Source organism: Brevundimonas sp. 374, from assembly GCF_900102995.1.
Taxonomy (GTDB): Bacteria; Pseudomonadota; Alphaproteobacteria; order Caulobacterales; family Caulobacteraceae; genus Brevundimonas; species Brevundimonas vesicularis_C.
In genome coordinates this window covers 500,582-558,252 of sequence record NZ_FNKT01000002.1, presented here as the reverse complement: position 1 = coordinate 558,252, position 57,671 = coordinate 500,582, and the positions used below count along the sequence as shown (strand labels likewise).

Genomic DNA, 57,671 nt, shown 5'->3' with positions numbered 1-57,671 from the left:
GCGCGGCGACGACCTCGGACTTCAGGGCGTTCAACTGGGCTTCGAGCTGAGCGATGCGCGCCTCGAGCGCGGCCTGGTCCTGGGCCGAGGCCAGGCTGGGCGTCGCCATCAGCGCAACGGCGGCGGCTCCCGCCATCAGGCTTGTCTTGATCATGATGAACCTCCCGCGCCCGTCTCGCGCGGGCGTCCCTTTGACGACCTTTCCGCCTCCGGCCTCGGGGAGCCATTGGCCATTGGTCTAATTTCGACCAAAGTCGAACCGCGCCATGATGGCGACGACGCGGCCGGTCAGACGCCGCGCACGGAAGGAAGCCCATGGATCGCATCGTCGTCGCCGACGACCATCCCCTGTTTCGCGCCGCCCTGCGCTCGGCCGTCGACAAGGCGGCGCCGGGCGCGGAGGTGGTGGAATGCGCCAGCCTGGCCGAGGCCAAGGCGGCGATGGTTGCGGGCGCCGTCGATCTGTTGCTGCTGGATCTGAAGCTGTCGGACAGCGAGGGGATGGCGGGCCTCGCCGCCGTGCGGGCCGAACAGCCGGCCGTGCCGGTGGCGGTGGTCTCGGCCAGCGAGGACGCGCCGGTGGTGCGTCACGCCCTGGGTCTGGGCGCCGCCGGCTTTATTCCCAAGTCTTCGTCCCTGCCGCAGATGGTCGAGGCGATCGCCGCCATTCTCGCCGGCGACAGCTGGGCGCCGGATGTGCCCGAGGCCGACGACGATCTGGCCGGCCGCGTGGCCAGCCTGACGCCGTCGCAGCTGCGGATTCTCGAAGGGCTGAAGGCCGGCCGGCTGAACAAGCAGATCGCTTTCGACCTGGGCGTCTCCGAAGCCACCATCAAGGCGCATCTGACCAGCGTGTTTCGAAAGCTGGGCGTTCACAACCGGACCCAGGCGGTGATCCTGGCCAAGTCGTTGGACCCGGCTTAACCCGCCAGCTCCTAGCTCGACAGGAAGGCCTTCAGCGCCGCCGGCTTGATCGGCTTGGGCAGAAGGACGGCGCCGGCCGCCGTGGCCTGTTCGTTCAGCCCGTCGCGGGTGTCGGCGGTGACCAGGGCGATGCGGCGCACGCCCTGGGGCCTCAGCCAGTCGATGACGGCGAACCCTTCGGGCCCATCGCCCAGATGCAGATCGACCACGGCGGCGTCGAACGGCCCTTGCGCCGTCTTGGCCGCCTCGACGCTGGCGACCAGCGTCGGCCGCGCGCCCCAGCGGGTGAGCAGGGCGTTCAGCGCGTCCAGAATCACCGGCTCATTGTCCACGCACAGCACGCGCAGACCCGCCAGCGGCAGGCGCGCCTCGCGCACCGGCGGCGCCTCGGCGGGCAGGTCGGCCGCGCTGCGCGGCACGGTGATGCGGAAGGTCGTGCCGCGCCCCACACGGGAACTCAGCTCCAGCGGGTGATCGAGCAGGCTGGACAGGCGGCGCACGATGGCCAGGCCCAGGCCTGCGCCCGGTTCGTCGACAGCGCCCGGCAGACGCACGAACTCGCCAAAGACGGTTTCGTGTTCGGTGTCGGGAATGCCGCGTCCGGTGTCGCAGACGAACAGCTGCACCGTCTCGCCCCGCCGACGCGCCCCGACCAACACCCGGCCGACATCCGTATACCGGATGGCGTTGGCCACCAGATTCTGCAGCATGGAGCGCAGCAGATCACGGTCGGACGCGACCCACAGGCGGCTGGACATCACGGTCAGATCCAAACCCTTGGCCTCGGCCACGGGCGCGAACTCGCGGCGTAGTTCGTCGAACAGGCCGCCCAGCGACAGCCGCGCGACATTGGTCCGCACGCCGCCGGCCTCCAGCTTGGACAGGTTCAGCAGGGCGGTCAGTAGACGGTGGGCGCTGTCGATGGCGCGGTCCGCGTTGACGGCCAAGGTGCGGCTGGTCGCGTCTTCCAGCGCCGGCTCCTCCTTCAAGGCGGCGATGAACAGCCGTGCGGCGTGCAGCGGTTGCAGCAGGTCGTGGCTGGCGGCGGCCAGGAACCGGGTTTTGGAGGCCGTGGCGTCCTCGGCCACGCGCCGGGCCTCGTCCAGTCGGGCGGTGCGGTCCGCCACGCGCGCCTCCAGCCGTTCGTTGGCCTCCTCCAGCTCGCGCGCGGCTTGGCGCAGGGCGGTGATGTCTGTGTAGCTGGTCGCGTAGCCGCCGCCCGGGATCGGCGCGCCTGAGGAGCGCAGCACCCGGCCGTCGGGCTGCTGGCGTTCGTGGTCGTGGGGAATGCGGCGGCTCAGCGCCTCCAGCCGTCGCTCGACCCAGGCCTCGATGTCGTCCGGGCTCTCGCCGCGCTCGGCGTTCAGGCGATAGATGACGGCGATGGGCAAGCCGACGTGGACGAAGCCGGCCGGCAGGTCGAACATGGCCACGTAGCGCCGGTTCCAGGCGGTGACGCGCAGATCTTCGTCCACCACGATGACGCCCTGGTCGATATTGTCGAGCGTGGTCTGCAGCAGGTCGCGGTTGAACTGGACGGCCTGGGACGCCTCGTCCAGCATCCGCACCACGTCCTCGGGCGCGCGCCCGACGCCTGCCAGCGCCGCCGCGATGACCCGCCGGGCCGAGGCCGCCCCGATGGCGCCGGCCAGCATCCGCTCGGCGGCGCGCGCCAGGGCCGCATCGGCCGGATCGGCGTCGCGCAGCTTTGTGTCGGTCTCATCGCCCCAGGCGGTGAAGGCGCGCTCGGCCCGTTCGTCGCCGATGAAGCGGGCGACCAAGGCGCGCAGATCGCCGACCGAGGCGCCCGACGGCGCGGGCCGGGCCTCCATCCAGTCCGGTCCCAGCCGATCCACGAAGGCGCGGGCCTGAACCCGGTCGATCAGGCGGGGCTGAGCAAACCGCGACACGCCGACATAGGCCGCCAGGTTCAGCGCCAGGCTGACGAAGACGCCGAGCGCCAACGGATCCTTGACCCCCAGCATGACGTGCAGGTGCCAGGGCGCGCCGGGCGACAGCTGGGGCATGGCCAGCATGACGATCCAGACGCCCATGCCGACCGTCATGCCCGCCAGCGCCCCCTGCGCATGGCCGCCGCGCCAAAGGACCGCGCCGAACAGGGCCGGCGCCAGCTGGGCCATCGCCGCGAAGGATACCAGCCCCATGGCCGCCAGGCCGCGCGACTGGTCCGTCGCCTGATAATAGAGCCAAGCCAGCAGCAGGACCGCGACGATGGCCCCCCGCCGGACCTGAAGGATGGTCCCAGCCATGTCGGAGGCGTCGCCGCGCACCCGCCAACGCTCGCGCGCCAAAAACGGCAGGATCAGACTGTTGGACACCATGGCCGACAGGGCGACGGCCTCGACGATGACCATGGCGGTGGCGGCAGAGAAGCCGCCGACGAAGACCACGGCGGTCAGCAGGGTCTCGCCGCGCTGGAACGGCAGGGCCAGCACCAGCAGGTCCGGGTTGACCGACGGCGCGAACAAGGCGCCGGCCGCCACCAGCGGCAGCACCGCCAGACTGGTCAGCAGCAGATAGAGCGGAAAGATCCACCGTGCGCGCTTCACGTCCGACGGCTGACCGCCTTCGACGAAGGCGACGTGGAACTGTCGCGGCAGGCAGAAGATGGCCAGGGTCGACAGCAGGGTGATGGCGGTGAAGCGCGGCGTGACCTCGGGCGGCGCGGCCAGGGCGCCAAGACCCTCGATGATGCGCGGGGGCGAGCCTTCGTTCAGCAGCAGGACCAGGGCGAAGACGGCGACGAACAGCAGCGCGCCCAGCTTGACCATCGACTCCAGACCGATGGCCTGGATCAGGCCGCGATTGTGCTCGGTCAGATCGGGACGACGAGCGCCGAACAGAATGGCGAAAAAGGCCAGAACCCCGGCCAGCACTAGGACCGTCAGACCCTCCGACCCCGCGACCGGCGTGCCGGCGGTCAGCAGGGCGCCGGCCATCGACAGCGACTTCAGCTGCAGCGCGATATAGGGCAGCGACCCAAGGATGGCGACGACGGTGACGGCGGCGCCCAAGGTCTGGCTCTTGCCGTAACGCGAGGCGACGAAGTCGGCCATGGAGCCCACGTTCTCGCGCCGGGCGGCCGCCGCGATCCGGCGCCACAGCGGAAACAGCAGCGTCAGGCCGATCACCGGGCCGATGTAGATGGGCAGATACTCCCACCCGTCGCGCGCCGCCGTGCCGACGGCGCCATAGTAGGTCCATGAGGTGCAGTAGATGGCCAAGGACAGGGCGTAGACCGACGGCCCCAGCCCCTTGCCGCGCGCGCGCGCCGACGGCCGTTCCTGAGACCAGGCGACGGCGAACAGCACCGCCATATAGGCGGCGACCAGGCCGAGGATCGTCAGGCTGAACATCGGGACATCTGAACCGGGCCCGGGGTGTTTCACAAGCGAAAGGCGGGCCGTCCTGCGACGACCCGCCCTTCATTCCGCCTGAAAGCAGGATCAGGCGTTCAGATCGACGTCCTTGCCTTCCTTGACCAGCAGGAAGCCCAGAACGACCGTCCCCAGGGCCACCACGATCGGGTACCAGAGGCCGGAGTAGATGTTGCCCGTCGCCGCCACGATGGCGAAGGCGGTGGTCGGCAGGAAGCCGCCGAACCAGCCGTTGCCGATGTGATAGGGCAGGGACATGGAGGTGTAGCGGATGTTGGTCGGGAACATCTCGACTAGGGCCGCCGCGATCGGTCCGTAGACCATGGTCACATAGAAGCCGAGGATGAACAGGATCAGCACCACCATCGGCTTGTTGACCAAGGCGCTGTCGGCCTTGGCCGGATAGCCGGCGGCGGTCAGGGCCTCGCCCAGGCTCTTGTCCCAGGTCTTCTTCTGGGCGGCGAAATCGGCCGGGGCCATGGCGTCGCCCCGGAAGCTGGGGATGACGACCTGATCGCCGATGCGGACCTCGGCGACCGTGCCCGCCGGCGCCGCGACGTTGGTGTAGGTCACGCCCGCCTTGGCCAGATAGGATTTGGCCACGTCGCAGGAGTGGTTGAACACCGTCTTGCCTACCGGATCGAACTGCAGATTACAGTCGGCCGGATCGGCATAGACCGTGACGGGCGCCGAGGCGGCGGCGGCGGCCAGTTTCGGATTGGCGGCCTGGGTCAGGGCGTTGAACAGCGGGAAATAGGTCAGGGCCGCGATCAGGCAGCCGGCCAGGATGATCGGCTTGCGCCCCACCTTATCCGACAGCCAACCCCAGAAGATGAAGAAGGGCGAGGCGGCCAGGAGCGCGATGGTCAGCAGCACATAGACCAGGGTGGCGTCGACCTTCATGACCCGTTCCAGGAAGAACAGGGCGTAGAACTGACCGGTGTACCAGATGACGGCCTGACCGGCGGTGAGGCCAAGAAGGGCGATCAGCACCAGCTTCAGGTTGGGCCATTTGCCAAAGCTGTCCTTCAGCGGGGTCTTGGAGCCCTTGCCCTCGGCCTTCATCCGCTTGAACGACGGGCTTTCGGCCAGCTTCAGGCGGATCCACAGGGAAACGCCCAAGAGCAGGATCGAGACCAGGAACGGAATACGCCAGCCCCAGGCGGCGAAGGCTTCCTCGCCCAGCGTGTAGCGAACGCTCAGGATCACCACGAGGCTCAGCACCAGGCCGGCGGTCGCGGTGATCTGGATGAAGGAGGTGTAGTAGCCGCGTTTGCCCTGCGGAGCATGCTCGGCGACGTAGGTAGCGGCGCCGCCGTATTCACCGCCCAGGGCCAGGCCCTGGATCAGGCGCATCAGCACCAGGATAATGGGCGCGGCGATGCCGATGACCGCATAGGGCGGCAACAGGCCGACGACGAAGGTCGATAGGCCCATCAGCAACATGGTGACGAGGAAGGTGTTCTTGCGTCCCCACAGGTCGCCCAGCCGCCCGAAGACGATGGCGCCGAACGGCCGCACGGCAAAGCCGGCGGCGAAGGCCATCAGGGCGAAGATATAGCCGGTGGTTTCGTTGACGCCCGAGAAGAACTGGACGGTGATGATCGCCGCCAGAGAGCCGTAGAGATAGAAGTCGTACCACTCGATGACGGTGCCGACCGATGAGGCGAGGATGACCAGGCGATCGCTGCGATCGACGGTGTGCTCCTCTCCTCCGGACGCAAGGGGTGCGTCGGTTGCCATGATCCATTTCCTCCCGTGTCGCCGTTATCGGCCGTTCTGCACATCCTTCAGGATGCGTGGACGCCGACATTGACCGAGAGCGGGGCGGGTGGAGAGAGCGACTTTGGTCGAGGATCGTTGGTCGATCAGCCGTCGATGGAGATGACCGGGCCGAGCTTGGGTTGCGCCTTGCCGCGACGGGCGCTGCGACGCTTCAGCCAGGCGCGGATGCGGGTCTGGATTGGATTGTCGATCGCGAAGTGGAAGGCGAAGGCGAAGGCGACCGCCGCCATGACGCCCAGGCCCCACAGGCCCCATTGAACGAAGAGGGGCAAGGCGACGCGCGCCTCGACCGCATTGACCACGCCGAACCAGACGATGCGGACCACCTCGTTGGAGATGAACATGGAGAAGGAGACCATGGCGGCGGTCTCGACCCACTTCGAGGGCTTGGTCACAGGCACGGCGCCGGCGGCCAGGATGATGATCGAGATCAGCGTCAGGGCGACAAGGGCGTGCTTGTCGTGAAGCTGAAGCGCGAAGAAGCCGACGGCGGCCAGCACCCCGGCCCAGCCGGCCAGGCGCGGGGCGATCCAGACCTTCTGGGCGAACCAGGCCAGGCACATGCCCAGGAAGAACAGCGGCAGGGCGCGGATGATGCCGTAGCGCATGGGCATCTGATAGACGGGATAGCCGAGGAACGACCAGCACAGCTGGTTGGCGATCAGATATACGCCGACGCCGACGGCCAGGGCCGACCAAGGACCCAGACGCATCAGGCCGCGAATGATCCAGGGGAAGGCCATGTAGCAGCCGATCAGGGCCGAGATCGACCAGGTCGGGGCGTTCCAGCCCAGGCCGCCATGCACGCCATAGGACTGCAGCAACAGCAGCTGGGCCGGCAGCTGATCCCAGGCGAACCATTCGGGATTGCGGGGCGGCGAGCCGGCGGCGGTGGCCAACAGCACGAAGCCGACCAGCGACAAACCCATGATCAGGTGGGCGGGGACGACCCGCAGGAACCGCTTCAGGAAGAAGTCGTCGGGCGACATCCGACCCTTGTCCACCGCCGCGCCATAGACGCGCATCAGCACATAGCCGCTGTCGATCAGGAAGAAGTTGGTCAGCAGGAAGCCGCCGCGTTCGAAGATCGGATTGATCAGATGGGCGAGCGGCTCTGGCCCTGCGGCCTGGAAGTGATGAAGGATGATCAGGAAGGCCACGATGAAACGCAGCGCGTCCAGCCAGCCGCCGCGGGCGATCTGAACTGTCTCATTGCGGGTCGAAATCAGGGACCAGGGCATCGTCAGCGCCTCCTTTGATCCCTTCACCGCAAGCGTCGGGCCAGTTCGCCTGTCAGGCGAAGATCAGCCCCGCACCAGACGCAGAAACTCCTCGCGGGTGCGGGGGTCGTCGCGGACGACGCCGATCAGGTGGCTGGTCGACAGGCTGGCGCCGGGCGCATTGACGCCGCGCAGGGTCATGCAGCTGTGTTCGGCCTCGATCACCACGCCGACGCCGTGCGGCTTCAGCACGGTCTGGATGGCCTCGGCGATCTCGGAGGTCATCTTCTCCTGGATCTGAAGGCGGCGGGCGAAGCCGCGCACGACACGGGCCAGTTTGGAGATGCCGACGACGCGGTCCGTCGGCAGATAGGCGACGTGCGCCTTGCCCACGACCGGCAGCATATGGTGCTCGCAGAAGCTGACGAAGCGGATGTCCTTCAGCACGACCAGCTGGTCGTAGCCGCCCGTCTCCTCGAAGGTCTTCTCCAGATAGGAGAGCGGATCGACCTCATAGCCCTGAAAAAGCTCGCGATAGCTCTTGGCGACGCGGGCGGGGGTTTCCAGCAGACCTTCGCGGTCCGGGTTGTCGCCGGCCCATTCGATCAGGGTGCGGACGGCGGCTTCGGCGTCGGCCTGGGAGACTTTGGAGGCGGGGGCGTCGGTCATGGCGGCCTAGATAGCGGAGCATTTGAGGGAATGGGAGGCGAAGATCGGCCCCATTACGAGGCAGGCGCGCGTTCAGACGGCGAAGTCGGAAAAAGAGGGTCTAATTCGTCTAACTCGTCTGAAATCGAATGGATGGCGCTCCCCAAGGCGAAGGCGGGAAGGTCGGCATCGAAGCGGCGCCGTTCAAGGCCGAACGCGACATTTTTCGTGGTCAGGTCTGGACGAAGACGCGTCTGGTTAGCGGCCTGTTAACCATCCTGTCGGCATTTTCTGCCCAGTAGTTGCTGGAGTGGGCCGATGAACGGCGCGGAAGTTCTGGACGTCGGGCGCGACGCCATCTGGCTGACGATCCAGCTGTGCCTGCCGGTGCTGCTGGTCGGCCTGGTCGTCGGCGTGGTGATCGGCCTGTTTCAGGCCCTGACGCAGATCCAGGAACAGACCCTGATCTATGCGCCCAAGATCATCGCCATCTTCGTTTCGCTGATCCTGTTCCTGCCGCTGATGGGCGCCCTGTTGGGCGGCTTCATGCGCCAGATCGCGGCCCGCATCGCGGGGATGTAGTGGACGCTTATGCGACCGCTGATCAGGTCTGGGCCGGGGGGCTGATCTTCGCCCGGATCGCGGCGATCCTGATGCTGATCCCCGGCTTTGGCGAGGCCTATGTGCCCCCGCGCGTGCGACTGTCGCTGGCCCTGGTCATCAGTCTGGCGCTGTGGCCGGTGGTGCGCGGTTCGCTGCCGGGCCTGCCGGACAGCATGGGGCTGATGGTCGGGTGGATCATCCGCGAGGTGGTCGTGGGCCTGATGATCGGCCTTTTGCTACGCATGTTCATGAGCGCCCTGGCGACGGCGGGCGAGATCGTGTCGCTGCAGACGACGCTGAGCTTCGCCCAGACCGCCAATCCGATGCAGGCCCAGCCGGGTTCGACCATCGCCGCCTTTCTGGCCCTGCTGGGGGTGACGCTGCTGTTCGCCACCGACACCCATCACCTGTTCATCGCCGGCATGGTGGGCTCGTATCGGCTGATCTCGCCGGCCCAGCCGCTGATGATGGCCGACTTCACCCAGATGGCGGTGCGAACCTTGGGCGACAGCTTCCTGCTGGGCGTGCAGTTGTCGGCGCCGGTGCTGGTCTTCGCCTTGATCTTCAACCTGGCGTCCGGCCTTGTGGCGCGGGTCATGCCGTCGTTCCAGGTCTATTTCGCCGCCGCGCCCTTGAGTGTCATCCTGGGCCTGTCGATCTTCGCGCTGAGCCTGGGTGCGCTGGGCACCCTCTTCATCGACCGCTACCGCCGTCTGGCGGAGTATTTCGTGCTGGGAGGCCCCGGTGGCTGAAGGCGCGGATCCCGAGTCGAAAACCGAAGAGGCGACCCCGCGAAAGCTTGAGGACGCCCGAAAGAAGGGCGATGCGGCCAAGTCGCCCGACGTCGCCCAGGTGCTGTCGCTGGCGGGGGCGGCGGCGGTGATCCTGATGGGGGGAGGCTGGTTCGCCTCGTCCATCGCCGAACAGATGCTGCCCTTCATCGCCGCCCCGCACGAAATGCTGGGGGTGCTGAACTCGGGCGCGGGCAACCAGATCATGGTGCGCGCCGTCTGGGCCGTGGCGCCCTTTCTGGGCGCCGTCATGCTGGCGACCATCCTGGGCGGGGTCGGGGGCAATGTCGCCCAGTCAGGCCTGATCTTCACGGCCGAAAAGCTGAAGCCCAAATGGTCGGCGGTCAGTCCGATGCAGGGGTTCAAACGCATCTTCGGCCCCGACGGCCTGGCGCAGTTCGTCAAGACCTTCTTGAAGCTGATCGCCGTCTGCGTGGTGTGCTGGATGGTGTTGAAGCCGCACCTGCGCGAGTTCGAGAACATGGCCTCGATCAGTCCGCTGGCGATCCTGCCGCTGGCGCGCGACATGGCCATCTCGCTGTTCGTGGCCTCGATCATCCTGCTGGGCGCGACGGCCGGGGCGGACTTCATCTGGCAGAAGATGCGCTTCGCCAAGCGGATGCGGATGACCAAGGAAGAGCTGAAGGAAGACTTCAAACAGTCCGAAGGCGACCCGCACATCAAGGCCAAGCTGAAGCAGATCCGCATGCAGCGCAGCCGCCAGCGGATGATGGCCAATGTGCCAAAGGCCACCGTCATCGTGACAAACCCGACCCACTATTCGGTCGCCCTGCGCTATGAGCCGGATCAGGGCGACGGGGCGCCGATCTGCGTGGCCAAGGGCGTCGACGCCCTGGCCCTGCGCATCCGCGAAGTGGCGACCGAGCACGGCGTGCCGATCGTCGAGAACGTGCCGCTGGCGCGCGCCCTGTACGCCACCGTCGAGGTGGACGAGGTCATTCCGCGCGAACATTTCGACGCCGCCGCCAAGATCATCGGCTTCGTCTTCCAGTCCCGCAAGCGCCGGTAAGGCGGCGTCAGGATTTGGGCGTATGATCGCAACACTGATTCGCGAGGCTGTATGACGTCCACCCGCCGCCCTTCGTTCGACCTGTTGTCCGGCGTGATGGCGTTCGGCGTCGTGGCGGCGATCGCGGCCCTGGCCTACCCGGCGTTTCGCGCCAACCCGACCTCGGCGCCGGGACTTGTGCTGATTCTGACCGTGGGCGCGATCGCCCTGATCGGTCTGTTCGGCTTCCGCCGGGCGGCGGACGCCAAGCCGAGCAGCGACGCGGCCATCGAGGTGCTGGACGCCATGGCCGAACCGGCGGCGCTGGTGTGGGATTCAGGGCAGATCCTGGCCTTCAACGCCGCCTGGTCCGAGGCCAATGGGGCGACCGGCGCCCTGCCGCGCGGCAAGTCGGCCCAGGCGCTCTACATGGCCTTCGCCCAGGCGCGCAAAGGCGAGCCGGGCCGCGCCATCGTCATGATCGGACAGCGCGAGGTCGAGGTCGTCATCGGCCAGATCGGCGATGGAAAGACGGGCGAGGGACGGTTCCTGATGCGCGCTGCGCCGGACGCCGTCCTGCCCATCGCCGCCGCGCCCGTTCACACGCCCGCCGCCGCGGCGACCGGCGAGGCGCGCGCCATGGCCGCCGGGGCGCCGTTCGGCTCGGCCGTCATCGCCGGCGACGACCTGTTTTCAGGCCGGGCTGAAGAGGCCAATCCGGCGCTGGCGGTTCTGACCGGACCGGGGGCGGCGCGCGATGCGGCCTTCGGGCATCTGTTCGATCCGGGCGGCATCGCCGAGGCTCGGCTGAAGCTGGCGGGCGGATCGTCGGGCCCTATCGAACTGGTCGCGCGGGCCTATCCCGACAAGATGCTGCATCTGTACGTGGCGCCCGAGGGCGACAAGCGGCGCATCTGGCTGTTCGACGTCTCGGGTCAGAAGTCGATGGAGCTGCAGCTCAACCAGGCCCAGAAGATGCAGGCCGTGGGCCAGCTGGCCGGGGGCGTGGCGCACGACTTCAACAATCTGCTGACGGCGATCCAGCTTCAGCTGTCGGGTCTGCTGGAACGGCACCCAGTGGGCGATCCTTCGTACGAGGGGCTGAACGAGATCCGTCAGACGGCCATTCGCGCGGCCGATCTGGTGCGCAAACTGCTGGCCTTCTCGCGCAAGTCGACGGTCCGGCGCGAGCGGCTGGACCTGGGCGAACTGGTCGGCGAGTTCGCCATCCTGCTGCGGCGGCTGCTGCGCGAGGACGTGCGGCTGGAAACCGACTACGGACGCGACCTGCCGGTCGTGCTGGCCGACAAGTCTCAGCTGGAGACGGCGGTGATGAACCTTGCCGTCAATGCGCGCGACGCCATGCGCGGCGTGGTCGAGCCGGGCGCCGGCGTCGTCACCATCGCCACGCGCCGCCTGACGGGCGACGAGGCGCGGGCCCTGGGTTGGGTCGATGCGCCGACGGACGAGGTGGCCCTGATCGAGGTGTCGGACACCGGACCCGGCGTGCCGCCCGAACTGGCGGACAAGATCTTCGAACCCTTCTTCACCACCAAGGCGGTGAACGAGGGCACCGGCATGGGCCTGGCCACCGTCTATGGCATCGTGCAGCAGGCGGGCGGCCATATCACCGTCAGCAATATCGAGGGGGCTGGAGCCGCCTTCCGCATCTTCCTGCCGGCGGCGGGCGAGGCGGAGCTGGCCGAGGTTCAGCCGGTCGAGGTCAAGGCCAAGGCCCCGCGCGACCTGTCGGGCGCTGGCCGCATCCTGTTCGTCGAGGACGAGGACGCCGTGCGCGGCATCGCCGCCCGGCTGCTGCGTCAGCGCGGCTATGAGGTGATCGAGGCCGCCGACGGCGAGGAGGCCCTGCTGCTGGCCGAGGAACACGCGGGCCAGATCGACATGATGATCTCCGACGTCATCATGCCGGGGCTGGACGGGCCGTCCTTGCTGAAGAAGGCGCGCAAATATCTGGGCGACGCGCCGGTCATGTTCATTTCGGGCTATGCCGAAAGCGACTTCTCGGACCTGCTACAGGACGAGACGGGCGTGTCCTTCCTGCCCAAGCCGCTGGACATCAAGACGCTGGCGGAGCGGGTGAAGCAGGAGTTGCACGCGGGCTGATCGCCCGCATGAAGGGCGGGGTCAGGCGGCGCGGCGAAGCGCGGACGGCGCCTTGACATAAAGGCCCCGGCGGCCGTTCACAGCGCGGAAGGCGACCGTCTCGCCTTCCAGACTTTCGTCCGCGCCCAGAAGCAGGCAGCCGTCATCGACCAGGCGGCGTTCCAGTCCGTCGAGAAGACGCGCCCGACGCGACGGGTCCATATCTGTCATGACGTTTCGGCAGAAGATCACGTCGAAACGGGCGTCATCGGTCGGTTCGTCCAGCAGATTGGCGCGACCGAAACGCACGGCGTCGGCCAGTTCGGCCTTGACGATCCACTGGTCTTCCCGCGGTTCGAACCAGCGCAGCATGGTCTTGGCCGTGAGCCCGCGCTGGATCTCGAAGCCGGTGTAGAGGCCCGAGCGCGCCTTCTCGATCGCGCGCTGCGACAGGTCGGTGGCGACCAGATCGACATCGACGCCGATCTCCCTGGCCGTCATGGCGATGGACCAGGCCTCCTGGCCGGTCGAGCAGCCGGCCGACCAGATCTTGATCCGTCCGTCGGGCCGCGCCTTGGACAGGGCCGGCAGCAGTTCGGTTTCGAGAATGCGGAAAGGGGTGCGGTCGCGACGGAACCAGGTCTCGGCGTTCAGCAGGGCCTCGATCACCGACCAGGCCAGCGAGGCGACCGGATTGGCCCACAGGTTCGTCAGCAGAGCCTCGACATTGGCGTAGCCCTCGCGCCGCGCGATCGGACCCAGCCGGTGTTCGGCCAGGTGGATCCGATCCCGCGACAGCCGATAGCCGGCGCGGGTGGCGAGAAGGGACTGCAGCTTGTCGAAGTCCTCAGGCGTCATGCGGCGATCGCTCCGACCTCCGTCAGCTTGGACTGCAGGATTTCGCCGTCGAACGGCTTCATCACATAGTCGTCGGCGCCGGCGGCCAGGGCTTCGGCGATCCGCTCGGGGCGGGTCTCGATCGTGCAGAACAGCACCTTGGGTTGCTTGCCGCCCGGCATGGCGCGCAGGCGACGCAGGAAGGTGATGCCGTCCATCACGGGCATGTTCCAGTCCACCAGCAGGACGTCGGGCATGGCGCCGGTGCAATAGGCCAGGGCTTCGGAGCCGTCCGCCGCCTCATCGACCTCATAGCCCAGGCCCTCGACGATGCGACGCGCAACCTTGCGGATGATGCGGCTGTCGTCGACGATCAGGCAGGTTCGGAAGTCCAAGGTCGATCCCTCAATGACACGACGGCTTTCGCCCGTGGCGCATGGACTGTTTTTATCTCAAACGCCAGTTAATGAGTCGTTTGGAAACGCCTCAGGCGGGCATTCGCGCGACCAGTGCGACCTTTCCGTCTTCAACCTTGACGCGTAGAGCGCCGCCGGCCTCGTTCACGGTCAGCCACAGCCAGTAGGGCTGGATCCATTGGCCGGCCAGGCCCTCGACCAGACGTTCGCCGGCTAGACCCGTGACGGCCTCGGGCTTCAGCCGGGCGCGAGCGCCCTCGGCGAAGCCTTCCAGATAGAGCAGGCCGTCTTCCACCCGCGACTGAATGGTGGCGACGCCGCCCATCGGCAGGGCGCCGACGGTCAGATAGGCGAGGTTGGTCAGGGCGCGGGCCTGGGGCTTGGTGAACTCGCCGTCGGCGATGCGCCAGTCCAGCGAGGCGCGGCCGCCCTGGACCATGCCTGACACCAGGCCTTCGATCTCGCGGGCTGTGAACCGTTCGCTGGTGGTGGCGGCGCCGAAGGCGACACGGGCGAAATGCACCAGGGCGACCATCTTGCGCGCGCTCTGTTCGATCAGGGCCAGGGCGTCGTCGCGCATGTCCTGGGCCGTCGGATCCTGCATCAGGTCCAGGCCGGAAACGATGGCGCCTGACGGGCTGATAAAGTCATGGCACAGCTTGGCCGCGATGTAGGTCGCCAGCTCCGTCCCATCGACGGGAAGGTCCAGCGGAGCGGCGTCTGCGTCGTGGGTCGGGGTCATAGGTCTGGCGCGCTCAGGTCACAGTTCGTGTCGCGCGCGAAGTTGGAGTGATTTGCCGGTTCATGGAACCGCCCGGATGGTCTATCGACCCGCCAATGACGACCTCTTCCACACCTGCTCTTGAGCGCGATCTGACGTCCGGCGCGCTGTCCCTGGCCATCGCCGAGATCGCAGAGGAGGCCGCGCGGCTGATCCTGCCCTATTGGCGCGCAGGCACGGCGGTCGAGACCAAGTCCGACGACAGCCCGGTGACGCAAGCGGACCGGGCGGCTGAGGCTCTGATCCTGGAACGGTTGGCGGCCCTGTATCCGGGCGTGCAGACGGTGGCGGAGGAGGCCGTGTCGGCCGATGGCGCGCCTGAAACCGCCGAGGACTGGTTCTGGCTGATCGATCCGCTGGACGGCACGCGCGGCTTCGTGCGCGGCGGCGAGGCCTTCACCGTCAATATCGCCCTGATCCATGACGGCTATCCGGTCGCGGGCGTGGTGACGGCGCCGGCGACGGCGACGACCTGGCGCACCGACAAGCCCGAGGGCGGCGCCTTCCGGCGTCAGTTCGGCGCCCTTCAGGCCGGCGAGGCGCATTCGGGCGAGGACTGGCGTCCGATCCGGGTGCGCGACCGGCCGCAGGAAGGCATGGCCCTGCTGAGCCACAGCGTCACCGACGAAGAGGCGACGCGTCTGGCCGCCCGTCACGGCTGCTCGCGCTGGCAGGGGACGGATTCGTCGCTGAAGTTCTGCCTGATCGCCGAGGGGCGGTTTGACGCCTATCCGCGCACCGGTCCGACCTCGGAATGGGACACCGCAGCGGGCCAGGCGGTGCTGGAAGCCGCCGGCGGGCGGGTTCTGGCCGATGACGGGCAGCGGATGGCCTATGGAAAGACGCGGTTCCTGAACGGGGCCTTCGTCGCCATGGGCGGCTGAGGTCTAGGCCCTCAGAAGCGCCTCGGCGCGATCGGCAAGGGCGTCGACGCCCATTTCCCGGGCCGTCATCGCCGCCTCGCCCAGGATCAGCCCCAGATCGGTCGGGACGACGCCGCCCAGCCGATGCCGCGCCAGCATGATCTCGGCCATACCGATCTGATCGGCGGCCCAGTCGAGCGGCGTCGCCGTCGCCATGCGCGCCCGCAACCGGGTCTCCAGCGTCATCAGGGCGGTCAGGTTCTTGACCGCCTCTGCCAAGGCCACCTCACGCGTGATGCGCCGCTCGCGCGCCAGGGCGCCGATGATCAGTTCGCCGCCCTGCGTCAGGGCTTCCGCCTGGGTCAACAGCATCAGCGGCTGGGCGTCGTCGCCGACACGCAGCACCTGGATCGCGGCCCAGTCCAGCGGGCTGTGATCCGGCGTGAACTGATCGGCGGCGGCGTCGAACATGATCCGCCCCTGGTTGCGGGCCTCGTCATGCCCCGCAATGGCGGCTAGGGCTGACAGGCCAGCGCCGCACAGAGCGAGGGCGCGGGCGCGGGTCAGGGGGCGATGGTCAGGGGATGCGGCCTCGACCAGGGCGCCCAAGTCGCGGCCGGCCTGATCCAGAAGATGCACGTCGCGCTGCACCACGCCCATTTCCAGCGACAGGGCCGCGCGATCCATACGCAGATCCATGTCCTCGGCGTCGTCTCTGCGCACCGCCTCATCCATCAAGACAGCCGCCTGATGAAGGCGGGCGATGTCGCCGCTCAGCCGGGCGGTGCGGACCGTGAGCCGGGCGTGAAGCGCGGCCATGCCGACCGCGATGCGTCGGCTGCGCGGCTGCCCGACCGCCGCAAGGGTCGTCGCCGCGCGGTCCAGACGGCCGGGGTCGCCGCACAGATCAAAGCGCAGCATCAGCACCGCCGCCTTGGCCATGGCGGCCCGCGCGATCTGATCCTCGCCCACGGCTGAACGCGCCAAGCTGTCGGCGCAGCGTTCGGCCCGGTCCAGACTGTCGGCGGCGCCGGTGCGCCGGGCGTGTTCGCGCCACAGGGCGCAGGCGCGGTTCTCGGTCTCGAAGGGACGAGCGCAGGAGACGCGTCCGGCGTCCGTGGCCTCGCGTCTCGCCTCGGCGCGCAGCAGATCCGCGCCGATCAGTTCGACCCAGCCCAGGTCTTCGCTCTCTCGCGCCTGGGCGAAGAGTTTTCGAAGATCACGGCCGAATTCGAACATGCTGGACCTCGGTTATCCCGCTTCGGGACGCAGACTGCGTCACCTGCGGCGTCCAATGCAAACGCAGCGCCGGGAATGCGGTTCGGCTTGGCCTTAAGCCGACGACCTAGTCGAGTTTCGGCGTCTTCTGCTGGCAGCGTTGCAGATTGGCGCGGGCCTCGGGCGCCTCGGCGTTGAGCTGACGCACCGCGGTGATGCGCGCGCGGGTCTGATCGGCCTCCGCGGCCGGCGCCGTCTTGCCCGCCGCCGTCGCGGCCTGCATGGCCGCCAGGGACCAATAGAGCGCGGCGTCATACAGCCGACGCCCCTGGGCGCTCTCGCCGCCTTCAAGCTCGGACGCGGCCTGGGTCAGGCCCGCACAACGCACCGCCTCCTCATACGAAACCAGCCCCACGGAAGGGGCGGCCTGCAGCATAAAGACGGTGCTGGCTAGGGCGAGAAGCGTCGACATGACCTCAGAATGGCTCAGCTACGTGACCAAAGGAAGTCGTTAGCGGCGCCCGGCCTTAGCCGCGCTCCTTCGTCTTGGTGAAGGCGATCTTGGGGAAGCGTTCGCCGACATAGCCGGTCTCCCAGCTCGACTTGGCCAGGAAGACCGGGGCCTGATCGATGTCGCGCGCCATCTGGGGGCGGTATTTGCCGCTGAAGTCCTCGACGTCCGCGTCGGAGCCCTCCGCGCCTGGAGCGATCCAGCGCGCTTCGGCATAGGGGGAGGGTTCGAAGACGACGTCCAGGCCGTACTCCTCGCCCAGGCGGTCGGCCATGACTTCGAACTGCAGCTGGCCCACGGCGCCGACGATGAAGTCCGAGCCGATTTCGGGACGGAACAGCTGGGTCACGCCTTCCTCGGCCAGACCTTCCAGCGCCTTCTTCAGGTGTTTGGCCTTCAGGGGATCCTTCACGCGAACCCGTTGCAGGATTTCCGGCGCAAAGTTCGGCAGGCCGGCGAAACGGACCACGCCGCTCTCCGACAGGCTGTCGCCGACGCGCAGCACGCCGTGGTTCGGAATGCCGATCACGTCGCCGGCGAAGGCGTCGTCGGCCAGTTCCCGATCCGAAGCGAAGAACATGATCGGCGCATTGACCGACAGCGACTTGCCGGTGTTCTGCACCTTCAGCTTCATGCCGCGCTTGAAGGCGCCCGACGCCATACGGAACATCGCGATCCGGTCGCGGTGGTTGGGGTCCATGTTCGCCTGGACCTTGAACACGAAGCCGGTGACCTCGTTCGAACCCGGCTCGACCTCGGTCTCGACAGGGGCGGGGGCGTTGCGGGTCTCGGGTGGGGATTCCTTTTTGGCCTTCATGACCTTGGGCGCCGGGGCCCAGTCGCCGATGGCCTTCAGCAGTTCGTCGATGCCGAAGTGACGAAGCGCCGATCCCCACAGCACCGGCGTCATGTGACCTTCCAAGAAGGCCTGGCGGTCAAAGGCCGGATAGCCGCCCTCGACCAGTTCGACGGCCTCGGCCAGGTTGTCTTGTTCGCCCGCCTCGAAATACTGCGCCGCCTGGTCCAGCGGCAGGGCGGGGGGGTGTTCGGGATCCTCGGCCGAACCGGCGGCCTTGCGGGTGTAGGGCTGGAACCGGCCGGTCCCGACCTCGACCATGCCGCGCAGGCGATTGCCGCTCTCGGCCGGCCACCAGATCGGGGCGGGGTCCAGCTGAAGGCGTGACGCGATGTCGTCCAGCAGAGCCATCGGGTCCTGGGCCTCGCGGTCCAGCTTGTTGATGAAGGTGATGATCGGGATGTCGCGCAGGCGGCAGACCTCGAACAGCTTCAGCGTCTGCGGCTCGATCCCCTTGGCGGCGTCCAGCACCATGATGGCGCAGTCGGCGGCGGTCAGGGTGCGATAGGTGTCTTCGGAGAAGTCCTCGTGCCCGGGCGTATCGAGCAGGTTGAACATCTTGCCGTCGTGCTCGAACGTCATGACCGAGGCGCTGACCGAGATGCCCCGCTCCTTCTCGATCTTCATCCAGTCCGAACGCGTGCGGCGGTTCTCCCCGCGCGCCCGCACGGCGCCGGCCGCACGAATGGCGCCGCCGGCCAACAGAATGTGCTCGGTCAGGGTCGTCTTGCCCGCATCCGGGTGGGCGATGATGGCGAAGGTCCGGCGGCGCGCCGCTTCTTCAGGCAGGGTCAAGGAAGACATGGCGCGCGACTACCCTGCCGCGCGCCGAAAGTCACTCGTTGGCGGGAGATGGGGCGGATTCAGAGGGTGTTTGCGGAGGGGTTTCCGGCTCCGGCTCGCTGATCTGAGGCGCTTCGGCGTCTTGCGTGATCTCCGGCAAGGCCTGGCCCTTTTCGATGGCGGCGATCATGCCGCTTGCGAAGATGGAAGCGGCGCCGCCGTGCGGATTGTTAGCCACCGGTTTCAGCACCGCGATCGCCTCTTCCGGCTTGCCGGTTTTCACCAGGGCGTCCGCATAGGGGAAGCGCACCGCCGCCAGTTGAGGGGCGCGATCCAGCGCCAGGCCCAGGGTCAGCAAATCGTTTTCGTTAGGATAGCCGGGCTGGGTCCGACGGAGTTCGGACATCAGCATAAGGGTGCGGTAGTCGTTCTGACCGGCTGCATAGGCGCGAGAGAGATAGCCGCGCGCCTGGAAGCGCAGCGCCTGAGCCTGGTCGTCGTCTTCGGCCTCGCGCGCTTGTTTGAGCCGCTCCTGCGCCAGGAACTGCAGGGCTTCGACATGGTTCGGATTGATTTCCAGCAGGCGTTGAAGCGCACGTTCGCCAGCGGCGCGATCGCCGAAATGGAGACCGGCATGGCCGGCTGCGAGCAAGGCCAAAGGATCGTCGCCATGCCGGGCCGCCAGCCTGGCGACCTCTTGGCCCAAGGCCTGGCGATCTTCGTCAGGGACGCCGATCTTGAGCCGTTGATTGATGAGCAGGAGATCATCGGCGGCGGGCGACAGTCGCGTGACGACGATGTCGGCCGTTGGGAACTGGCCGCTGAGCGTTCTGCCCATCAGGCGACCACGGGTGTAGCGTCGAAGCGCGACCTGAAGGTCACGAAGCGACATGCCAGTGGAAGCCTCCATCGCAGCTACGGAGTCCTCACCGCCCGAAACGCGCTTCAGATAGTCTTCCAACTGCTCCAGGCGCGCAGGATCGCTGATGAACCAGTGGGTCAGCAGCCAGGCGATCGGATAGTAGGTCGCTTTCTGACTCTCGGATCGAACTTCACCCGGACGCTTGGTCAGCAGGACATCAAGCGGGATCCAGGTTTCCGCCATAATCCAGTAGGCGCGGTTCTGGTTGAACTGGCCCAGCTGAACTTTCCGATCTCGGACGTCGATGTCTGCGGTCATGTAGTATTCGGCAAAGCCTTCGACGAACCACGCCGGGTAGGATCCGGGGAAGTTGCCCAGCATGAAGTGGTGGGCGTATTCGTGCATCAGGATGTCGTCGCCCGACATCCCGCCGTCGCCGTCGCCTCTGATGGCGACCGCAAAGATATCCTCTTCCGTCGGGAAGTAGGTGCCCATCGTGTTTTCACCGCTCTGCGGGTGCACACGCGTCAGGCCTCGGCGACCGCCGACGAGATAGATCGGCATTTTGCGCTGCGGCTCATCCGAGATCGAGCCGCCGTGTCGGACCTGCATGACACGATCGAAAATCTCGAGTTTTTGGACGTAATCGCGCAGGGCGCGCTCGCCGCCGTCGCTATAGACGATGAAGCGTTCGCTTTCGGCCCGCAGCCAGTCCGCCCGTGCTGGCTGAGCCATTGCGGCAAACACAATCGATCCCACCGCCGAAATGGCGCAGGTTACCAGCTTCGAACTCATACAATCAGTCCCGAACATCCCGTGAGGGCGAAGGTGCAACTTCCACGCGCCGACGTCCAGCCGATTGGTCCACGTAAAATAACCCCTCGCCACGAAGGGCTATCGGAGTCATGCTCGGTTCTGGAGGAGACGATCAGGCCGTCAGAGTCCGACGCTCCCCTCCCGGATCGATCCGGGATAATAGGGAAAGGACAAGGACGATGGCTGTCATCCATCCTCAAGACCGTATCGCCCATGCGCCGCGTGAGCGGGCGCCGCTGCATCCGGCGGTGGGGCTGGTCGTCGGCTTCGGCTTTATCGTAGCCGTGGCGACGCTGGTCCATGTGGTGTTCAACGCCGTCTTCTGACGGCGTTTCAGGCCGCGATTAGGCGGCCAGGCGGTTCCAAACGGCGCGGTCGGCAGAGACGGCGTCGAGGCGACGGCCCTTGGCCTGAAGCTGGCGCATCACCTGTTCGGGCAGGGTGCAGAAACGCGGCTCGACCAGGTCGGGATTGCAGGCGGGTGCCGGCGCCGCGAACAGGGCGGCGTTCACGTCCGGGCTGCGCTCGGCGATCAGCCAGGCTAGGCGACGGGCGCGTTCGGGATCGTTGCGGTGAAGCAGCGGGTCCTCGGCGAACAGTTCGCAACCCAGTTCCAGCAGATAGTCCAGACCCAGCTTCTCGAACCGGCGCGCGTCGGCGGGCGTGACCGGGCAGGCCTCGTCCAGGTCGAACACGACATCGTTCAGAAGAAACAGCATGGGCGAGACGCTCGACTGACCGGACGCGAGTTCGTCCGTAAGCTCACAATAGGCGCCGTCGCTTGCAGTCCCGTTCACGGACGCGGTTAAGCGTTTGTGACCAGCCGGCTGTCGCCGTGGACGAAAAGCGACGGCGATGACGCGACGTGACCCTTGCGCCAGTGTGCGGCCTCGGCTTACCTGATCACGCATTGTTACAGGCCGGCGTCGCGCCGGAGAGAGGCCGTCATGACGACCCATGAAGATCGCGCCGGGCTGAAGGTCGCGGGCGAACTGATCGCCCTGATCGAGCAGGATGTACTGCCAGGGCTGGGGCTTGATGCGACGGCCTTCTGGAGCGGGGCGGCGGCGATCTTCGAGCGGTTCGTGCCCGAGAACCGTGCGCTGCTGGCGCGACGCGACGCCTTGCAGGCCCAGATTGACGACTGGCATCGGGCGCGGCGGGGCCAGCCGTATGATGTGGCGGCGTCGCAGGCCTTCCTGAAAGAGATCGGCTATCTGGTCGAGGAGCCGGCGCCGTTCACGATCGGGACCGAAGGCGTGGACGCCGAGATCGCGCGCATGGCCGGCCCGCAGCTGGTCGTGCCAGTGCTGAACGCCCGCTTCCTGCTGAACGCCGCCAATGCGCGGTGGGGCAGCCTGTATGATGCGTTTTACGGCACCGATGCGTTGGGCGACCTGCCGGCCGGCGGCGGCTATGACGCAGCGCGCGGCGCGCGGGTCGTCGCGCGGGCCAAGGCTTTTTTGGACGAGGCGGCGCCCCTGGCGGAGGGTTCGCATACGGATGTCGCCGGCTGGTCGGTAATTGATGGCGCACTGTCGCCCGCGTTGAGGGATGCAGGACAGTTCGTCGGTTTTACCGGCGAGACGACGGCGCCGTCTTCGATCCTGCTGGTCAACAACGGGCTGCACATCGAACTGGTGATCGACCGCAGCCATCCGGTGGGGCGCAGCGATGCGGCGGGGCTGGCGGACGTGGTGCTGGAATCGGCCCTGTCGACCATCGTCGATCTGGAGGATTCCGTCGCCGCCGTCGATGCGGCGGACAAGGCCGAGGCCTATCGCAACTGGCTGGGTCTGATGCGCGGCGATCTGTCGGCGACGTTCAACAAGGGCGGCGAGACCCTGACCCGCGCTCTGGAGCCGGATCGCCAGTGGACCACGCCGGACGGGTCGTCGGTGATCCTGAAGGGCCGCAGCCTGCTGTTCGTGCGCAATGTCGGGCATCTGATGACGACCCCTGCCATTCGTCTGGCTGACGGGTCGGAGGCGCCCGAGGGGATCCTGGACGCGATCGTGACCAGCCTGATCGCGCTGTATGACATCAAGGGTCTGGGCGGGTTCGGCAATAGCGCGACGGGCTCTGTCTATATCGTCAAACCCAAGATGCACGGGCCGGAAGAGGCCGCCTTCACCGACCGGCTGTTCGATGCGGTCGAGGATCTGCTGGCCCTGCCACGTCATGCGATCAAGGTCGGGGTGATGGACGAGGAACGGCGGACCTCAGCCAATCTGGCGGCCTGCATCCAGGCAGTGAAGGACCGGATCGTCTTCATCAATACCGGCTTTTTGGACCGCACCGGCGACGAGATCCATACGGCCATGCAGGCCGGGCCGGTTGTCCGAAAGGCGGACATCAAGTCCAGCGCCTGGATCGCGGCCTATGAGGCGAGGAACGTCGCCATCGGCCTGAAATGCGGCCTGTCCGGCAAGGCCCAGATCGGCAAGGGGATGTGGGCGGCGCCGGACCGGATGGCGGACATGCTGGAGCAGAAGATCGGCCACCCGAAGACGGGCGCGAACACCGCCTGGACGCCCTCGCCGACGGCGGCGACGCTGCATGCGCTGCACTATCATGCGGTCGATGTCTTCACGGTCCAGAAGAATGTGGCCGGGCGCGACACGCCGGGGCTGGAGGCCTTGCTGACCCCGCCCTTGGCGAACGGCGTCAACTGGTCCGGGGACGATGTGGCGGCCGAGTTGGACAACAACGCCCAGGGCATACTGGGCTATGTCGTGCGCTGGATCGATCAGGGGGTGGGGTGTTCCAAGGTGCCGGACATCCACGACATCGGCCTGATGGAGGACCGGGCGACGCTGCGGATCAGTTCGCAGCATATCGCCAACTGGCTGCTGCACGGGGTCTGCACGGCCGATCAGGTTGAGGCGGCCTTCCAGCGCATGGCGGCCAAGGTGGATGGGCAGAATGCGGGCGATCCGCTGTATCGGCCGATGGCGACGGACCCGGATAACAGTCTGGCCTATCAGGCGGCGCGGGCGCTGGTGTTCGAAGGCGTCGAGCAGCCGAACGGTTATACCGAGCCGTTGCTGCATGCCTGGCGGTCGAAGGCCAAGGCGGCTCAGTCCGTCTGACGCGCCTTGGGCGGAGCGGGCGGTTCCGGCGTCTCGGCCTCGTCGTCGGCCATGACGTCGTCGGCGGCGTCGTTGGCGGTTCGGGCGGGACTTTGCGGGCCGGTCGGTCGCGGCGGTGACCCGACGCCGTAGCCGAGGCGCTTCAAGGCCTCCTCGCCGTCCAGGCCGAAGGCGGTGCGCAGGCGAAGATCGGTCTGGGGCACCGGCACCTCCACGCCCGCTGCGTCCAGGGCGTCGGCGATCAGCCAGGTGTAGGCGGCGTGCATGGCCGCCGGGCGTTTGACGGCGTCGCGCGTCGGCCAGACCACCAGTTCGAACGACAGGCCCCGATCGCCGAAGGCCACCAGCCAGACCTGGCTTTTGCGGGCCTCCGTCTCCGGCAGGGTGAAGGGGCTGGCGCGGGCGGCGGCCAGAACCGCATCGCGCACCTGTCCCCGTTCCGACCCATAGCCGACGGTGAAGGGCACATGGATGCGACGGGTGTCGCCCTTCATCGTCCAGTTGGTCACGGGCTGTTCGATGAAGCGCGAGTTGGGCACCAGCACATTGACGTTGTCATTGGTGCGGACACGGGTGGCGCGAGGGCCGATCTCCATGATGGCGCCGCGAATGCCGATGTCCTCGATCTCGATATAATCGCCGACCGACACCATCCGGTCGAAGATCAGGAACAGGCCGGAGACGAACTCCTTGACCACGCCCTGCAGCCCGAGACCCACGCCGATGCCCAGCGCGCCGGCGAAGACGGTCAGGGACGACAGGTTCAGCCCCGCCGCCGACAGGGCCGACATGATCCCCACGACGATGATGCCATAGCCGGCCAGACGCTCCAGCAGATAGATCGCTTGACGACTGCGGTCCGAGCGCTCGCGCACCCGGCGCAGCGACCGCGTCACCAGCCAGTGGGCGGCGAAGGCGATCAGGAGGATCACGCCCGCGCTGACCAGACCGCCCAGCGTCAGATTGATCCCGGCGATGCGGGCGATCTGCGACCGCTCGATAGTGTCGAGGCCCAGCTTCTGGATCGGATTGGTCATCGCGTCCTAGAGCGTCCGGCGAACGGTCAAGGTTCCGAACCTAGATGGCGAAGTCCTCGGTCGAGAAGCCCCCGTCCAGCCAGGCGACGATGCGCTCGGCGGCGTCCTCGGGCGACATGGTGGTGGTGTCCACGACGATCTCGGGGTGTTCGGGCGCTTCATAGGGGCTGTCGATGCCGGTGAAGTTTTTGAGCTCTCCCGCGCGGGCCTTCTTGTACAGGCCTTTGACGTCGCGGGCCTCGGCCACCGCCAGGGGCGTGTCGACGTGGACCTCGACGAACTCGCCCTCGCCCAGCAGGTCGCGGGCCAGACGGCGCTCGGCGCGGAAGGGCGAGATGAAGCTGACCAGGACGATCAGGCCCGCGTCCACCATCAGTTTCGACACCTCGGCGACGCGGCGGATGTTCTCGACCCGGTCCTCCTCCGTAAAGCCCAGGTCGCGGTTCAGGCCGTGGCGGACATTGTCGCCGTCCAGCAAATAGGTGTGGCGACCGTCGGCGTGCAGCCGCTTTTCCACCAGATCGGCGATGGTCGACTTGCCGGCGCCGGACAGGCCGGTCAGCCAGACGACTCGGCCCGTCTGGTTCTTGATCGTGGCGCGCGCGTCCTTGTCGACCGACAAAGCCTGCCAATGGATGTTGTGGGCGCGGCGCAGGGCGAAGTGCAGCAAACCCGCCCCGACCGTGCGGTTCGAGATCCGGTCGATCAGGATGAAGCCGCCCAGATCCTTGTTCTGGGCATGGGAGGCGAAGGCGACGGGGGCGTCCAGCGACAGGTTGCAGACGCCGATCTCGTTCAGCTCCAGCCGCTTGGCCGGCTGCTGCTCCAGGGTGTTGACGTTCACCTTGTGCTTGGGCTCGGTGATCGTGGCGCCCACCAGTTTGGCGCCGATCTTGAGCAGGTAAGGCCGGCCCGGCAGCAGGGGTTCGTCGTCCATCCAGACCACCGTGGCCTCGAACTGGTCGGCCGCCTCGGGCGGGGCGTCGGCGCTGGCAAGGACATCGCCGCGCGAAACATCGATCTCGTCGGCCAGGGTCAGGGTGATCGACTGGCCGGCCACGGCCAAGCTCAAGTCGCCGTCGGCGGTGACAATGCGGGCCACGGTCGAGGTCTTGCCGGACGGCAGGACGCGCACCGGATCGCCCGGCCGCACGGTCCCGGCGGCGATCTGGCCGGAGAAGCCGCGGAAGTCGAGATTGGGCCGGTTGACCCACTGCACCGGCAGGCGGAAGGGGTCGGCCTGAAGAGCGTCCCCGACCTCCAGCGTTTCCAGCAGGGTCATCAGCGGCGGCCCGGCGTACCACGGCGAATGAGCGCTGGGTTCGGTGATGTTGTCGCCGCGCAGGGCCGACATCGGAATGGCGTCGAACGTCTTCAGCCCGATCTGACCGGCGAAGACGCGGAAGTCGGCGACGATGGAGTCGAACACAGCCTGGGACCAGCCCATGAGGTCCATCTTGTTCACCGCCAGGATGACGTGGCGGATGCCCAGCAGGCTGACCAGATAGGCGTGGCGGCGGGTCTGGGTCAGCACACCGCGCCGGGCGTCGATCAGGATGACGGCGGCGTCGGCGGTCGAGGCGCCGGTGACCATGTTGCGGGTGTACTGCTCGTGACCCGGCGTATCGGCGACGATTAATTTGCGCGTTTCGGTCGAGAAGAAGCGATAGGCGACGTCGATGGTGATGCCCTGTTCCCGCTCGGCCGCCAGGCCGTCGACCAGCAGGGCGAAGTCGATGTCGCCGCCCTGGGTGCCGACGCGGCGACTGTCCGCCTCCAGCGCCGCCATCTGATCCTCGAAGATCATCTTGGAATCGTAGAGCAGCCGCCCGATCAGGGTGGACTTGCCGTCGTCCACGCTGCCGCAGGTGATGAAGCGCAGCAGGCTCTTGTGTCGGTGGGCGTCCAGATAGGCGTCGATGTCGCGCGCGATCAGGTCGGACTGGTGAGCCATCAGAAATAGCCCTCCTGCTTCTTCTTCTCCATCGAGGCGGATTGGTCGTGGTCGATCATCCGGCCCTGCCGCTCGGATGTGGTGGTCAGAAGCATTTCCTGAATGACCTCGGACAGGGTCGCGGCCGTACTCTCGACCGCCCCGGTCAGGGGGTAGCAGCCCAGGGTGCGGAAACGGACGGACTTCATCTTCGGCGTCTCGCCGGGGCGCAGCCGGAACCGGTCGTCATCGACCATGATCAGGGCGCCGTCCCGCTCCACCACCGGCCGTTCGGCGGCCAGATACAGCGGCACGATGGGGATCCGCTCCAGGTGGATGTATTGCCAGACGTCCAGCTCGGTCCAGTTTGAGATCGGGAAGACGCGGATGCTCTCACCGGGCTTTTTGCGCGTGTTGTAGAGCCGCCAGAGTTCGGGCCGCTGGTTCTTGGGGTCCCAACGGTGTTCGGTGGTGCGGAAGGAGAAGATGCGCTCCTTGGCGCGCGATTTCTCCTCGTCGCGACGGGCGCCGCCGAAGGCCGCGTCGAAGCCGTAATGGTTCAGAGCCTGTTTCAGACCTTCGGTCTTCCACAGGTCCGTGTGCAGGGCCGAGCCGTGATCGAAGGGGTTGATTCCGCGTGCGATGGCGTCGGGGTTCTGGTGGACCAGCAGTTCGACGCCCAGATCGGCGGCGGCCTGTTCGCGCAGCGCGTACATGGCGCGGAACTTCCACGTCGTGTCGACGTGGAGAAGCGGAAAGGGCGGCCTGGACGGATAGAAGGCCTTCTTCGCCAGATGCAGCATGACGGCTGAATCCTTGCCGATCGAATAGAGCATGACCGGGCGCTCGGCCTCGGCCGCCACCTCGCGCAGGATGTGGATGCTTTCGGCCTCCAGGCGCTGAAGGTGCGTCAGGCGCGGCGCGGACAGGGTTGGGTTCGCAGTCAGAATGGCAGTATCCACCGAGGGTCTCCGTCGAGCGGAGGTGACAACGCCAATGTGCGACGTAAGACAAGCGATTGATACTGCCACGTCCTGTGAGATTTCCGACCTGACGGGCAAGAGGTCCAAGAACAGCGTTGTGACGTAGAGGAACCAGGGTCGCGGAAAGCGGCTTATGGCATCAAAACGGAAACGCCCATGTCCAGCCTGAAATCCTACGCCGCATCCGCCGCCGCCGCGATCGCGCTGGCGGGATGCGTGACCGCACCGTCCCCGTCCGAATATCGCGCGCCGCAGCCGGCCAAGCCGGTGGATGTGCAGCGTCTGTGGTCCGGGCGCTGGCACGAGATCGCGCGCCTGCCGGATCGGCTGACCGACGGCTGCGTCGCCGGCGCGTCGATCTATACGCCGGTCGAGGGCACGCGGGTCGACGTGCGCGACACCTGTCAGGTCGGCACGCCGGACGGCAAGGAAAAGGCCATCGGCGGGCGGGGCGAAATCCTCGATCCGGGCACCAACGCAAAACTCAGGGTGAGATATCTGGCCGGGTTCGTGACCTGGGACTATTGGGTGCTGGATCGGGCGGACGACTACAGTTGGTTCATCTCGGCTGATCCGACCTTCAATCGCCTGTTCATCTACACGCGCGATCTGCCCAGCGAGCAGCAGGTGCGTGCCTTGACCGAACGGGCGCGGGCCCTCGGATACGACGTCAGTCGACTGGAGTTCCCGGCCCAACCGGCGCGGTAAGGATCAAAGGCCATGCGCTCTTCCCGGACGGTTCTGTTCGCCTCGACACTGCTCGCGACAGTGATCGGTCTGGGGGCCTGCGCGGGCGGGACAGCCTTGCCCGTCGCGGCGGGGTTTGGGCCGGACCCGCAACTGCCGGCGCCGCGTCAGGGCTTGTTGCCGACCGTCAATATCGCCCCGGCGTCGAGCTGGCCCGAAGGCGCGACGCCGGTCGCGGCGGCGGGTTTGCGCGTACAGGCGTTCGCGACAGGCCTGGATCACCCGCGCTGGCTCTATCGCCTGCCCAACGGCGACATTCTGGTCGCGGAGTCGAATGCGCCGCCCAAGCCCGAAGACAAGAAGGGCGGTCTGCGTGGCTGGGTGATGGGCAAGGTCATGGCCAAGGCCGGCGCCGGCGTCCCGAGCCCCAACAAGATCGTCTTGCTGCGGGATGCGGACGGCGATGGCGCAGCGGAGATCAGGACCGATTTCCTGACCGGCCTGAACTCGCCCTTCGGCATGGCTCTGGTCGGCGACCGGCTGTACGTCGCCAATGCCGATGCGGTGGTGGCCTTCCCGTATCGGAGCGGCCAGACGCGCATCGACGCTGCGGCGATAAAGATCACAGTCCTGCCCGCCGGCCGCAATCACCACTGGACCAAGAGCCTGGTCGCCAGCCCGGACGGCCGGCGGCTTTATGTCGGGGTCGGCTCCAACTCCAACGTCGGCGAAAACGGCCTGGATGAGGAAGTCGATCGCGCCGCCATACTGGAGATCGATCCGGCCACGGGCGCGCGGCAGGTCTATGCTTCGGGCCTGCGCAATCCGGTCGGCATGGACTGGAACCCGCAGACCGGCCAGCTGTGGGTGGCGGTCAACGAGCGTGATGAGATCGGCGACGATCTGGTGCCAGACTATATGACCTCGGTGACGCCGGGCGCCTTTTACGGCTGGCCGTGGAGCTATTACGGCCAGACGGTCGATACGCGCCCACCCGCCAATCCGGCAATGGTCGCGCGCGCGATCCGACCGGACTACGCCCTAGGGGCGCACACGGCGTCGCTTGGGCTGACGTTCGGACAAGGCGCGAGCCTGTTGCCGCCAGCCCTCCGCTCGGGCGTTTTCGTCGGCCAGCACGGGTCGTGGAATCGCAGCGTGCGCAGCGGCTACAAGGTGATCTTCGTGCCGTTCGTCGATGGGCGTCCCGCCGGGCCGCCGCAGGATGTTCTGACTGGATTTCTGAACGCCCAGGGTCAGGCTCAGGGCCGGCCCGTCGGGGTGCAGATCGACCGGCAAGGCGCGCTGCTGGTCGCCGATGACGTGGGCAATGTCATCTGGCGCGTCAGCGGCGCTTGAACCGCGATCATAGAAAAAGCCCCGGCCGAAACCGGGGCTTTCCATTATTCTGCTGAGATCAGTTCAGCGGCTGGACCGTGATCGCCGGAACGGCGGGCGTGGTCACGACCGGAGCCGGGGTCGAGGCGGCCGGCGCGGCGTTCAACCGGCTCGTGCCCGACGTCGAAGCGGCCGGAGCGGTGTACGGTTGCGGACCCGCAGGCGTAGCCGGCGTCTCAACACGGGCGGCGGCGGGCCGTTCGACGGCAGGCGCAGCGCGACGGGCCACGGGTTCGGCGCGGCGAGCGACCGGCGCAGGCGCAGCAGCCGGCGTCGGAGCCGCAGCCGGCGTGGGCGCGACCTCGGTTGGGTCGGGCGTGACCGGCGCCTGCGCGGCCGTCATCGCGGCGGGCGCGGTCTGCATGGCCGGTGCAGCGGTCTCGGCGGGCTGGGCCGGAGCGGCCTGTTCGCCGCCCATCATCATGGCGACGCCGCTGCCCAGCAGCACCACCGCGCCGATCGGGGCAAGGATCATCCAGGTCTTCACGGACTTCCTGGACTTGGTCGTGCGGGCGTAGCGCGGGACGAAGGTCGTGTCCTCAGCGCGGGCTTCGGTATTGGCGTTGGCATAGGTCATAGACATTATTTCTGTCCTCCGTAACGTCGATCAACCAACCCGCCGTCCCGCAACGCCGTTCCGCGTAAAGGGCAAAAGCCCCGAAGAAACACCGTTTCCGCCCGGAATGCGGCGAAGACCGTGCGCGCGTCCGCCGCATTTGCCGTCAATGCGGCAATAAAAAGCAGGGCGGCGCTCTGGATTTCCGCCGCGTCAACCGAACAAATGGATCACGGCCGGACGGCAATTCGTCGGGTTCGCGACGGATTGCGGACCCTACGGTTGACCCGACAGGCCGCCTTCGTCCATCACCGGACGGGAGCGAACACGCATTGACCGGAGTACGGCGCGCATGGGTTTTGTAGCCAATATCCGTAGGGATGTCCGGTTCGCGCGCGGCCTGTTCCGTCTGTTGAAACGCATCAAGCCGATCGAGTTGGACAGCGACGTCCTGCTGTGTGACGACTTCGAAGAAGCCGTCGACAAGTTCGCCGACAACATCGCCATCGACGACGGTCAGCGCACCCTAACCTATCGCGACCTGGACGCCATGGCCAACCGCTTCGCCCACTGGGCCAAGAACCGGGGCCTGCGTCGCAGCGACACCATCGCCCTGATGATGACCAACCGGATCGAGTATCTGGCGGCGTGGATCGGCTTCTCCAAGGTCGGCATCGCCACCGCCCTGATCAACACCAATCTGAACGGGCAGGGGCTGGCCCACTGTCTGGCCATCTCCAAGGCCTTCAACGTCGTCGCGGATGAGGATTGCTGGCGTCAGATCGAGGAGGCGCGGCCTCTGGTCGACCACAACCTGGCGCTCTGGGTTCTTGGCCTGACCGACGATCTGGAAACCAGCGACCGTCGCGGACTGGACAAGCCCGTGCGCGGCGGGTCCTCGGTGCGGCCGTCCAAGTCGGCGCGCGAAGGCCTGACCAACCGCGACACCGCCCTTTATATCTACACCTCCGGTACGACCGGTCTGCCCAAGGCGGCGCGCATCCCGCATTCGCGCGCCCGGACCTATATGCGCGCCTTCGCCGGCGCCACGCGTTCGACGCCCGAGGACCGGATCTTCAACGTCCTGCCGCTGTATCACTCGACCGGCGGCTTGGTCGGCGTGGGCGCGGCGTTGCTGAACGGCGCGCGGCTGGTAATCCGCAAGAAGTTCTCGGCCAGCACCTTCTGGCCCGACGTGCGCTCGTCGGGCGCGACCATGTTCGTCTATATCGGCGAGCTGTGCCGCTATCTGGTCAACTGCCCGCCGCACGAGGACGAGACCAAGCACAAGCTGCGTCTGGCGTTCGGCAACGGGCTGCGCGCGGATGTCTGGCCGGACTTCCAGAGCCGGTTCAAGATTCCTGACATCCTGGAGTTCTACGGCTCGACCGAAGGCAATGTCTCGCTGTTCAACTTCGACGGCAAACAGGGCGCGATCGGTCGGGTGCCGAGCTTCCTGAAGTCGCAGATCAATATTCGCCTGGTCGAATTTGACGTGGAGAGCGAACAGCCCATCCGCGGCTCGGACGGCCTGTGTCGCCTGGCGCGCGTCGGCGAGGTCGGCGAGGCCATCGGCCTGATCGGCAACGACATCCGCCACGACTTCTCGGGCTATGCCGACAAGGCCGCCTCGCAGAAGAAGATCCTGACCGATGTGTTCAAGAAGGGCGACCGCTGGTTCCGCACCGGCGACCTCATGAAGCAGGACAAGGAAGGCTATTTCTACTTCGTCGATCGGATGGGCGACACCTTCCGCTGGAAGGGCGAGAACGTCTCGACCTCAGAGGTCGAACAGGTGCTGATGGACGCGCCGGGCGTCACCGAGGCCATCGTCTATGGCGTGCCCGTTCCGGCCCAGGACGGCAAGGCCGGGATGGCGGCCCTGGTTGTGCAGGGCAAGTTCGACGCCCAGGCCTTCTCCGACCATGTCGAGGCAAAGCTCCCTGCCTATGCCCAGCCGGTGTTCGTGCGGCTGATCAAGTCGGCCGAGACGACCGGCACCTTCAAATATCGCAAGGCCGATCTGGTGGTCGACGGGTTCGATCCGTCCAAGACCGGCGCCGCTCTCTACGTGCGGGGCGGGGCGACGGGCTATCAGAAGCTGACGGCGGCCGGTCGCAACGCCATTCTGAAGGGCGAAACGCGTCTGTAACGACTGGGAAGGCGGCGTTCGCGAAACGCCGTCTTAATGATTAATGGCGATAGTCCCGACCTCTCGCGTCAGGATTGTTCGCCCCCATGTTCCAGATCATCGGCATCGTGCTGCTGTTCGGCCTCGTCTTCGGCAGCTACGCCATTTCGGGCGGCAAGTTCGAAGTGATCCTGCACGCCGCGCCGCACGAGCTGATGGCCATCGGCGGGGCGGGCATCGCCGCGTTCCTGATCTCCAACTCCCTGCCGGTGATCAAGGGGTCCATGGCGGGGCTGGGCAAGACCTTCGCCGGGCCGAAGTGGAAGAAGCAGGACTATAAGGACCTGCTGTCGCTGCTGTTCCAGCTGACCAAGACGATGAAGTCCAAGGGCGTGGTGGCGCTGGAAAGCCATATCGAAAAGCCCAAGGAATCGACCATCTTCCAGAAGTATCCCAAGGTGCTGAAGGACCATTTCGCCGTCGACTTCATCTGCGACACCCTGCGGATGATGACGATGAACCTGGAGGATCCGCACCAGGTCGAGGATGCGATGGAAAAGCAGCTCGAAAAGCATCACCACGAGCATCTGGAAAACGCCCACGCGCTTCAGAACCTGGCCGACGGCCTGCCTGCTCTGGGCATCGTCGCGGCCGTGCTGGGGGTCATCAAGACCATGGGTTCGATCACCGAGCCGCCCGAGGTTCTGGGCGGCATGATCGGCGGCGCCCTGGTCGGCACCTTCATGGGCGTGTTCTTGGCCTATGGTCTGGTCGGTCCGTTCGCGGCGCGCCTGACGGCGATCATCAACGAGGAAGCGGCCTACTATAAGATCATTCAGTCGGTGCTGGTCGCCCACCTGCACGGCAACGCCGCCCAGATTTCGGTCGAGATCGGCCGGGGCGACATCCCGTCGTCGGCGCAGCCGTCGTTCGGCGAGATGGAAGAGGCGCTGAACAGCATCACCGCCGACTGATCCCGACTTTCCTGATCTTAACTTGCCCTGCTGCGCGCGGCGGCCCTATCGTTTGCGCCAAGAGACGTTCCGGTCTCGCAAGCTTCGGAGACATCTTCATGCGTATCAAAGCCCTCGTCGCCGCATCCGCTGCGCTCCTGGTCCTGGCCGCCTGCAGCAAGGCCCCGGAAGAAAAGGCCGAAGCGCCGGCCACCGATGCGGTCGAGGCCGCCGGCAGTGCTGAAGAAGCCGCTTTGACGGTCGATCAGGCCGCCAAGGACGCCGAAGCGGCGGCCAATCAGGCCATTCAGGAAGACACCGCCGCCCAGGCGGCCACGACGATGCAGGGCGCCGACGCCTCCGCCGCAGCGCCCGGGCCTGTCGCGCCGGCCGAGCCGGCGCACGGTCCGGCGGCCGCCCACTAGGCCGCGTCGAAACCTAAACCCGAAGAGGCCGCTCCAACGGGAGCGGCCTTTTTCATGTCGGCGACGAAGGTGCTAGAGCCGCGCGATGACGCCTGATGACGACGCCTCGCCCCTGCTGACCTGGACCGAAGAGGGCGAGCCGCGATCCGGCCGGTTCGGCGACGTCTATTTCTCCCGAGACGACGGCCTGGCCGAAACGCGGGCGGTGTTTCTGGAAGGTTGCGGCCTGCCGGACGCCTGGATGGGGCGGGATCATTTCACGGTGGCCGAGCTGGGGTTCGGCACAGGGTTGAACATCGCCGCCCTGCTGGATCTGTGGCGACGGACGCGGCCCGAGGGCGGGCGGCTGCACATCTTCTCTATCGAGGGGTTTCCGCTGACGGCGGCGGAAGCGGCGCGGGCGCTGGGCGCCTGGCCCGAACTGACGGAAGCGACCGAGGTCCTGATCGCAAACTGGCCGGCCTCGACGCCGGGCTTTCACCGGGTGGACCTGCCGGGCTTCGACGCCGTGCTGGACCTGGCGGTGGGCGATGCGGCCTGGGCGCTGGAGCAGTGGTCGGGATCGGCGGACGCCTGGTTCCTGGACGGTTTCTCGCCTGCGCTGAACCCGGGCATGTGGTCGCCCGAAGTGATGGCCTTGATCGCCAAGCGCTCGGCGCCGGGCGCGCGCCTGGCCACCTTCACCGTCGCCGGAGCCGTGCGGCGGGGCCTGGCCGAGCAGGGTTTCGTCGTCGAGAAGCGCCCCGGCCATGGCCGCAAGCGCGAGCGGCTTGAGGCTCATCTGCCCTCGGCTTTCGAACCGTCGCCGCCGCCCCGCGTCGCCGTGATCGGCGCGGGTATCGCCGGCGCATCGGTGGTGCGGGCCCTGAAGGCGCAGGGCGTCCGGGCTGTGGTGTTCGAGGGTGAGCGTCCCGGCGCGGGCGGCTCTGGCTTTCGGGCGGCCTTGGTCACACCACGTCTGGATGCCGGCGATCACGGCATCGCCGCCCTGCACGCCCAGGCGCTGGAGCGGGCGGCACATCTGTATGCCTCGATCCCGGACGCCGTATCGGGCCACAGCGTGCTGCAACTGCCCCAAGCGCCGCGCGATGCGGCCCGGTTTGAAAAAATCGCTCGCCAACCGATCTGGAATGCCGATGACATGGGGGTGCTGGATGAAGGAGCGGCGTCAGCGGTCGCCGGCGAAGCAACGGGGCAGGGCGGTCTGCTGATGAAGGGGGCATTCGCGCTGCGCCCTGCGGCGGTGCTCTCGAACTGGCTTTCGGACGCGGAGATGCGCTCTGAGCGCGTGACACGGCTGGAGCGCGCCGACGGCCGCTGGCGGCTGATCAGCGAAGCCGACGCGGTGCTGGGCGAGGTCGATGCGGTGGTTCTCGCCGCCGGCTGGGGATCGGCCGCCCTGATGGACGGGTTCGACCAGACGCCGCGCCTGTCGCCCGTGCGGGGGCAGGCGGACTGGATCGACGGGGACGTGACCATCCACCCCATGGCCTGGGGCGGCTATGCGGTTCCGACGGGCCAAGGCGTGTTGTTCGGCGCGACCCATGATCGGGGCGACACCTCTGCGGCGGCGCGCGAGGCCGACAGCGCGCGAAATCTGGCGACCTTGGAAGCGCGCCTGCCAGCGTTGGCCAAGCGCATCACGGCGGCCGGGTCGGTGCAGCATCGGGCTGCAGTCCGCGCCACGACGCCGGATCGCCTGCCCGTGGCGGGCGCTCTTGATGACGGTCTCTATGTGCTCGGTGGTCTGGGGTCGCGTGGCTTCTGCGTCGCGCCCTTGCTGGGCGAGCATATCGCCGCCCTCGTCCTTGATCAGCCCTCGCCCCTGCCGCGCGATCTGGCGGCGCGCGTGTCGGCCCGTCGGTCTGCGGTTCTGACGGACGCCCTTGCATCGTCCTCGCCGACGCGCGCAGGATGAAGCGGGGGCTTGTTCAGGAGTTGACTATGCATCGCCTAATTCTGTCGTCGGCTGCTCTCCTCGTACTGTCGGCCTGTGCGCCGTCGCCGGGCGTGACGACGGCCAGCCGCGCCGACGCCGGCCAGTGCTTCCGGCCCAATCTGGTGCGCAACTTCACCGCGCCGAACGACCAGACCCTGTATGTTCGCACAGCCGACGCGGGGGTGTTCCAGATCGAAACCCCCTTCTGTCGCGACATGACCCTCGCCCTGTCGATCGCGCTGGAACCTGTCGCCGGATCCAGCCGGCTGTGTCCCGGCGATCAGGCCGCCTTGCTCAGCCCGGCGACGGGACCTCAACCGTGCCGCGTGCGCATCGCAAAGAAGCTGACGACCGCAGAGATCGAGGCCCTGGGTCTCGCGATCGGCCCTGATCGAAAACGCTTCCGGAGCCTTCGGGAGAGATTGAATTCTCGCTCGCGCGGGTATGAAATGATCGTCTTGCCTGGGGAGGGAAGAGGATGATCAGAACAATCGGAATGGCGGCGATCCTGGCGACGGCGGCGATCGCATCGCCATCGGCGGCCGAAAGCTGGGCTGCGTTTTCACGCAGCGACGCCACCGTCTATCTGGTGGATGTCGATGCGCTGACGCCGGTGGATGGCGTGGCGACGACGCGGATGGCGCGGGTGCCCGCGCGCGGCGAGGCGACCAATCTCAGCCATGAGACCGAGGAGGTCATGGTGCGGTGTTCGGACGGCCAATCGCGTTCGGGCGCGACGGTGACCTATGGCGCGGATGGGGCGGAAACCGATCGCTATTCCGAGGATACGCCGTGGGAGGCAACGCCGGCCGGCGGCATCTATGGCGCGATCAAATCCTTCGCCTGCGAGGACATGCGGCCCCAGACGGCGGCCTTCCCGACCATCCAGGCCTTCATCGCGGGCGGACGCGGCCAGTAGGCCGCGCCTCCTGTGGTCCGCGTCATATGTAACGACAAAGCCCCCGGCTGAAACGAAACGGCTTTTTCAAGCGCGGTTCAGAATTCTTGAGATCGCTGGGTCACAACGTCTGAGACTACGAGCCGCTCAGTTCATAGTTTCTGAGACCGGGAATCTTCAATCAAAAATTGTGAAAGCGGGAGCCTGGCGATGAGGCTCGGTCTCCGATCAGTGACAGTCAGTCGGTCCCTGCCTGTAGCGCGCAGTGATTTTGCATCGGCGCGCGACTAGGCTGTCAGAAGCAGCTCCATCCCTCAAACATCCGCCGGTTTGGTGCCAAAAATCGCGCTGGAGTATTGGTGGTCGTCGTCGTGTCCCCCGACGACGAAGCATCTGGATTCACCCATATCTTGACCGGTCCATTAGCCCACGTGCGAATGCATGCGACACGTGAACGTGCTGAATTAGGTCCAGCAAAGCTTGTGTTTAGGCGCAGCTTGATGGGGTAGTCTGTTTACCTCAAGTTGTGAATCGATGACCAAGCTTCCAGTTCTGGAGGACTAACTCATGATCAACGCTATGGCCGAAGGGCTCGCGCGATCGGGGGAAGCAACCGGCGTCTCAAGCGGCTTCGATCGCGACTGGATGATCCACGCGGTCGAGTCGATGCTGCGCCAGGCGTTTCCAACCCTCATCATCGTCGGCGCCGGGGCGTCCATCTATTTCAACGACGCATGTCGCGCTTTGCTGCCCCTGTCGGCGGTGCAGGGCGGCGTATTTGCGGAAATGGCGCCCTCGTTATCGACGCAACTTGCAGCAACTGTCGCTAACGCTTGGGGCGGGGACGCAGGAACGGCGGACGATATCAAGATTCATATCGACCGACCCGAGGGTGCTCGAGAGGTGTGGGTGACTGCCGCTGTCACCCCTATTGCTCGAAACGGCAAGGTTCACGCTGTGCTTTGTGTTCTTCGCGACGTCACCGAAGAAAGAAGTCTAAGAGCGCGTCTGCTGACTGCAGAGTCCACTCTCGATTCTTTGGCGAGGCTTGCTCCCCTGTTGCTGTGGCGTTTGGATAGCCGCGGTGTAATCCGATGGATGAATGAGCGGTGTCGGACGTATCTAGGTGCTGATCTGCGCCAAGCGCGGACAGACGGATGGATGGACTGGCTGCACCCCGCTGAGAGAGACCGTATCATCGCCGACTGGGGTCGCGCTCTCACCTTGGCCAGACCCTTCGAAAGCCGGCATCGACTCCGCAGCGCGGACGGCGCTTACCGCTGGTTCACTGTACAGACGCTTCCCCAGTTCGACGCGGAAGGGGATTTGTCCGAGTGGCACTCAGCCGCCTTGGAGGTGCTGGATGGAGATACCGCCGGCCCCGAGCGCCGTCTGCTATGGACCGTCGACGTCGCCGACTGGACCCGTCGTTTTCTTAACATCGACACCCAGATCACCTGGCCCGGGGATCGCCCCTCCGTCGTCGCCTGGAACGATCAACTCGCTGCGGTTCTGGACGAGGACCGCCCCGCGTTTCGGGCCGCGCTCGAGACGCTGATGACAGGCAGGTCTGCGGAGGCCGCTTATCGCGTCCGTGGTAAGAGCGGGAGCCTGCTTTCGGTCGAAGACACGGCCTTCCCCCTGATCGAAGCGGACGGGACCATTAGTCGGTTCGTCGGCGAGTCCCGAATCCGCACCCAGGCTAGCAGGGCGGTTCTGTTCGTGGACCCTGCTCGTCGGGGTTGTCAGGTGTGCCGCGCGCTCGAGCTTGATGAGATCCGCGTGGATGTGACGGGTGCGTTGGATCAGACGCTCAGGACGCACACCGGCGTCCAAACCATCGTTTACTGTTCCGACTCGACCGTCGTGGACATTCTGCGTGCGACCGAAGTAGTTGGGCGCGAACTGCCGCATATTCCGCTGGTCATACTGGGCGATCCAATGGCGACGCCGCGAGAGATTATCGCTCTGCACAATGCTGGAGTCGCAGACCTTCTGTCGTACGCAGATTGCGATGACGCCAACGTTGCCGCCATTGTGGCGAGCTGCAAATTGACAAGTCAGAACAATGACCTAATCTTACCTAGTAGGCCTACTAAGCAGGTCCTCACACGGCTTTCCCGCCGTGAACAAGAGATTCTAGAGCTGGCCGTCGAGGGCGGTACGTCCAAGACGATTGGAAGAGCGTTGGGGATCAGCCCCAGGACCGTGGATTACCATCGCGGCAAGGCGCTTGATAAGCTGGGTTTGAAGACAGTCAGCCAAGCGTCTGACCTTTTCACCCCTGCTCCAGTCCGACTCCAGCGCCGATACTAAGCAGGAAAAGTATGTCCCTCGCGCAAGCGCCAGGGAATCGCAAACACGTCACGATTGTGTCGAAGCCCGCATTAGCCTCTCCGTTCGGGAGCCGTCGATGAGCTCCCGCCGCTGGGAGGACCACGATGCACACCCGTCCGACGACCGACCGACTGCCGTCTATCAGCAGCGCCACCTTGGCCACGCGCCTGGTGGTCGCCGCCGTCTACGCAATAGGCGCGTTGGCGCCCCTGGGCGTATTCGCCGCTGCTGCACCGGCGCGCGCACAGACGAGCATTGTGGACGTTTGCACTGGTGTCGCCCTGCCCCGATCCGCAGTGACGGACATCATGCGGCCGGTGATCACGGGAATCGCCACCCCGTTGGAAACGTCGATCAACAGTCTGCTGAACATTCTTGCGCCACGGCTCAATCTCAACGCGACCACTCTGCTGAACAACGCGGCCAGCGGTCAGGACATCCGCCTGAGCGTCCTCGATGTGAACGGCAACGTCGTCAATCTCCCCGACGCATGCATCAACCAAGCCGACGCCTTCACCCTCGAGACCGAGCAGGGGATTTCGATCGGCGGTAATCGCATCACCGGCTTGGGCTCAGGCGCCGCCGTCGCCATCGCCGGCGAACTCAACTCCATCGCCTTCGGCAACGGCGCCCTGACGGCCGCCACGGCGGTCGATGCGATCGCGCTTGGCCGCGAAGCGGAGATTTTGGGCGGGGCCTCGGGCTCCATCGCCATGGGCGCGGACGCGTCCGTGGCGGTCGCCAACAGCCTGGCCCTCGGCGCCGACAGCGCCGCCCTGCGTGGCGCCTTGGCCAACTATGCCGCCCTGGGGCTTTCGACGCCGCAGACCTCCGTCGGCGAGGTGTCTTTCGGCGCGGCTGGGGCGGAACGCCAACTGACCAACATCGCGGCCGGTTCGGCTTTGACCGACGCGGTCAATGTCGGCCAGCTTCAGGGCGTCTCCACCAGCCTTCAGGCCCTGGCCGACCTGGCGGTCACCTATGACGACGCCACGGCCGCCACCCTGACCTTGGGCGGAACAGGAGGCACGCGCATCACCAATCTTTCGTCGGGCCTTCTCGCCCTCGGCTCCGCCGACGCCGTCACCGGCGGCCAGCTCTTCGGCCTGGGCTCGAGCCTGGCGGCCGAGATCGGCGGCAGCACCCTCTTCAACCCCGCCACCAGCACGATCGACATCGGCCTCACCTACGACGGCGTGGTGTACAGCAGCGTCCAGGAGGCGTTGGACGCCATCTTCACGACACCGGGCGGCGGGACGCCCTTCCTGTCGGTAAACTCCGCTCTCGGCGGCGCCTTGGCCGGCGGGCTGAACTCGACCGCCGTCGGCCCCGCCGCCTCGGCCAGCGCCGACAACAGCGTCGCCCTGGGAGCATCCAGCACGGCCGACCGGGGAGCCTTGATCGGCTATGGCGCCCTCGGCCTGGATGCGATTCAGACGTCGGCCGGCGAAGTGTCGATCGGGATTGCTGGCGGCGAGCGTCAGCTGACGAACGTCGCGGCCGGCTCGGCGCTGACCGACGCGGTCAATGTCGGCCAGCTGTTGGGCGTCTCCGACGACCTGCAGGCCCTTGCCGACATCGCCGTCGCCTATGACGACCCCACGGCGTCCAGTCTGACGCTTGCCGGTCTGGGCGGCACGGTCATCGCCAATGTGGCGGCGGGCGACCTCAGCGCCGGCTCCACTCAGGCCGTCAACGGCGACCAGCTGTTCGCCACAAACACCCAGGTCGGCTTGAACACCACGGCCATCACCAATCTCACGACGGACCTCGGCGTCCTGTCCGATACGGCGGTCATGTATGACGATCTGTTGGCCGGGCGCGTGACCCTGGCTGGCATAGACGGCACCGTCATCGGCAATGTCGCCGCCGGCGCGCTGACGGCGACTTCGACCGAGGCCGTCAACGGATCTCAGCTGTTCGCCACCAATACTCAAGTCGGCATCAACACCACGGCGATCACCAATCTTACGACCGACCTCGGCGCCCTGTCCGACACGGCCGTCATGTACGATGATCTTCTGGCCGGTCGCGTGACCCTGGCCGGCGTCGATGGGACCGTCATCGGCAACGTCGCCGCCGGCGCCCTGTCGGCGACGTCGACCGAAGCCGTCAATGGCGCACAGTTGTTCGCCACAAACACCCAGGTCGGCATCAACACGACCGCCATCACCAATCTGACGACGAACCTCGGAACGCTGTCTGATACGGCGGTGATGTACGACGATCTTCTGGCCGGCCGCGTCACCCTGGCCGGCGTGGACGGCACCGTGATCGGCAACGTCGCCGCCGGCGCCCTTTCGGCGACGTCGAGCGAGGCCGTCAACGGCGCACAGCTGTTCGCCACCAACGCCCAGGTCGCAAACAACACCGCCGATATCATCACAAACACGACGGCGATCACCACCATCACCAACAGCCTGAACAATGGCGCGATCGGCGTGGTTCAGTATTCGAACGCCGCAAACCCAACGGTTCCGAACGGCGGCGTGGCGACCAATGACGTGACCTTCGTCGGCGCCCTGACCGGTCCGGTCGGTCTGCATAACGTCGCCGCCGGCCTGATCGCCTCGGGGTCCACCGACGCCGTCAACGGCGGCCAGGCCTTCGCGCTCGGCCAGAGCCTTGCCGCCGGCTTCGGCGGCGGCTCCGCTTTCAATCCGCTGACCAACACCCTGGGCGTCGCCATCACCTATCAGGGCGTCCAATACGCAAGCCTCCAGGCCTTCCTGAACGCCCTCTCGACGGCTCCGGTCGGCGGCGGCTCAAGCGTCTATTTGGCCGTCAATTCGAACCTGGCGCCGGCGACCGCTCAAGGTCAGGACGGCGTCGCCGTCGGCCCTGAAGCCCAGGCGGTCGCCGACAACAGCATGGCTCTGGGCGCAGGCAGCGTCGCCGATCGCGCCGCCCAGACGGACTATGCGGCGCTGGGCGTCACGGGCCTCCAGTCGTCGGTCGGTTCGGTCTCGTTCGGCTCGGCCGGCGCCGAACGGCAGCTGACCAACGTCGCTGCGGGCACGGCCGCGACCGACGCCGTCAATGTCGCCCAGCTGCAAGGCGTCTCCGACAGGGTGGGCGCCCTGGCCGGGACCGCCGTTTCTTACGACACAATCACCCGCGACACCCTGACCCTGGTCGGCGCCAACGGCACGACCATCACCAATGTCGCCGCAGGACAGGTCAATGCGACCTCGACAGACGCCGTCAACGGATCGCAGCTGCACGCGACCAACACTCAGGTCGCGCTCAACACCACGGCGATCACCAATCTGACCAACAACATCGCCAACGGCAGCCTGGGCCCCGTTCAATATAGTGATGGCGACGACCCCGAGATCCCGAACGGCGGCGTCCGCTCCGACGACCTCACCCTGGTCGGCGCCAGCGGCGGCGCGGTGGGTCTGCACAATGTCGCCAACGGCCGGATCGCGGCCGGTTCGACCGACGCCGTCAACGGCGGCCAGATCTACGAGCTGGCCTTCGCGGCGACCAATGCGGTGCAGTACGATACCGACGCCAACGGCGGACGCACGAACAGCATCACCTTCCAAGGCGGCGACGCCACGGCCCCGGTGACGTTGAACAATGTCGCGGCAGGCGCGGTGACGGCCACCTCCACGGAAGCCGTCAACGGATCGCAGCTGTTCCAGACCAACCAGGCCGTCGCGACAGCCCAGACCACGGCCGACAACGCCCTGGCCCTGGGTCAGAACTCGCTCCAGTATGCCGACCAGGGCCAGACCCGCGTCGTCCTGGGTCGCAGCAACGGGCCGGCGGTCACGGTCAGCAACGTCGCCGCCGGGGTCGCCGATACTGACGCCGTCAATGTGCTGCAGCTGCGCGAGAGCATGAACGAAGCGATCCAGCAGTCGAACACCTACACCGACATGCGGCTGGCGGCGGTCAACTACAATGTCCAGGAAGTGCGCAAGCTGGCCTTCGCCGGCACGGCGGGCGCTCTGGCGGCGGCCGGGATGCCGCAGATCGCCGAGCGCGGCAAGTCGATGTTCGCGGTCGGCTACGGCACCTACGAGGGCCAGTCGGCCATGGCGATGGGCTACTCCCGCGCCCTGGGCGACGGCTCCATGGTCTTCCGGGCCGGCGCGACCTTCGACACCCAGAACCATGTCGGCGCCAACGCCGGCATCGGCTGGAGGTTCTAAACCGGAGCGGGGGAGCGAAGGCTCCCCCGCTTTAATGGTGACACCCTATTGATCGCAAACGTGACGCCGATTCGCCGTTCGCCCTTGATCAGCAATGACGGTTTTGAGGCGATGAACCTGCTTCAGCTCGCAACAGATGTCGTGCTGCGATTCTAAATCGTGACTCCAACCAATGTGGTCGCGGCGCCCCTTTGGCCGTCAGACGTCGACGGCGGCGTCCAGGGCGTTGTCCTGGATGAACTCGCGCCGGGGTTCGACAACGTCGCCCATCAGTTTGGCGAACAGGTCGTTGGCGTCTTCCTCGTGCTCGACCGAGACCTGCAGCAGGGTGCGGGCGTTGACGTCCAGCGTCGTCTCCCACAGCTGCTCGGGGTTCATTTCGCCCAGGCCCTTGTAGCGCTGGATCGACAGGCCCTTCTTGCCCGCGTCCAGCACGGCGGTCAGCAGGTCCAGCGGACCGCGAATGGTCGTGGACTTGTCCTTGCGGCGGTAGGTGGCGGGGGCAACGAAGACGCCGTCGAAGGCGCCGGCGCGCTCGGCCAGACGACGGGCGTCCAGCGAACGGATCAGGGTCTCCTCCAGCACGATCGTCTCCTGCACTGCGCGACGGGTGCGGCTGAAGACCACGGCGCCCTGTTCGCCCGGCGCGCCCGCCCACTCCCCATCGCCCTCTTCGGCATACAGGTTCAGGCGCACGGCGGCGGCGGACGAGGCGGCCGCCATGTCTGCGTTGTCGGCGAACAGGCCGGCGAGCGCCGCCTGTTCGATGGCGAAGGCGGGGGCGCGCTGGCTGAGGCGATCGACGCCCGCGCTGAAGGCCTTGGCCTCGCGCACCAGGGATTGCAGGTCCAGACCCAGGCGACGCTCGCCCGTGGACAGGTCCAACTCCGCCTCTGACGCGCCTTCCTCGATCAGATAGGCGTCCATCTCGGCCTGATCCTTCAGGTAGCGCGACTGCTTGCCCTTGGAGACCTTATAGAGGGGCGGCTGGGCGATATAGACGTGGCCGCGCGTGATCAGCTCGGGCATCTGACGATAGAAGAAGGTCAGCAGCAGGGTGCGGATGTGGGCGCCGTCGACGTCGGCGTCCGCCATCAGGATGATCTTGTGATAGCGCAGCTTGTCGGCGTTGAAGTCGTCGCGGCCGATGCCGGTGCCCAGCGCCAGGATCAGCGTGCCGATCAGATCGGACGACAGCATCCGGTCAAAGCGCGCGCGTTCGACGTTCAGGATCTTGCCGCGCAGGGGCAGGACGGCCTGGTTCTCGCGGTTGCGCGCCTGTTTGGCGGAGCCGCCGGCGGAATCGCCCTCGACGATGAACAGTTCGGACTTGGCGGGATCGCGCTCCTGGCAGTCAGCGAGCTTGCCCGGCAGGCTCGAGATTTCCAGCGCGGACTTGCGCCGGGTCAGGTCGCGGGCCTTGCGGGCGGCCTCACGGGCCGACGCCGCCTCGATGATCTTGGCCACGATCTGCTTGGCCTCGACCGGATGCTCCTCGAACCAGGTCGCCAGGCCTTCCGAGCAAAGGCTTTCGACGGCCGGACGCACTTCGGAGGAGACCAGCTTGTCCTTGGTCTGGGAGCTGAACTTGGGATCCGGCACCTTGACCGACAGGACGCAGGTCAGACCCTCGCGCGCGTCCTCGCCGGTGACGGACACCTTCTCCTTCTTGCCGGCGCCCGAGCTGTCGATATAGCCGCCCATGACGCGGGTCAGGCTGGCGCGGAAGGCCGACAGGTGGGTGCCTCCATCTCGCTGGGGGATGTTGTTGGTGAAGCACAGCATGGTCTCGTGGTAGCTGTCGTTCCACCACAGGGCGAGATCCAGTTCGATCCCTTCCTTCTTGCCGCGAATGACGATGACGTCCTTCAGGATCGGCGTTTTGGACTTGTCGAGGTGGCGCACGAAGGCTTCGACCCCGCCCTCGTAGTGCAGGATCATCTCGACCGGCTCGGCGTGGCGCTGGTCGGCCAGTTTGATGACCACGCCCGAGTTCAGGAAGGCCAGTTCGCGCAGGCGGTGTTCCAGCGTCTTCAGGTCGAAGTCGATGTGGCTGAAGGTGGTGACCGACGGGAAGAAGGTGACCTCTGTGCCGCTCAGCGGCTTGCCGGTGTCCTCGCGAATGGGGGCGTCGCCGGTGACTTCCAGCGACTTGACCGTGTCGCCGCGCTCGAAGCGCATCTGGTGCGCCTTGCCGTCGCGATAGATCTTCAGCTCCAGCCAGTCGGACAGGGCGTTGACCACGGACACGCCCACGCCGTGCAGACCTCCGGACACCTTGTAGGAGTTCTGGTCGAACTTACCGCCGGCGTGCAGTTGGGTCATGATGACCTCGGCCGCCGAGACGCCTTCGCCTTCGTGGATGCCGGTGGGAATGCCGCGGCCGTTGTCGGTCACGGTGACCGAGCCGTCGCTGTTCAGGATGACCTGGACCAGGTCGGCGTGGCCGGCCAGGGCCTCGTCGATGGCGTTATCGACCACCTCATAGACCATGTGGTGCAGGCCCGAGCCGTCGTCGGTGTCGCCGATATACATGCCGGGGCGTTTGCGCACGGCGTCCAGGCCTTTGAGAACCTTGATGGAATCGGCGCCGTATTCGGGCAGGTCGGCAATCGGATCGGTCATGAAGTCATTGGCTCTGAAGTCCCGACCGGGACGGGGATGGAGCGCCGGACCCGGCGCTCGAATCGACGGCGGGATCGCACCGCGCCGAAGCCCGCAACATATAGGAAATTTCGGCGAAAAAGCGAGGAATTCCGCGATTGGAGCCTAGTCGGTTTCCAGCGCGCCGCCGGCCACGCGGACGAACTGGGCGCGGCCTTCCAGACCGGCGAACAGGTCGCGTTCCGTCCCGGTCATGAAGGCCTGAAGATCCAGCGCCGTGATCTCGTCGAACAGGGCCGTGCGGCGCGTCTCGTCGAGGTGGGCGGGGGCTTCGTCCAGCAGCAGGATCGGGCGCGCAGCATGATCTGAAAGCCGCGCGATCTGGGCCAAAATCAGGTTCAGGACCAAGGCCTTCTGCTCGCCCGAGGAGCCCTCGGCGGCGGGGCGCTGTTTCTCGCGGTGAAGCGCGGTCAGGTCGGTGCGATGCGGCCCGAACAGCGAGCGGCCGGCCGCGCCGTCGCGGGCGCGGGCCTTGGCCAGGCCGTCGCGGATGGCGGCGGCGATCTCGTCCTCCTCGGCGCCCGCTTCGGCCATTTGTTCAGCGCCGCCGTCCAGGCCGAGGTCGGCCTGCGGGAAGGGCCGATCGCTGCGGGCGTCGATGGCGGCCTGAAGCGCGTGCAGGGCGGCGACGCGGGCCAGGGAGGCGCGGGCGCCGGCCTCGCCCAGCCGAACCTCCAGGGCGTCCAGCCAGACGGGGTCGGCTTCACGCCCGTCCTGAGCGTCGTTCAGCAGGCGCAGCCGCTCGCGAAGAGCCTTTTCGTAGGCGGAGACGCTGGCGGCGTGGTCGGGATCAGCGGCGAAGACCAGCCGGTCGAAGAACTTCAGCCGCTCGGCGCGCGCGTCCGAGAACAGCCGGTCCTGTTCCGGCGTCGCCCAGACGGGACGCAGATAATCGAGCAGCCGCCCCGGCTGGGCCGTCTCGCCGTCGATCCGCACGATGCGCCGCGCGGCGCCCGCCGTCTGAACGCCGGTGCCCAGCCGCGTCTCGTCGTCCAGTTCGACCATGACCGCCCAGGCGCGTCCTGTCGCCTCGCCGGGCTCGCGCCGGCCCATCTCGGCGGCGGTCGCGCCGCGCAGCCCCTTGCCGGGGGTCAGGAGACTGATCGCCTCCAGAAGATTGGTCTTTCCCGCCCCGTTCGGCCCATGCAGCACGACAGGCCCGGAGGTCATCTCCAGCCGCGCCCCTGCATAGGAGCGGAAGTCGGTGAGTGTGAGGGAGCGGATCACGCTCGCTCTCTAACGCGCGTGAGGCAGGATTACACCCGCAGCGGCATCAGCACATATTGAACGCCCGGATCGCCCGGATCGAGCACCAAGGTCGGGGAGGCCGGGTCGGCGAAGCGGAAGGCGGCGTTTTCGCCGGTGATCTGGCCGGCGACGTCCAGCAGATAGCGGGCGTTGAAGCCGATCTCGAACGGTTCGTCGGAATAGCCGATCTCGACCTCTTCCTCGGCCTGGCCGGCTTCCATGTTGCGCACGGTCAGCTTCACGCGGTCGTTGTCGAACGCCAGTTTCACCGAACGGCTCTTCTCGGCCGAGATGGTGGCGACGCGGTCGACGGCCTTGGCGAACAGGGCGTTGTCGATGTCGGCCTGTTTGTCGTTGCCGCGCGGAATGACGCGCAGATAGTCGGGGAAGGCGCCGTCGATGACTTTGGACGTCAAGGACGCCTCACCCATGGAGAAGCGGATTTTCTGGGCCGAGACGGTGACTTCGACCGGGCCGCCGGCGTCGTCCAGCAGGCGACGGACCTGATCCACGGTCTTGCGCGGCACGATGACGCCGGGGCCGCCGGCTGCGCCCTCGGGCGCCGGGGTTTCGGCCAGGGCCAGGCGGTGGCCGTCGGTGGCGACGGCGCGCAACAGCGGAATGCCAGCCTCGGCGACCGTGTGCAGATACAGGCCGTTCAGATAGTAGCGCGTTTCCTCGGTCGAGACCGCGAACCGCGTCTTGTCGATCAGGCGGGCCAGATCTTCCTTGGGCAGGACATAGGAGGCGCCGGCGCTGTCGGTGGACATCACGGGGAAGTCGCCCGCCGGCAGGACCGGCAGGTTGAAGCGCGACCGGCCGGCCGAGACGACCAGGCGCGGATCGTCGCCCGAATAGAGCAGCGAGACCTCGGCGCCTTCCGGCAGCTTGCGCACGATCTCGTACAGGGTGTGGGCGGGCGCCGTGATCTGACCCTCGACCTGCACCTGGGCCTCGGCCTCGTCGACCATCTCCATATCCAGATCGGTGGCGGCGAAGGCCAGCCGGTCGCGGCCCGCGCTCAGCAGGACGTTGGACAGGATCGGAATGGTGTTTCGACGTTCGACGACGCTCTGCACGTGGCCCAGGGCCTTCAGGAGCGCGGATCGTTCGATGGTCAGCTGCATGTCGTCTCGCCCGGCGCGGCCGACTCGCAAGGCGGCTGCGGTTAAGTGACCTGGGACACTAGCGGATTGCGCGGCGGGAGCAACGGGTCAGACCCGCTGCTCCACAGCTTCAGCCCCGCAGCTTGCGCGTCAGAGCCTCGACGTCGCGGGCGATCTGATCGTCCTGCGGCATCAGCTCCTCGATCTTGCGCACGCCGTGCAGGACGGTGGTGTGGTCGCGCCCGCCGAAACGACGACCGATGTCGGGGTAGGAGCGGGTCGTGTGCTGCTTGCACAGATACATAGCGATCTGGCGCGGGCGGGCGACCGAACGGGTGCGGCGCTCGCTGAGCAGGTCGGCCTGTTTCATGTTGAAGTGGTCGGCGACCGTCTTCTGAATCTCGTCCACGGTGATGCGACGCTCGGGGCCGCCGCGCATGGCCATGCCTAGGAGGGTCGAGGCTTCGTCGACCGACACTGACGACAGGCGCGCGCCCGCAGCGGCGGCCAGGGTGTTCACGGCGCCCTCAAGCTCGCGCATCGAGCCGGGAGTGCGGTCCACCAGCTGGGCCAAGACCTCCGGGTTGGCTTCGCCCTGGACGACGCCCAGGGCTGACAGGGCCTTCAGACGGTTCTGGGCCACGGCGATCTTCAGCTCGCGGTCGCCCGCCTCGACCGGGCAGGTCAGGCCGGCGGCGAGGTGGCTGCGCAGGCGCGGCTCGACCTCGGTCAGGGCCATGGGCGCACGGTCGGCCGAGAAGACGATGCGCTTGCCGTCCTCGATCAGGGCGGTCAGGGTCGAGAGCAGTTCTTCCTGGGTCGAGGTCTTGCCGCCCACGAACTGGACGTCGTCCAGCAGCAGCATGTCGGCCGAGCGCAGGCTTTCCTTGAAGGCGGCGGTCGAGCGGTCCTGCATCGCCTTGACGAAGGTGGACAGGAAGCGTTCGGCGGTCAGATAGACGACCTTGGCCTCGGGACGCAGACGCTGGGCCTCCCAGGCGATGGCGTTCAGCAGATGGGTCTTGCCGTAACCGTAGGGGCCGCAGAAGAAGACGGGGTTGAAGTGACCGTCGGCCCAGCTGGCCACCTGTTTGGCGATGGCCAGGGCGAAGGCGTTGCCCTGACCCTCGACGAAGCTGTCGAACGTCAGGCGATCCTGCAGACCGGCGGCGCGTACGGCGCGGGCGCCGTCAGCGCTTATCGGGGCGGCGGGAGCCGTCTGCGGCGTGGCGGCGAAGGCGGCCAGGCGCGGGGCGGCGTCCACCACATTGCCCGGCATCACGGCCGAGGCCGGCGGCGCCGAACCCACTTCGGCGCGGCAGCGCACCTCGAGGCGGCGCGACAGGCCGTCCAGGCCCAGCCACAGCTCGTTCATGCGACGCAGGGCGTTCTTGCGCACCCAGTCGCGGGCATAGGCGGTCGGGGTGACCAGGATCAGATGGCCGGCGTTGTCCAGGCGGACGGCCGACGGGGCGATATAGGAGGAGAACGGGCCATCGCCGATTTCAGCGCGCAGGCGCACGGACGCCTCGCTCCAGATGCGGTCCGGATCCGTCAGTCCCGACGTCTTCGTTCCGCCTGCCATCGCCGTTGCGCCCCCAACCATCTTTGCCCGCCCACCTTAGAAGAACCATTCCGACCTTCCGCGCTTCAGGGCGATGGTTCAGGGACGACTTCTCCTGCGCCGAAAAGCGATGCTTTTCGGACGGGGTCTAACCTCTGAACAGACATCTCCCGCCGACGCGAAACACAGGCCTCGCGCCGTCTTCATCCGTGCTGGGATGGAAGTGCGTTAGAGGCCAAAACTTACGCTGCGAGCCGGGTGGGTCAACGCTGATTCGTTGGTCGATTCGCAGTTAAATTGTTTGACTCCGTCAAACCCTGACACCGCTTGGAATTTTGGCCGGATCATGGCTCGACGATCGGTGTTTTCGATTTTGACAGTTAGCGACACAACGCAAAACGGCGAAGGAGCTTGCGCGCCTTCGCCGTTGATATTGCTTTATAATCCCACAACGAAACAGCGACAGCTGCTCCGTCCGCTGTTGGATTAATTTTGGCTCAGGCGGCCGACAGCTTCTTCAGCTGGGCGGCCAGGCGCGAGACCTTGCGCGAGCCGGTGTTCTTGTGAACGACGCCCTTGGAGACGGCGCGCATCAGCTCGGACTGAGCCTCGATGAAGGCGGTCTTGGCGACGGCGGCGTCGCCGCCGGCCAGAGCTTCCTGGAACTTGCGCAGATAGGTGCGGACGCGCGAGCGGCGCGCCTTGTTCACTTCGGTACGCGCTTCGATCTTGCGGATCGCCTTGCGGGCGCCGGGGTTGTTGGCCATGTCAAACCTTCGAACGGAAAACGCCGCGGAGCACACGTCCACGGCGCGGAAATCTCAAGAGGGCGGGCCTATAGCCGAAAGCCCGGAGGCGGTCAACGCGGAGTCTTCATCGCTGGACTCCGAGGTTGGGCGAAGACGTCAGTTCGAGCGCGCCTTGCGCGCTGTCATCCAAACGCAACCCAACAGGCTTTAACGCGCTTTAGCGGACTTTCCGTCGCAGGTTTTTGCGTCGTGTTGAAAGTGCGCAACGCTTTCACTTTGTTCATGAATTGTGTCGTTTTACGGCCATGTTTGTCCCGTCCTGACAAGGGCTGAAATCATCTCCCGGATCGTCGTTCCATGACCCAGACCGCGCTTCTCCTGCTTGCGCTGGCCCCCGCCGCCGGTGTCGTCCAGCCTGTTCAGGCTCAAACCAACGAGGCCCAGCCGGTGGAAGCCCAGGCGCAGGTCCAGCAGGAAGAGCCGACGGTGGTTCTGCCGGACGTGGAGGTGACGGCGGCGCGGCGCGGGGTGGCCTTGGGCGGGCAGGAACCGATCGTCTCTTATGACGCCGCCCAGATCCAGGCGTTCGGCGCGACCAACATCGGCGAGCTGATCACCCTGCTGGAGGCCCAGACCCGCAGCGCGCGGGGCGGGTCTCCGGTCTTCCTGGTCAACGGGCGGCGTATCTCGGGCTTCCGCGAGATCCGCGGCATTCCGCCCGAGGCCATCGATCGGTTCGACGTCCTGCCGGAAGAGACTGCGCTGTCCTATGGCTACAGCGCCAATCAGCGGGTGGTGAACATCGTGCTGAAGGCGGACTTCAAGTCCCTGACCGCCTCGGTCAACGTCAGCCGGCCGGAGCAGGGCGGTCGCACGACCACCGCCAGCGAGAACAACGTCCTGCGCATCGCCGGCTCGGACCGCTGGTCTGTCGATATCAACGGCACGACCTCCAACACCCTGTTCGAGACTGAGCGCGACATTGATCGCAGCACGACGGCGGGCGGCGACAGCGAACTGGCCAACGCCTATCGCACCCTGCTGCCCAAGACGGACGAGCTTTCGGTGTCGGGGACCTACAAGCACGACCTGAACGACAAGGTCGGCATGACGCTGAGCGGCAGCGTGGAGGACTCAAACAGCTTCAGCTATCAGGGCCTGCCCAATGTTCAGCTGACCGTGCCGGGGACCAATCCGTTCTCGCCGACCGGTCAGGACTTCAATCTGTTCAGCTATCTGGACCTGCCCGGCGCCCTGACGCGCAAGACCGATACCCGCACGGCCGAACTGGGCACGGTGTTCGATGGCTATGTCGGCGACTGGCGCTGGACGGCGACGGGGGAATACAGCCGCGTCGAGACCGACACCACGACGGGACGAGGTGTGAACGCGACGGCGTTGCGGGCCCTAATCGCGGGCGATCTGACGGTCAATCCGTTCGGCGACCTGACGGACCGGGCCATCGTCAATCCGCGCGACACTGCCAACTCCGTGGCCCAGACGGCGACGGCGGAACTGGTGTTGAACGGGCGTCCCTATGAACTGCCGGCCGGCGACATCACCTCGACCTTCAAGGTCGGGGCTGGTCATCAATCGCTGGATTCCGAGAGCCTGCGGTTCTCCGAGAGCCTGGGTTCAAGTGTCGCCGTGGATCGGTCGCAGTCGCGCAACTCGGGCAGCGTCCAAGCCAACTTTGACCTGCCGATTTCCAACGTCGAGCGCGGCGTCCTGCCCAAGATCGGCGACCTGTCGGCCAATCTGAACCTGGCCTACCAAGAACTGTCCGACTTCGGCGGCGTATCCTCGGTCGGGGTCGGGCTGAACTGGTCGCCAGTCGAGCGGCTGTCGTTTTCGGCCAACTATTCCGACGAGGGCAAGGCTCCGACGGTCCAGCAGCTAAACGACCCGACAGTTTCGACGCCGAATACGCCGGTCTTCGACTTCCGCACCGGCCAGACCGTCGAGATCAACCGCATCACCGGCGGCGATCCCAATCTGCAGGCCGAGGATCGGCGAATCCTGAAGCTGGGCATGAACTGGCAGCCGGTGTCGGACAAGGATTTTCGCCTGAACCTGGCCTACACCCGCACCGAGGCGGACAATGAAATCTCCAGCTTCCCGGCCATCACGCCCGATCTGGAAGCGGCGCTGCCGGATCGGTTCGTTCGCGATGCGGACGGCAATCTGGTGTCCATCGACGCTCGTCCGCTGAACTTCTTCAAGCGCGAGCAGCAGGACGTTCAGTGGGGTTTCAACTTCTCGCGCCCGTTCGGCAAGCCGAACCCGGCGGCGGCGGGTGGTCGTGGTCCAGGCGGACGCGGCGGTCCTGGTGGCGGTCCGGGCGGCGGCGGAATGATGATGATGGGCGGACCGGGCGGACCGGGCGGCCCCGGCGGCGGACGGATGCGCGGCGGGCGGGGATCGGGAATGCAGCCCGGCCAAGGCATCTTCAACCTGTCGCTGACCCACACCTGGCGTGTCCAGGACGAGGTCACCATTCGCGACGGTCTGGCGCCGCTGGACCTGCTGGACGGCGATTCCATCTCCGGCTCGGGCGGTCAGTCGCGCCATGAGGTCCAGCTTCAGACCGGGCTCTCCAGAAACGGTGTGGGCGCCTTCGTCAACGCCAACTGGCGCTCGGGCACGACGGTCAACGGCGACGCGCTGGGTTCGCCCGATCTGGACTTCTCGGGCCGGACCACGGTCAATCTGTTCGCCTTCGCCGACCTGACCCAACGCACGTCGTGGGTCGAGCGCTTCCCGTTCCTGAAGGGCACGCGGATCGGCTTCGGCGTTCAGAACATCTTTGACGACCGCGTCTCGGTGACCAGCAGCGACGGTCAGACGCCGGTCAACTATCAGCGCGACTATCTGGACCCGCAGGGGCGCGTCTTCCGCATCAATCTGCGCAAGATCCTCTTCTAGAGGATCAGGGCCAGACGGTCGCCAGGGCGATCATCACGACGGCGGCGGCGAGCGCCAGGGGAAAGAAAAGACGGTCGGACATCGATCCGACCGTTACCCCGACCTGCGCGGCGCGACAAGCGATGGCGAGGCCCGCGAGCCTTGACCGACTTCGGAGGGCGTCCTACCCCGAAAGGCCGTATTCCGAAGGACCGACCGAATGACGCGCCTGATCCTGCTCCGCCACGGCCAGAGCCAGTGGAACCTCGAGAACCGCTTCACCGGCTGGGTCGATGTCGATCTGACGGCGGAGGGCGAGGCCCAGGCGCGTCGCGGCGGCGAACTGATCGCTGAGGCCGGGTTCAAGCCGACTGTGATGTTCACCTCGGTCCTGACGCGCGCCCAGCGCACCGGCGCACTGGCGTTGCAGTCGGCGGGCCTGACCGATGTGCCGGTGATCGAGGACTGGCGGCTGAACGAGCGCCACTACGGTGGTCTGACGGGTCTGAACAAGGCCGAGACGGCCCAGAAGCACGGCGAAGACCAGGTCAAGATCTGGCGGCGTAGCTATGATGTGCCGCCGCCCCCGCTGGCGCCCGGCGGCGAGTTCGATTTCAACGCCGACCCGCGCTACGCCGGCAAGGCCATTCCCGACACCGAAAGCCTGAAAACCACGCTGGACCGGGTGAAGCCCTATTGGGACGCCGAGATCGCGCCGCGTCTGAAGGCGGGCGAGGACGTGCTGATCGCCGCCCACGGCAACTCCCTGCGCGCCATCGTCAAACTTCTGTTCAACGTGCCGGACGATCAGATCGTCGGCGTCGAAATCCCGACCGGCAATCCGCTGGAGATCGATCTGGACGCGGACCTGAAGCCCACCGCCGCCCGCTACCTCGACGCCGCTCGCGCCGAGACATTGCCGACCGCATCATGAGCTGGAGCGAAGCCGACCAGGCCTTTATGGCCCAGGCGATCGCCCTGGCGACCGGCCGGATGGGCGAGACCTGGCCCAACCCGGCGGTCGGCTGCGTCATCGTCAAGGACGGCCGGGTCATCGCCCAGGCCGCCACCGCGCCGGGCGGTCGTCCCCATGCCGAGGAGCAGGCCGTGCCGGCCGCCGGCGTGGATGTCGTGGGCTCGACCGTCTATGTCACGCTCGAACCCTGCGGCGCCCGGTCGTCCGGCCGCAAGTCCTGCGCCCACTTTCTGACCGAGGCGGGCGTGGCGCGGGTCGTGATCGCCTGTATGGACCCTTCGCCGTTTGCGGCCGGACGCGGCACGGAGCGGCTGCGCGCGCAAGGGCTGACGGTCGAGACCGGCCTGATGTGCGAAGAGGGCGCGGCCCTGTGCGAAGGCTTCCTGCACCGGCTGGAAACCGGCCGTCCGATGGTGCGCATCAGCGAGGACGGCGCCGGGTTCGACGGCCGCTTCGTCGCCTCGCCCAAGGCCGATCTGATCACCGAGCTGAAGCGGCTCGGCGAAGCGGGCTACACGCGCCTGTGGACCGGGCCGGGCGAGCTGGCCGAGGCCCTTCAGGCCCAGGGGCTGCTGACCGTCTGAGGCGGCTTCGCCGTTCAAAGGTTTCTTAAGTCAGGACGCGTAATGTGCCCTGATGGCCCTCGCCGCTGAACCCCTCGTGAGAAAGCGCCTGACGCAGGCGGAGCTGGACGTCATCTGCGCCCGGCACGATCGGCTGTTCCAGGCCCGACCCGGCGGCGCGCGCGCCGTCTTCGCCTGGATGGACCTGTCGGGCCTCAGCCTGAAGGGCCGCAATCTGGCCGATGCCGATTTCGCCGCCGCCTGTCTGGAAGGCTGCGATCTGACCGGGGCCAAGCTGGACAACGCCAACTTCTTTGGCGCGGACATGCAGGACGCGATCCTGGCCGAGGCCAGCCTGCGCCGCTCCGACCTGCGCGGCGCCTGCCTGCGGGGGGCGGACCTGTCGGGGGCCGATCTGTTCGAGGCCGATCTGCGCGAGGGCACCATCGCGGCCGCCGACGCCAGATTGGGCTTTAAGGTCATCGAACCGCGCCACCGCGACGAGACCGAGGCCAGCGGCGCCTGCTTGGCCGGCGCCAATCTTCAACGCTCCAAGATGGCCGGCGTCATCGCCGTGAAGGCCGACTTCTCCGGCGCGGTGATGAAGGACTGCAAGCTGGTGCGGGCCAATCTGAAACAGGCGGATTTCCGCGGGGCCGACCTCGCCGGCGCCGATCTGTCAGGGGCGGACCTGTCGGGCGCGGACCTGCGCGACGCCATCCTTGTGGGCTGCAAGACGACCATGTGGCGCGCCGACGGCGCCGACATGCAGGGCGCGCTGACCGACAACAAGTCGTCCTGCGAGTCCGTGGAAAAGATGCCCGCCGCCGAGATGCTGCGCGAACATGCGCGCTGGTGCGAGACTGGTGGAGCCGAGGGGCAGCCTTCGGTCTTCAACGGCGTCGACCTGCGTCCGCTGAAGTCGATCACGGGCCTGAACCTGACCGCCCTGTCGGCCAAGGGCGCGGTCTTTTACGGCCTGGATATGGAGGGGGTGCAGTTGCAGGGCGCCCAGCTCGACAATGCCGACCTGCGCTCGGCCAAACTGCGGCGCGCCGACCTGCGCGGGGCGCGCCTGCGGGGCGCGCGACTGAACGGAGCGGACATGCGCGAGGCGCAACTGGGGCCGCTTCTGATCGCCGCTGACCGGCTGATGCCTGCAGATCTGACAGGCGCCGTGCTCCGCGGCGCGGACCTGTCGGGCGCCGACCTGAAGCGCGCCGTGCTGGCCGGCGCCGATCTGGGCCGTGCGACGCTGCACGGCGCCCAGACCCGTCAGGCCGACCTGACCGAGGCCAATCTGGCGGGCGTGCGCGGCCTGACCATCGATCAGGCCGCTTGAAGCCTTAGGCCAGCGCCTTGAGCTGATCGACCAGATCGGTCTTTTCCCAGCTGAAACCGCCGTCCGCATCGGGCTCGCGTCCGAAGTGGCCATAGGCAGTGGTGCGTGCGTAGATGGGCTTGTTCAGCCCCAGATGCTGACGGATCGCGCGCGGCGTGGCGCCGCCGATCAGGTCCAGAATCTTGTCTTCCAGCACCGCTTCGGAAATCTTGCCGGTGCCGTGCAGATCGACGTGGATCGACTGGGGCTTGGCCACGCCGATGGCGTAGGAAATCTGGATCGTGCAGCGGTCGGCCAGACCGGCAGCGACCACGTTCTTGGCCAGGTAACGGCAGGCATAGGCGGCCGAACGGTCCACCTTGGTCGGATCCTTGCCCGAGAAGGCGCCGCCGCCGTGGGGCGCCGCGCCGCCGTAGGTGTCGACGATGATCTTGCGGCCGGTCAGGCCGGCGTCGCCGTCCGGTCCGCCGATCTCGAAGATGCCGGTGGGGTTGATGTGCCAGACGGTGTTCTCGTCGGTGAAGCCTTCCGGCAGCACTTCGAGAATATAGGGTTTGACGATCTCGGCGACCTGCTCGGAGCTCAGCCCCTTGGCGTGCTGGGTCGACAGGACGATCGAGGTGGCGCGGACCGGCTTGCCGTCCTTGTATTCGATCGTGACCTGGCTCTTGGCGTCGGGCTCGAGCTGAGAGCCGCCGGCGTGGCGAACCTCGGCCAGACGTTTCAGGATGTTGTGGCTGTACTGCAGGGTCGCCGGCATCAGCTCCGGCGTCTCGTTCGAGGCATAGCCGAACATGATCCCCTGATCGCCCGCGCCCTCGTCCTTCTCGTTGGTCGAGTCGACGCCGACGGCGATGTCGGCCGACTGGGCGTGCAGGAAACAGGAGTAGTTCGCCGTCTCCCAGTGGAAGCCGTCCTGCTCATAGCCGATGTCCTTGACCGCGGCGCGGACCAGCGGCTCCAGGCTGTCGATGATGCTCTGGGTGAAGGCTTCGTTCTCTTCCTTGGTGTTGCCCGGCTGGGTGGCGCGAACCTCGCCGGCCAGCACGATGCGCTGGGTCGTCACCAGGGTCTCGCACGCCACGCGCGCCTCGGGGTCCTTGGCCAGGAAGGCGTCCACGACCGTGTCGGAGATGCGGTCCGCGACCTTGTCGGGGTGGCCTTCGGAAACGCTTTCCGAGGTGAAGAGGAAGGAAGAACGAGCGGCCAAGAGAGGCTCCTGTCAGTGTCAGACCATCAGACATATAAAGATATGCTTATATGTTCAAGTGATCTGACGCAGCGCCCAGTCGCCAGAAACTGCTTTGCGGCGTAAGCATATCGGCTGACTCCCCCTCATTTTAGGGTAAACAGACCCAAGGGGGTCCCCATGCCAGAAGGCCTGACGACGAGAGAGAGCGAATGTGTCCGCCTGGCCGGCCAGGGTCTCGAGGACAAGGAAATCGCTGCGCGCCTGCGCATCTCGCCGCGCACGGTCGGCAACCACCTGCATCGCGCCTACGCCAAACTAGGCGTTTCGGACCGCAAACTGGCGGCCCGGCGACTGAGTATTGGCTACTCAGAGGCGTCGATACTCATTCCCGACACCGGCCCCAATACGCT

47 protein-coding genes (2 of these 47 running past the window's edge) are annotated in these 57,671 nt (G+C 66.8%); 24 read left to right on the top strand and 23 right to left on the bottom strand.

What is annotated here, in order from left to right; translation table 11 throughout:
• Nucleotides 1-154, bottom strand: partial view of a DcaP family trimeric outer membrane transporter gene (locus BLR19_RS10190; RefSeq protein ID WP_091750347.1) — the 5' end (the start) only. Its footprint begins 1,199 nt before the window's first position; the window shows 154 of its 1,353 coding nt (coding positions 1-154); its start codon is at nt 152-154; its stop codon lies beyond the left edge, outside the window.
• A 161-nt stretch (nt 155-315) separates the two neighbouring features.
• Between BLR19_RS10190 and BLR19_RS10185 the strand changes: the two genes are divergently transcribed.
• On the top strand, nt 316-924 hold the full coding sequence (locus BLR19_RS10185; RefSeq protein ID WP_091750344.1) for a response regulator transcription factor: 609 nt from the start codon (nt 316-318) through the stop codon (nt 922-924).
• Between the two features lie 11 nt (nt 925-935).
• Here the strand turns inward: BLR19_RS10185 and BLR19_RS10180 are convergent, their stop codons facing one another.
• The 4 genes from BLR19_RS10180 to folE all read right to left on the bottom strand — a co-directional run bounded on the left by BLR19_RS10180 (nt 936) and on the right by folE (nt 7,996).
• Entirely contained in the window at nt 936-4,301 is a 3,366-nt protein-coding gene (locus BLR19_RS10180; protein ID WP_091750341.1) for a hybrid sensor histidine kinase/response regulator, read from the bottom strand.
• Between the two features lie 90 nt (nt 4,302-4,391).
• On the bottom strand, nt 4,392-6,065 hold the full coding sequence (locus BLR19_RS10175) for an MFS transporter (RefSeq protein WP_017505637.1): 1,674 nt from the start codon (nt 6,063-6,065) through the stop codon (nt 4,392-4,394).
• A 125-nt stretch (nt 6,066-6,190) separates the two neighbouring features.
• Nucleotides 6,191-7,348, bottom strand: a complete 1,158-nt coding sequence (locus BLR19_RS10170; protein ID WP_091750497.1) for an acyltransferase family protein — start codon at nt 7,346-7,348, stop codon at nt 6,191-6,193.
• A gap of 63 nt (nt 7,349-7,411) precedes the next feature.
• Nucleotides 7,412-7,996 carry a GTP cyclohydrolase I FolE gene (gene folE / locus BLR19_RS10165; RefSeq protein WP_055806832.1) on the bottom strand — a complete coding sequence of 195 codons (585 nt, stop codon included), beginning with the start codon at nt 7,994-7,996 and terminating at the stop codon, nt 7,412-7,414.
• Nucleotides 7,997-8,124: 128 nt separating this feature from the next.
• On the opposite strand from folE, the gene BLR19_RS14870 reads away from it, so the two are divergent.
• The 5 genes from BLR19_RS14870 to cckA are packed head-to-tail and all read left to right on the top strand — an operon-like array spanning nt 8,125 to nt 12,502.
• Complete coding sequence (locus BLR19_RS14870) at nt 8,125-8,277, top strand: hypothetical protein (protein WP_176758326.1); 153 nt, start codon at nt 8,125-8,127, stop codon at nt 8,275-8,277.
• Nucleotides 8,278-8,293: 16 nt separating this feature from the next.
• Complete coding sequence (gene fliQ, locus BLR19_RS10160; protein WP_017505641.1) at nt 8,294-8,557, top strand: flagellar biosynthesis protein FliQ; 264 nt, start codon at nt 8,294-8,296, stop codon at nt 8,555-8,557.
• Nucleotides 8,557-9,330: a flagellar biosynthetic protein FliR gene (gene fliR, locus BLR19_RS10155; protein WP_066629549.1), complete on the top strand. Its 774-nt coding sequence runs from the start codon at nt 8,557-8,559 to the stop codon at nt 9,328-9,330. Before fliQ ends, fliR begins: the two co-directional genes overlap by 1 nt.
• Entirely contained in the window at nt 9,323-10,399 is a 1,077-nt protein-coding gene (flhB, locus tag BLR19_RS10150) for a flagellar biosynthesis protein FlhB (protein ID WP_091750338.1), read from the top strand. The genes fliR and flhB overlap by 8 nt, the downstream gene beginning before the upstream one ends.
• 51 nt (nt 10,400-10,450) lie before the next feature.
• Nucleotides 10,451-12,502, top strand: coding sequence for a cell cycle histidine kinase CckA (gene cckA, locus BLR19_RS10145; RefSeq protein WP_091750335.1), 2,052 nt, complete (start codon nt 10,451-10,453; stop codon nt 12,500-12,502).
• A gap of 21 nt (nt 12,503-12,523) precedes the next feature.
• Here cckA and BLR19_RS10140 read toward each other — a convergent pair whose 3' ends face one another.
• From BLR19_RS10140 to chpT, 3 genes are all read right to left on the bottom strand, one after another.
• Nucleotides 12,524-13,339, bottom strand: a complete 816-nt coding sequence (locus tag BLR19_RS10140; RefSeq protein WP_091750332.1) for a CheR family methyltransferase — start codon at nt 13,337-13,339, stop codon at nt 12,524-12,526.
• On the bottom strand, nt 13,336-13,713 hold the full coding sequence (locus BLR19_RS10135) for a response regulator (protein WP_017505646.1): 378 nt from the start codon (nt 13,711-13,713) through the stop codon (nt 13,336-13,338). The genes BLR19_RS10140 and BLR19_RS10135 overlap by 4 nt, the downstream gene beginning before the upstream one ends.
• Before the next feature lie 91 nt (nt 13,714-13,804).
• Nucleotides 13,805-14,476: a histidine phosphotransferase ChpT gene (chpT, locus tag BLR19_RS10130; protein WP_091750329.1), complete on the bottom strand. Its 672-nt coding sequence runs from the start codon at nt 14,474-14,476 to the stop codon at nt 13,805-13,807.
• A 95-nt stretch (nt 14,477-14,571) separates the two neighbouring features.
• Here chpT and cysQ point away from each other — a divergent pair, with 95 nt between their 5' ends.
• On the top strand, nt 14,572-15,399 hold the full coding sequence (gene cysQ, locus BLR19_RS10125) for a 3'(2'),5'-bisphosphate nucleotidase CysQ (RefSeq protein ID WP_017505648.1): 828 nt from the start codon (nt 14,572-14,574) through the stop codon (nt 15,397-15,399).
• A gap of 3 nt (nt 15,400-15,402) precedes the next feature.
• On the opposite strand, the gene BLR19_RS10120 is transcribed toward cysQ, so the two are convergent.
• The 4 genes from BLR19_RS10120 to BLR19_RS10105 form a co-directional block, all read right to left on the bottom strand.
• Nucleotides 15,403-16,617, bottom strand: a complete 1,215-nt coding sequence (locus tag BLR19_RS10120) for a hypothetical protein (RefSeq protein WP_091750326.1) — start codon at nt 16,615-16,617, stop codon at nt 15,403-15,405.
• A 106-nt stretch (nt 16,618-16,723) separates the two neighbouring features.
• The gene (locus BLR19_RS10115) at nt 16,724-17,068 is read right to left on the bottom strand and encodes a hypothetical protein (RefSeq protein ID WP_091750323.1); all 345 of its coding nucleotides are present in this window, start codon (nt 17,066-17,068) and stop codon (nt 16,724-16,726) included.
• Between the two features lie 55 nt (nt 17,069-17,123).
• The gene (locus BLR19_RS10110) at nt 17,124-18,767 is read right to left on the bottom strand and encodes a peptide chain release factor 3 (RefSeq protein ID WP_066629565.1); all 1,644 of its coding nucleotides are present in this window, start codon (nt 18,765-18,767) and stop codon (nt 17,124-17,126) included.
• Between the two features lie 31 nt (nt 18,768-18,798).
• Entirely contained in the window at nt 18,799-20,403 is a 1,605-nt protein-coding gene (locus tag BLR19_RS10105; RefSeq protein WP_218119380.1) for a hypothetical protein, read from the bottom strand.
• A gap of 200 nt (nt 20,404-20,603) precedes the next feature.
• On the opposite strand from BLR19_RS10105, the gene BLR19_RS14865 reads away from it, so the two are divergent.
• Nucleotides 20,604-20,750: a hypothetical protein gene (locus BLR19_RS14865; protein ID WP_165113816.1), complete on the top strand. Its 147-nt coding sequence runs from the start codon at nt 20,604-20,606 to the stop codon at nt 20,748-20,750.
• Between the two features lie 18 nt (nt 20,751-20,768).
• Here BLR19_RS14865 and BLR19_RS10100 read toward each other — a convergent pair whose 3' ends face one another.
• Nucleotides 20,769-21,143: a hypothetical protein gene (locus BLR19_RS10100; protein ID WP_055753868.1), complete on the bottom strand. Its 375-nt coding sequence runs from the start codon at nt 21,141-21,143 to the stop codon at nt 20,769-20,771.
• Nucleotides 21,144-21,371: 228 nt separating this feature from the next.
• Here BLR19_RS10100 and BLR19_RS10095 point away from each other — a divergent pair, with 228 nt between their 5' ends.
• Nucleotides 21,372-23,516, top strand: a complete 2,145-nt coding sequence (locus BLR19_RS10095) for a malate synthase G (RefSeq protein ID WP_091750317.1) — start codon at nt 21,372-21,374, stop codon at nt 23,514-23,516.
• Here BLR19_RS10095 and BLR19_RS10090 read toward each other — a convergent pair.
• The 3 genes from BLR19_RS10090 to cysD are packed head-to-tail and all read right to left on the bottom strand — an operon-like array spanning nt 23,504 to nt 27,448.
• Entirely contained in the window at nt 23,504-24,553 is a 1,050-nt protein-coding gene (locus BLR19_RS10090) for a mechanosensitive ion channel family protein (RefSeq protein ID WP_091750314.1), read from the bottom strand. The two genes, BLR19_RS10095 and BLR19_RS10090, sit on opposite strands and share 13 nt — an antisense overlap.
• A 40-nt stretch (nt 24,554-24,593) precedes the next feature.
• Nucleotides 24,594-26,507, bottom strand: coding sequence for a sulfate adenylyltransferase subunit CysN (cysN, locus tag BLR19_RS10085; protein ID WP_091750312.1), 1,914 nt, complete (start codon nt 26,505-26,507; stop codon nt 24,594-24,596).
• A complete protein-coding gene (gene cysD / locus BLR19_RS10080; RefSeq protein WP_176758325.1) occupies nt 26,507-27,448 on the bottom strand; it encodes a sulfate adenylyltransferase subunit CysD in 942 nt (313 codons plus the stop codon). The genes cysN and cysD overlap by 1 nt, the downstream gene beginning before the upstream one ends.
• 177 nt (nt 27,449-27,625) lie before the next feature.
• On the opposite strand from cysD, the gene BLR19_RS10075 reads away from it, so the two are divergent.
• Together BLR19_RS10075 and BLR19_RS10070 are read left to right on the top strand one after the other, a co-directional pair.
• The gene (locus BLR19_RS10075; protein ID WP_091750308.1) at nt 27,626-28,177 is read left to right on the top strand and encodes a lipocalin family protein; all 552 of its coding nucleotides are present in this window, start codon (nt 27,626-27,628) and stop codon (nt 28,175-28,177) included.
• A gap of 12 nt (nt 28,178-28,189) precedes the next feature.
• Nucleotides 28,190-29,512: a PQQ-dependent sugar dehydrogenase gene (locus tag BLR19_RS10070; protein WP_091750305.1), complete on the top strand. Its 1,323-nt coding sequence runs from the start codon at nt 28,190-28,192 to the stop codon at nt 29,510-29,512.
• A 58-nt stretch (nt 29,513-29,570) separates the two neighbouring features.
• Here BLR19_RS10070 and BLR19_RS10065 read toward each other — a convergent pair whose 3' ends face one another.
• Nucleotides 29,571-30,134 (bottom strand): hypothetical protein, encoded by a 564-nt coding sequence (locus BLR19_RS10065; RefSeq protein WP_143007362.1) that lies wholly within the window; start codon nt 30,132-30,134, stop codon nt 29,571-29,573.
• Nucleotides 30,135-30,459: 325 nt separating this feature from the next.
• Between BLR19_RS10065 and BLR19_RS10060 the strand changes: the two genes are divergently transcribed.
• The 8 genes from BLR19_RS10060 to BLR19_RS14860 all read left to right on the top strand — a co-directional run bounded on the left by BLR19_RS10060 (nt 30,460) and on the right by BLR19_RS14860 (nt 42,953).
• Nucleotides 30,460-32,259, top strand: coding sequence for a long-chain-acyl-CoA synthetase (locus tag BLR19_RS10060; RefSeq protein WP_091750296.1), 1,800 nt, complete (start codon nt 30,460-30,462; stop codon nt 32,257-32,259).
• A gap of 86 nt (nt 32,260-32,345) precedes the next feature.
• A complete protein-coding gene (motA, locus tag BLR19_RS10055; protein WP_055754172.1) occupies nt 32,346-33,212 on the top strand; it encodes a flagellar motor stator protein MotA in 867 nt (288 codons plus the stop codon).
• Nucleotides 33,213-33,310: 98 nt separating this feature from the next.
• Nucleotides 33,311-33,616, top strand: a complete 306-nt coding sequence (locus BLR19_RS10050; protein WP_091750293.1) for a hypothetical protein — start codon at nt 33,311-33,313, stop codon at nt 33,614-33,616.
• Nucleotides 33,617-33,701: 85 nt separating this feature from the next.
• Nucleotides 33,702-35,534 carry an FAD-dependent 5-carboxymethylaminomethyl-2-thiouridine(34) oxidoreductase MnmC1 gene (gene mnmC / locus BLR19_RS10045; protein WP_091750290.1) on the top strand — a complete coding sequence of 611 codons (1,833 nt, stop codon included), beginning with the start codon at nt 33,702-33,704 and terminating at the stop codon, nt 35,532-35,534.
• Between the two features lie 26 nt (nt 35,535-35,560).
• On the top strand, nt 35,561-36,037 hold the full coding sequence (locus BLR19_RS10040; RefSeq protein ID WP_143007361.1) for a DUF6491 family protein: 477 nt from the start codon (nt 35,561-35,563) through the stop codon (nt 36,035-36,037).
• Nucleotides 36,034-36,474, top strand: a complete 441-nt coding sequence (locus tag BLR19_RS10035; RefSeq protein WP_091750285.1) for a hypothetical protein — start codon at nt 36,034-36,036, stop codon at nt 36,472-36,474. The genes BLR19_RS10040 and BLR19_RS10035 overlap by 4 nt, the downstream gene beginning before the upstream one ends.
• A gap of 546 nt (nt 36,475-37,020) precedes the next feature.
• On the top strand, nt 37,021-38,769 hold the full coding sequence (locus BLR19_RS10030) for a PAS domain-containing protein (protein WP_091750282.1): 1,749 nt from the start codon (nt 37,021-37,023) through the stop codon (nt 38,767-38,769).
• 125 nt (nt 38,770-38,894) lie between these two features.
• A complete protein-coding gene (locus tag BLR19_RS14860) occupies nt 38,895-42,953 on the top strand; it encodes a YadA-like family protein (protein WP_091750279.1) in 4,059 nt (1,352 codons plus the stop codon).
• A 198-nt stretch (nt 42,954-43,151) separates the two neighbouring features.
• Here BLR19_RS14860 and gyrB read toward each other — a convergent pair whose 3' ends face one another.
• The 5 genes from gyrB to rpsT all read right to left on the bottom strand — a co-directional run bounded on the left by gyrB (nt 43,152) and on the right by rpsT (nt 50,302).
• Nucleotides 43,152-45,578 carry a DNA topoisomerase (ATP-hydrolyzing) subunit B gene (gyrB, locus tag BLR19_RS10020; protein WP_091750276.1) on the bottom strand — a complete coding sequence of 809 codons (2,427 nt, stop codon included), beginning with the start codon at nt 45,576-45,578 and terminating at the stop codon, nt 43,152-43,154.
• 144 nt (nt 45,579-45,722) lie between these two features.
• A complete protein-coding gene (recF, locus tag BLR19_RS10015; protein ID WP_091750273.1) occupies nt 45,723-46,844 on the bottom strand; it encodes a DNA replication/repair protein RecF in 1,122 nt (373 codons plus the stop codon).
• A 29-nt stretch (nt 46,845-46,873) separates the two neighbouring features.
• Nucleotides 46,874-47,992, bottom strand: coding sequence for a DNA polymerase III subunit beta (gene dnaN / locus BLR19_RS10010; RefSeq protein ID WP_066628658.1), 1,119 nt, complete (start codon nt 47,990-47,992; stop codon nt 46,874-46,876).
• A 109-nt stretch (nt 47,993-48,101) separates the two neighbouring features.
• The gene (gene dnaA, locus BLR19_RS10005) at nt 48,102-49,577 is read right to left on the bottom strand and encodes a chromosomal replication initiator protein DnaA (protein WP_369818849.1); all 1,476 of its coding nucleotides are present in this window, start codon (nt 49,575-49,577) and stop codon (nt 48,102-48,104) included.
• A gap of 455 nt (nt 49,578-50,032) precedes the next feature.
• On the bottom strand, nt 50,033-50,302 hold the full coding sequence (gene rpsT, locus BLR19_RS10000; RefSeq protein WP_017505938.1) for a 30S ribosomal protein S20: 270 nt from the start codon (nt 50,300-50,302) through the stop codon (nt 50,033-50,035).
• A gap of 339 nt (nt 50,303-50,641) precedes the next feature.
• Here rpsT and BLR19_RS09995 point away from each other — a divergent pair, with 339 nt between their 5' ends.
• The 4 genes from BLR19_RS09995 (at nt 50,642) to BLR19_RS09980 (ending at nt 56,069) form a co-directional block, all read left to right on the top strand.
• On the top strand, nt 50,642-53,209 hold the full coding sequence (locus tag BLR19_RS09995; protein ID WP_091750267.1) for a TonB-dependent receptor plug domain-containing protein: 2,568 nt from the start codon (nt 50,642-50,644) through the stop codon (nt 53,207-53,209).
• A 199-nt stretch (nt 53,210-53,408) separates the two neighbouring features.
• On the top strand, nt 53,409-54,122 hold the full coding sequence (gene gpmA, locus BLR19_RS09990) for a 2,3-diphosphoglycerate-dependent phosphoglycerate mutase (protein WP_091750264.1): 714 nt from the start codon (nt 53,409-53,411) through the stop codon (nt 54,120-54,122).
• Complete coding sequence (locus tag BLR19_RS09985) at nt 54,119-54,748, top strand: bifunctional diaminohydroxyphosphoribosylaminopyrimidine deaminase/5-amino-6-(5-phosphoribosylamino)uracil reductase RibD (protein WP_091750261.1); 630 nt, start codon at nt 54,119-54,121, stop codon at nt 54,746-54,748. The genes gpmA and BLR19_RS09985 overlap by 4 nt, the downstream gene beginning before the upstream one ends.
• Before the next feature lie 52 nt (nt 54,749-54,800).
• The gene (locus BLR19_RS09980; RefSeq protein ID WP_091750258.1) at nt 54,801-56,069 is read left to right on the top strand and encodes a pentapeptide repeat-containing protein; all 1,269 of its coding nucleotides are present in this window, start codon (nt 54,801-54,803) and stop codon (nt 56,067-56,069) included.
• Nucleotides 56,070-56,073: 4 nt separating this feature from the next.
• On the opposite strand, the gene metK is transcribed toward BLR19_RS09980, so the two are convergent.
• Complete coding sequence (metK, locus tag BLR19_RS09975) at nt 56,074-57,279, bottom strand: methionine adenosyltransferase (RefSeq protein WP_091750255.1); 1,206 nt, start codon at nt 57,277-57,279, stop codon at nt 56,074-56,076.
• Between the two features lie 159 nt (nt 57,280-57,438).
• Here metK and BLR19_RS09970 point away from each other — a divergent pair, with 159 nt between their 5' ends.
• Nucleotides 57,439-57,671, top strand: the 5' portion of a protein-coding gene (locus BLR19_RS09970) for a helix-turn-helix domain-containing protein (RefSeq protein WP_066628679.1). It continues 214 nt past the right edge of the window; only the first 233 of its 447 coding nucleotides appear in the window; it begins with the start codon at nt 57,439-57,441; the stop codon falls past the right edge of the window.

Excerpts from the sequence above, each read along its gene's own strand:
- BLR19_RS10185 (WP_091750344.1), top strand. The coding sequence starts at position 316 with ATGGATCGCATCGTCGTCGCCGACGACCATCCCCTGTTTCGCGCCGCC.
- BLR19_RS10180 (WP_091750341.1), bottom strand. The coding sequence starts at position 4,301 with ATGTTCAGCCTGACGATCCTCGGCCTGGTCGCCGCCTATATGGCGGTG.
- BLR19_RS10175 (WP_017505637.1), bottom strand. The coding sequence starts at position 6,065 with ATGGCAACCGACGCACCCCTTGCGTCCGGAGGAGAGGAGCACACCGTC.
- BLR19_RS10170 (WP_091750497.1), bottom strand. The coding sequence starts at position 7,348 with ATGCCCTGGTCCCTGATTTCGACCCGCAATGAGACAGTTCAGATCGCC.
- folE (WP_055806832.1), bottom strand. The coding sequence starts at position 7,996 with ATGACCGACGCCCCCGCCTCCAAAGTCTCCCAGGCCGACGCCGAAGCC.
- BLR19_RS14870 (WP_176758326.1), top strand. The coding sequence starts at position 8,125 with ATGGATGGCGCTCCCCAAGGCGAAGGCGGGAAGGTCGGCATCGAAGCG.
- fliQ (WP_017505641.1), top strand. The coding sequence starts at position 8,294 with ATGAACGGCGCGGAAGTTCTGGACGTCGGGCGCGACGCCATCTGGCTG.
- cckA (WP_091750335.1), top strand. The coding sequence starts at position 10,451 with ATGACGTCCACCCGCCGCCCTTCGTTCGACCTGTTGTCCGGCGTGATG.
- BLR19_RS10140 (WP_091750332.1), bottom strand. The coding sequence starts at position 13,339 with ATGACGCCTGAGGACTTCGACAAGCTGCAGTCCCTTCTCGCCACCCGC.
- chpT (WP_091750329.1), bottom strand. The coding sequence starts at position 14,476 with ATGACCCCGACCCACGACGCAGACGCCGCTCCGCTGGACCTTCCCGTC.
- cysQ (WP_017505648.1), top strand. The coding sequence starts at position 14,572 with ATGACGACCTCTTCCACACCTGCTCTTGAGCGCGATCTGACGTCCGGC.
- BLR19_RS10120 (WP_091750326.1), bottom strand. The coding sequence starts at position 16,617 with ATGTTCGAATTCGGCCGTGATCTTCGAAAACTCTTCGCCCAGGCGCGA.
- BLR19_RS10115 (WP_091750323.1), bottom strand. The coding sequence starts at position 17,068 with ATGTCGACGCTTCTCGCCCTAGCCAGCACCGTCTTTATGCTGCAGGCC.
- BLR19_RS10110 (WP_066629565.1), bottom strand. The coding sequence starts at position 18,767 with ATGTCTTCCTTGACCCTGCCTGAAGAAGCGGCGCGCCGCCGGACCTTC.
- BLR19_RS10105 (WP_218119380.1), bottom strand. The coding sequence starts at position 20,403 with ATGAGTTCGAAGCTGGTAACCTGCGCCATTTCGGCGGTGGGATCGATT.
- BLR19_RS14865 (WP_165113816.1), top strand. The coding sequence starts at position 20,604 with ATGGCTGTCATCCATCCTCAAGACCGTATCGCCCATGCGCCGCGTGAG.
- BLR19_RS10100 (WP_055753868.1), bottom strand. The coding sequence starts at position 21,143 with ATGCTGTTTCTTCTGAACGATGTCGTGTTCGACCTGGACGAGGCCTGC.
- BLR19_RS10095 (WP_091750317.1), top strand. The coding sequence starts at position 21,372 with ATGACGACCCATGAAGATCGCGCCGGGCTGAAGGTCGCGGGCGAACTG.
- BLR19_RS10090 (WP_091750314.1), bottom strand. The coding sequence starts at position 24,553 with ATGACCAATCCGATCCAGAAGCTGGGCCTCGACACTATCGAGCGGTCG.
- cysN (WP_091750312.1), bottom strand. The coding sequence starts at position 26,507 with ATGGCTCACCAGTCCGACCTGATCGCGCGCGACATCGACGCCTATCTG.
- BLR19_RS10075 (WP_091750308.1), top strand. The coding sequence starts at position 27,626 with ATGTCCAGCCTGAAATCCTACGCCGCATCCGCCGCCGCCGCGATCGCG.
- BLR19_RS10070 (WP_091750305.1), top strand. The coding sequence starts at position 28,190 with ATGCGCTCTTCCCGGACGGTTCTGTTCGCCTCGACACTGCTCGCGACA.
- BLR19_RS10065 (WP_143007362.1), bottom strand. The coding sequence starts at position 30,134 with ATGTCTATGACCTATGCCAACGCCAATACCGAAGCCCGCGCTGAGGAC.
- BLR19_RS10060 (WP_091750296.1), top strand. The coding sequence starts at position 30,460 with ATGGGTTTTGTAGCCAATATCCGTAGGGATGTCCGGTTCGCGCGCGGC.
- motA (WP_055754172.1), top strand. The coding sequence starts at position 32,346 with ATGTTCCAGATCATCGGCATCGTGCTGCTGTTCGGCCTCGTCTTCGGC.
- BLR19_RS10050 (WP_091750293.1), top strand. The coding sequence starts at position 33,311 with ATGCGTATCAAAGCCCTCGTCGCCGCATCCGCTGCGCTCCTGGTCCTG.
- mnmC (WP_091750290.1), top strand. The coding sequence starts at position 33,702 with ATGACGCCTGATGACGACGCCTCGCCCCTGCTGACCTGGACCGAAGAG.
- BLR19_RS10040 (WP_143007361.1), top strand. The coding sequence starts at position 35,561 with ATGCATCGCCTAATTCTGTCGTCGGCTGCTCTCCTCGTACTGTCGGCC.
- BLR19_RS10035 (WP_091750285.1), top strand. The coding sequence starts at position 36,034 with ATGATCAGAACAATCGGAATGGCGGCGATCCTGGCGACGGCGGCGATC.
- BLR19_RS10030 (WP_091750282.1), top strand. The coding sequence starts at position 37,021 with ATGATCAACGCTATGGCCGAAGGGCTCGCGCGATCGGGGGAAGCAACC.
- BLR19_RS14860 (WP_091750279.1), top strand. The coding sequence starts at position 38,895 with ATGCACACCCGTCCGACGACCGACCGACTGCCGTCTATCAGCAGCGCC.
- gyrB (WP_091750276.1), bottom strand. The coding sequence starts at position 45,578 with ATGACCGATCCGATTGCCGACCTGCCCGAATACGGCGCCGATTCCATC.
- dnaN (WP_066628658.1), bottom strand. The coding sequence starts at position 47,992 with ATGCAGCTGACCATCGAACGATCCGCGCTCCTGAAGGCCCTGGGCCAC.
- dnaA (WP_369818849.1), bottom strand. The coding sequence starts at position 49,577 with ATGGTTGGGGGCGCAACGGCGATGGCAGGCGGAACGAAGACGTCGGGA.
- rpsT (WP_017505938.1), bottom strand. The coding sequence starts at position 50,302 with ATGGCCAACAACCCCGGCGCCCGCAAGGCGATCCGCAAGATCGAAGCG.
- BLR19_RS09995 (WP_091750267.1), top strand. The coding sequence starts at position 50,642 with ATGACCCAGACCGCGCTTCTCCTGCTTGCGCTGGCCCCCGCCGCCGGT.
- gpmA (WP_091750264.1), top strand. The coding sequence starts at position 53,409 with ATGACGCGCCTGATCCTGCTCCGCCACGGCCAGAGCCAGTGGAACCTC.
- BLR19_RS09985 (WP_091750261.1), top strand. The coding sequence starts at position 54,119 with ATGAGCTGGAGCGAAGCCGACCAGGCCTTTATGGCCCAGGCGATCGCC.
- BLR19_RS09980 (WP_091750258.1), top strand. The coding sequence starts at position 54,801 with ATGGCCCTCGCCGCTGAACCCCTCGTGAGAAAGCGCCTGACGCAGGCG.